The 57,671-nt window shown below is 35.3% G+C and carries 50 protein-coding genes and 1 tRNA gene (2 of these 51 running past the window's edge); 27 read left to right on the forward strand and 24 right to left on the reverse strand.

Annotated elements, in window-relative coordinates; translation table 11 throughout:
* Positions 1 to 119: the 5' portion of a hypothetical protein gene (locus HCX49_RS21120; RefSeq protein WP_021189788.1), read on the reverse strand. 397 nt of this gene lie to the left of the window's left edge; the window shows 119 of its 516 coding nt (coding positions 1-119); the start codon lies at positions 117 to 119; its stop codon lies off the left edge, out of view.
* Between the two features lie 199 nt (positions 120 to 318).
* Positions 319 to 2,868 carry a prolyl oligopeptidase family serine peptidase gene (locus HCX49_RS21125; RefSeq protein WP_168128054.1) on the reverse strand — a complete coding sequence of 850 codons (2,550 nt, stop codon included), beginning with the start codon at positions 2,866 to 2,868 and terminating at the stop codon, positions 319 to 321.
* A 302-nt stretch (positions 2,869 to 3,170) separates the two neighbouring features.
* Between HCX49_RS21125 and HCX49_RS21130 the strand changes: the two genes are divergently transcribed.
* Positions 3,171 to 4,622, forward strand: a complete 1,452-nt coding sequence (locus tag HCX49_RS21130) for an NAD(P)/FAD-dependent oxidoreductase (RefSeq protein WP_311732297.1) — start codon at positions 3,171 to 3,173, stop codon at positions 4,620 to 4,622.
* A 110-nt stretch (positions 4,623 to 4,732) separates the two neighbouring features.
* Here the strand turns inward: HCX49_RS21130 and HCX49_RS21135 are convergent, their stop codons facing one another.
* From HCX49_RS21135 to HCX49_RS21150, 4 genes are read right to left on the reverse strand one after another with little or no spacing between them, the layout of a single operon-like run.
* On the reverse strand, positions 4,733 to 6,025 hold the full coding sequence (locus tag HCX49_RS21135; RefSeq protein WP_168128055.1) for a TolC family protein: 1,293 nt from the start codon (positions 6,023 to 6,025) through the stop codon (positions 4,733 to 4,735).
* A gap of 1 nt (position 6,026) precedes the next feature.
* Positions 6,027 to 7,160 carry an ABC transporter permease gene (locus HCX49_RS21140; RefSeq protein ID WP_021189792.1) on the reverse strand — a complete coding sequence of 378 codons (1,134 nt, stop codon included), beginning with the start codon at positions 7,158 to 7,160 and terminating at the stop codon, positions 6,027 to 6,029.
* A gap of 1 nt (position 7,161) precedes the next feature.
* Entirely contained in the window at positions 7,162 to 8,109 is a 948-nt protein-coding gene (locus HCX49_RS21145; RefSeq protein ID WP_168128056.1) for an efflux RND transporter periplasmic adaptor subunit, read from the reverse strand.
* The gene (locus tag HCX49_RS21150; RefSeq protein WP_132771965.1) at positions 8,090 to 8,791 is read right to left on the reverse strand and encodes an ABC transporter ATP-binding protein; all 702 of its coding nucleotides are present in this window, start codon (positions 8,789 to 8,791) and stop codon (positions 8,090 to 8,092) included. The genes HCX49_RS21145 and HCX49_RS21150 overlap by 20 nt, the downstream gene beginning before the upstream one ends.
* A gap of 575 nt (positions 8,792 to 9,366) precedes the next feature.
* On the opposite strand from HCX49_RS21150, the gene HCX49_RS21155 reads away from it, so the two are divergent.
* Both HCX49_RS21155 and HCX49_RS21160 read left to right on the forward strand, forming a co-directional pair.
* Positions 9,367 to 12,381 (forward strand): glycoside hydrolase domain-containing protein, encoded by a 3,015-nt coding sequence (locus HCX49_RS21155; RefSeq protein WP_206368649.1) that lies wholly within the window; start codon positions 9,367 to 9,369, stop codon positions 12,379 to 12,381.
* A 310-nt stretch (positions 12,382 to 12,691) separates the two neighbouring features.
* Positions 12,692 to 14,959 carry an alpha/beta hydrolase family protein gene (locus HCX49_RS21160; RefSeq protein ID WP_206368651.1) on the forward strand — a complete coding sequence of 756 codons (2,268 nt, stop codon included), beginning with the start codon at positions 12,692 to 12,694 and terminating at the stop codon, positions 14,957 to 14,959.
* A 58-nt stretch (positions 14,960 to 15,017) separates the two neighbouring features.
* On the opposite strand, the gene HCX49_RS21165 is transcribed toward HCX49_RS21160, so the two are convergent.
* From HCX49_RS21165 to HCX49_RS21180, 4 genes are all read right to left on the reverse strand, one after another.
* Entirely contained in the window at positions 15,018 to 15,884 is an 867-nt protein-coding gene (locus HCX49_RS21165) for a helix-turn-helix domain-containing protein (RefSeq protein WP_132844003.1), read from the reverse strand.
* Between the two features lie 11 nt (positions 15,885 to 15,895).
* On the reverse strand, positions 15,896 to 17,098 hold the full coding sequence (locus tag HCX49_RS21170; RefSeq protein ID WP_168128057.1) for a DUF418 domain-containing protein: 1,203 nt from the start codon (positions 17,096 to 17,098) through the stop codon (positions 15,896 to 15,898).
* 124 nt (positions 17,099 to 17,222) lie between these two features.
* Positions 17,223 to 17,975, reverse strand: coding sequence for a LytR/AlgR family response regulator transcription factor (locus HCX49_RS21175; RefSeq protein WP_168128058.1), 753 nt, complete (start codon positions 17,973 to 17,975; stop codon positions 17,223 to 17,225).
* 6 nt (positions 17,976 to 17,981) lie between these two features.
* Entirely contained in the window at positions 17,982 to 18,986 is a 1,005-nt protein-coding gene (locus HCX49_RS21180) for a sensor histidine kinase (protein ID WP_132771961.1), read from the reverse strand.
* 405 nt (positions 18,987 to 19,391) lie between these two features.
* Here HCX49_RS21180 and HCX49_RS21185 point away from each other — a divergent pair, with 405 nt between their 5' ends.
* The 4 genes from HCX49_RS21185 to HCX49_RS21200 all read left to right on the forward strand — a co-directional run bounded on the left by HCX49_RS21185 (position 19,392) and on the right by HCX49_RS21200 (position 23,205).
* On the forward strand, positions 19,392 to 20,375 hold the full coding sequence (locus HCX49_RS21185; RefSeq protein WP_168128059.1) for an aldo/keto reductase: 984 nt from the start codon (positions 19,392 to 19,394) through the stop codon (positions 20,373 to 20,375).
* Positions 20,376 to 20,457: 82 nt separating this feature from the next.
* A complete protein-coding gene (locus tag HCX49_RS21190) occupies positions 20,458 to 21,108 on the forward strand; it encodes a flavodoxin (protein WP_206368653.1) in 651 nt (216 codons plus the stop codon).
* Positions 21,109 to 21,262: 154 nt separating this feature from the next.
* Positions 21,263 to 22,018, forward strand: coding sequence for a helix-turn-helix domain-containing protein (locus HCX49_RS21195; protein WP_168128060.1), 756 nt, complete (start codon positions 21,263 to 21,265; stop codon positions 22,016 to 22,018).
* Positions 22,019 to 22,047: 29 nt separating this feature from the next.
* A complete protein-coding gene (locus HCX49_RS21200) occupies positions 22,048 to 23,205 on the forward strand; it encodes an FAD-dependent oxidoreductase (RefSeq protein ID WP_168128061.1) in 1,158 nt (385 codons plus the stop codon).
* Positions 23,206 to 23,242: 37 nt separating this feature from the next.
* Here HCX49_RS21200 and HCX49_RS21205 read toward each other — a convergent pair whose 3' ends face one another.
* Complete coding sequence (locus HCX49_RS21205) at positions 23,243 to 24,079, reverse strand: helix-turn-helix domain-containing protein (protein ID WP_168128062.1); 837 nt, start codon at positions 24,077 to 24,079, stop codon at positions 23,243 to 23,245.
* Positions 24,080 to 24,295: 216 nt separating this feature from the next.
* Between HCX49_RS21205 and map the strand changes: the two genes are divergently transcribed.
* The 4 genes from map (at position 24,296) to HCX49_RS21225 (ending at position 29,768) form a co-directional block, all read left to right on the forward strand.
* Positions 24,296 to 25,093, forward strand: coding sequence for a type I methionyl aminopeptidase (gene map, locus HCX49_RS21210; RefSeq protein ID WP_168128063.1), 798 nt, complete (start codon positions 24,296 to 24,298; stop codon positions 25,091 to 25,093).
* A gap of 348 nt (positions 25,094 to 25,441) precedes the next feature.
* Positions 25,442 to 27,889 (forward strand): mechanosensitive ion channel family protein, encoded by a 2,448-nt coding sequence (locus tag HCX49_RS21215; protein WP_410528506.1) that lies wholly within the window; start codon positions 25,442 to 25,444, stop codon positions 27,887 to 27,889.
* Positions 27,890 to 27,981: 92 nt separating this feature from the next.
* On the forward strand, positions 27,982 to 29,001 hold the full coding sequence (locus HCX49_RS21220) for a PCMD domain-containing protein (RefSeq protein WP_168128065.1): 1,020 nt from the start codon (positions 27,982 to 27,984) through the stop codon (positions 28,999 to 29,001).
* Positions 28,998 to 29,768, forward strand: a complete 771-nt coding sequence (locus HCX49_RS21225; protein WP_168128066.1) for a porin family protein — start codon at positions 28,998 to 29,000, stop codon at positions 29,766 to 29,768. The genes HCX49_RS21220 and HCX49_RS21225 overlap by 4 nt, the downstream gene beginning before the upstream one ends.
* 128 nt (positions 29,769 to 29,896) lie before the next feature.
* Here the strand turns inward: HCX49_RS21225 and dxs are convergent, their stop codons facing one another.
* Positions 29,897 to 31,798, reverse strand: coding sequence for a 1-deoxy-D-xylulose-5-phosphate synthase (gene dxs / locus HCX49_RS21230; RefSeq protein ID WP_168128067.1), 1,902 nt, complete (start codon positions 31,796 to 31,798; stop codon positions 29,897 to 29,899).
* A 77-nt stretch (positions 31,799 to 31,875) separates the two neighbouring features.
* Between dxs and HCX49_RS21235 the strand changes: the two genes are divergently transcribed.
* From HCX49_RS21235 to HCX49_RS21250, 4 genes are all read left to right on the forward strand, one after another.
* The gene (locus HCX49_RS21235; RefSeq protein WP_168128068.1) at positions 31,876 to 33,282 is read left to right on the forward strand and encodes a PLP-dependent aminotransferase family protein; all 1,407 of its coding nucleotides are present in this window, start codon (positions 31,876 to 31,878) and stop codon (positions 33,280 to 33,282) included.
* Positions 33,283 to 33,370: 88 nt separating this feature from the next.
* A complete protein-coding gene (locus tag HCX49_RS21240) occupies positions 33,371 to 33,877 on the forward strand; it encodes an N-acetyltransferase (RefSeq protein WP_132843982.1) in 507 nt (168 codons plus the stop codon).
* Between the two features lie 261 nt (positions 33,878 to 34,138).
* Positions 34,139 to 34,480 (forward strand): YciI family protein, encoded by a 342-nt coding sequence (locus HCX49_RS21245; RefSeq protein WP_132771948.1) that lies wholly within the window; start codon positions 34,139 to 34,141, stop codon positions 34,478 to 34,480.
* A 61-nt stretch (positions 34,481 to 34,541) separates the two neighbouring features.
* Positions 34,542 to 35,708, forward strand: coding sequence for a DUF6596 domain-containing protein (locus HCX49_RS21250; RefSeq protein WP_168128069.1), 1,167 nt, complete (start codon positions 34,542 to 34,544; stop codon positions 35,706 to 35,708).
* Positions 35,709 to 35,785: 77 nt separating this feature from the next.
* On the opposite strand, the gene pncA is transcribed toward HCX49_RS21250, so the two are convergent.
* Positions 35,786 to 36,376 (reverse strand): bifunctional nicotinamidase/pyrazinamidase, encoded by a 591-nt coding sequence (pncA, locus tag HCX49_RS21255; protein WP_132843979.1) that lies wholly within the window; start codon positions 36,374 to 36,376, stop codon positions 35,786 to 35,788.
* Positions 36,377 to 36,760: 384 nt separating this feature from the next.
* On the opposite strand from pncA, the gene HCX49_RS21260 reads away from it, so the two are divergent.
* The 5 genes from HCX49_RS21260 to HCX49_RS21280 all read left to right on the forward strand — a co-directional run bounded on the left by HCX49_RS21260 (position 36,761) and on the right by HCX49_RS21280 (position 41,704).
* The gene (locus HCX49_RS21260) at positions 36,761 to 37,336 is read left to right on the forward strand and encodes a Crp/Fnr family transcriptional regulator (RefSeq protein WP_168128070.1); all 576 of its coding nucleotides are present in this window, start codon (positions 36,761 to 36,763) and stop codon (positions 37,334 to 37,336) included.
* Between the two features lie 117 nt (positions 37,337 to 37,453).
* Positions 37,454 to 38,128 (forward strand): NADPH-dependent F420 reductase, encoded by a 675-nt coding sequence (locus tag HCX49_RS21265; RefSeq protein WP_168128071.1) that lies wholly within the window; start codon positions 37,454 to 37,456, stop codon positions 38,126 to 38,128.
* A 6-nt stretch (positions 38,129 to 38,134) separates the two neighbouring features.
* Positions 38,135 to 38,641 (forward strand): YybH family protein, encoded by a 507-nt coding sequence (locus tag HCX49_RS21270; RefSeq protein WP_168128072.1) that lies wholly within the window; start codon positions 38,135 to 38,137, stop codon positions 38,639 to 38,641.
* 366 nt (positions 38,642 to 39,007) lie between these two features.
* Entirely contained in the window at positions 39,008 to 40,960 is a 1,953-nt protein-coding gene (locus HCX49_RS21275; protein WP_168128073.1) for a sensor histidine kinase, read from the forward strand.
* A gap of 3 nt (positions 40,961 to 40,963) precedes the next feature.
* Positions 40,964 to 41,704: a LytR/AlgR family response regulator transcription factor gene (locus HCX49_RS21280; RefSeq protein ID WP_168128074.1), complete on the forward strand. Its 741-nt coding sequence runs from the start codon at positions 40,964 to 40,966 to the stop codon at positions 41,702 to 41,704.
* Between the two features lie 19 nt (positions 41,705 to 41,723).
* Here HCX49_RS21280 and HCX49_RS21285 read toward each other — a convergent pair whose 3' ends face one another.
* The 11 genes from HCX49_RS21285 to HCX49_RS21335 all read right to left on the reverse strand — a co-directional run bounded on the left by HCX49_RS21285 (position 41,724) and on the right by HCX49_RS21335 (position 50,811).
* On the reverse strand, positions 41,724 to 43,001 hold the full coding sequence (locus HCX49_RS21285; protein ID WP_168128075.1) for a TolC family protein: 1,278 nt from the start codon (positions 42,999 to 43,001) through the stop codon (positions 41,724 to 41,726).
* Positions 43,002 to 43,063: 62 nt separating this feature from the next.
* Positions 43,064 to 44,371, reverse strand: coding sequence for an HlyD family efflux transporter periplasmic adaptor subunit (locus HCX49_RS21290; protein WP_168128076.1), 1,308 nt, complete (start codon positions 44,369 to 44,371; stop codon positions 43,064 to 43,066).
* Positions 44,361 to 46,562, reverse strand: a complete 2,202-nt coding sequence (locus tag HCX49_RS21295; protein ID WP_132771939.1) for a peptidase domain-containing ABC transporter — start codon at positions 46,560 to 46,562, stop codon at positions 44,361 to 44,363. Before HCX49_RS21295 ends, HCX49_RS21290 begins: the two co-directional genes overlap by 11 nt.
* Before the next feature lie 2 nt (positions 46,563 to 46,564).
* Positions 46,565 to 47,653, reverse strand: coding sequence for a grasp-with-spasm system SPASM domain peptide maturase (gwsS, locus tag HCX49_RS21300; protein ID WP_237682867.1), 1,089 nt, complete (start codon positions 47,651 to 47,653; stop codon positions 46,565 to 46,567).
* Positions 47,650 to 47,847 carry a hypothetical protein gene (locus HCX49_RS21305; RefSeq protein WP_168128029.1) on the reverse strand — a complete coding sequence of 66 codons (198 nt, stop codon included), beginning with the start codon at positions 47,845 to 47,847 and terminating at the stop codon, positions 47,650 to 47,652. The genes gwsS and HCX49_RS21305 overlap by 4 nt, the downstream gene beginning before the upstream one ends.
* A 1-nt stretch (position 47,848) precedes the next feature.
* On the reverse strand, positions 47,849 to 48,751 hold the full coding sequence (gene gwsG, locus HCX49_RS21310; protein ID WP_168128077.1) for a grasp-with-spasm system ATP-grasp peptide maturase: 903 nt from the start codon (positions 48,749 to 48,751) through the stop codon (positions 47,849 to 47,851).
* A gap of 118 nt (positions 48,752 to 48,869) precedes the next feature.
* Positions 48,870 to 49,091 (reverse strand): TIGR04139 family peptide modification target, encoded by a 222-nt coding sequence (locus HCX49_RS21315; RefSeq protein ID WP_132771937.1) that lies wholly within the window; start codon positions 49,089 to 49,091, stop codon positions 48,870 to 48,872.
* Positions 49,092 to 49,109: 18 nt separating this feature from the next.
* A complete protein-coding gene (locus HCX49_RS21320; RefSeq protein ID WP_132771936.1) occupies positions 49,110 to 49,316 on the reverse strand; it encodes a TIGR04139 family peptide modification target in 207 nt (68 codons plus the stop codon).
* 162 nt (positions 49,317 to 49,478) lie between these two features.
* Positions 49,479 to 49,703 (reverse strand): TIGR04139 family peptide modification target, encoded by a 225-nt coding sequence (locus HCX49_RS21325; RefSeq protein WP_132843965.1) that lies wholly within the window; start codon positions 49,701 to 49,703, stop codon positions 49,479 to 49,481.
* A 338-nt stretch (positions 49,704 to 50,041) separates the two neighbouring features.
* A complete protein-coding gene (locus HCX49_RS21330) occupies positions 50,042 to 50,335 on the reverse strand; it encodes a barstar family protein (RefSeq protein ID WP_132771934.1) in 294 nt (97 codons plus the stop codon).
* Positions 50,336 to 50,726: 391 nt separating this feature from the next.
* Positions 50,727 to 50,811 (reverse strand) — tRNA-Ser (locus HCX49_RS21335).
* Positions 50,812 to 50,932: 121 nt separating this feature from the next.
* Here HCX49_RS21335 and HCX49_RS21340 point away from each other — a divergent pair.
* From HCX49_RS21340 to HCX49_RS21370, 7 genes are all read left to right on the forward strand, one after another.
* Entirely contained in the window at positions 50,933 to 52,975 is a 2,043-nt protein-coding gene (locus HCX49_RS21340) for a M13 family metallopeptidase (RefSeq protein WP_206368655.1), read from the forward strand.
* 96 nt (positions 52,976 to 53,071) lie between these two features.
* Positions 53,072 to 53,383 carry a 50S ribosomal protein L21 gene (rplU, locus tag HCX49_RS21345; protein ID WP_021189835.1) on the forward strand — a complete coding sequence of 104 codons (312 nt, stop codon included), beginning with the start codon at positions 53,072 to 53,074 and terminating at the stop codon, positions 53,381 to 53,383.
* A gap of 43 nt (positions 53,384 to 53,426) precedes the next feature.
* Positions 53,427 to 53,711, forward strand: coding sequence for a 50S ribosomal protein L27 (rpmA, locus tag HCX49_RS21350; protein WP_021189836.1), 285 nt, complete (start codon positions 53,427 to 53,429; stop codon positions 53,709 to 53,711).
* Between the two features lie 176 nt (positions 53,712 to 53,887).
* Complete coding sequence (locus HCX49_RS21355; protein WP_168128078.1) at positions 53,888 to 54,631, forward strand: hypothetical protein; 744 nt, start codon at positions 53,888 to 53,890, stop codon at positions 54,629 to 54,631.
* A gap of 3 nt (positions 54,632 to 54,634) precedes the next feature.
* Positions 54,635 to 55,231, forward strand: coding sequence for a hypothetical protein (locus HCX49_RS21360; protein ID WP_237682869.1), 597 nt, complete (start codon positions 54,635 to 54,637; stop codon positions 55,229 to 55,231).
* A gap of 205 nt (positions 55,232 to 55,436) precedes the next feature.
* Entirely contained in the window at positions 55,437 to 56,399 is a 963-nt protein-coding gene (locus tag HCX49_RS21365) for a formylglycine-generating enzyme family protein (protein ID WP_168128079.1), read from the forward strand.
* Positions 56,400 to 56,421: 22 nt separating this feature from the next.
* Positions 56,422 to 57,671, forward strand: the 5' portion of a protein-coding gene (locus HCX49_RS21370) for a Gfo/Idh/MocA family protein (protein ID WP_132771920.1). Its footprint extends 64 nt past the window's final position; 1,250 of the gene's 1,314 nt are visible here — the first part of the coding sequence; it begins with the start codon at positions 56,422 to 56,424; the stop codon falls past the right edge of the window.

A 57,671-nucleotide genomic window follows, 5' to 3' on the forward strand; every position in this document is an offset into this window, starting at 1 on the left:
TCACCTAAATCTATCCCTAAACCAATGGCCGTACGATAAGGTGTTTGTGCATTTGCCTTCTGATGAGCGGCAAATAATAAAGTAAAAAGAGTAAGAAAAGGTAGAATTACTTTTTTCATGATAATTATAAAAAATATTAGTTTAAGTTTTCAAAAGGAAAACTTTCGCTGTTATAACAAATAGTTTGCCAATCCCCTCTAATTTAAATGTTGAAAAAGTCATCATTTTGCTAATGAGGTAGTTATTTTGTTGTTTAATATTTTTTAAAGCTAGATCACTTTACAATTTAATTTTCTGATTCTATTTGCCTTATTTTTTTTATTTTGCTTCTATCTTCCATTCATTCGAGTAAAATCCTGCATCTATTATATTCTCTGGACCATTTTTTAACATATCTAAATTGAAGAACATATAATCTGGAAAACCACTAGCTCCTGCAAAATATTGATTTGCTCCTGTGGCCTGCATTCCTTTAAGTCCAGTTCCTGTAATCACGCCAACACCTCTGGTTTCGGTTCCTGGTTTTTTCCAGTAAAAGTAACCGCCTAAATTATTGCCTTTATAAGTTTGTTTATCTATTTTAATTTGATCAGACGTTACCGTAATTGGGCAGTCACTAAGCAGTTTGTTCCAAGCACTATTTGTTTTTGCATTACCAATTAATATAATATTGCGATCAATGTATTTTTCTGCATCAAAGTCGCGGTCAGCTATCATATCAAATGTTCCATTACCTCTGTAATACCATGCTTCAGCATCATGGAGTACTTTTTCTAAAGCCCATTTATTTTCGTCTTTAGTTCCGGTTGTACCATAAACATACACCATACTGTGGTTAAAGGCCTCTTTAAAAGAACCGTTCCGATGAGGGCCTTTTTGATCTAGCTTTGGTCTTTCAACAACTAACCAACCTTGGGTTTCTCTTTTGAGGTACACTACAGATTGTTCAATTGTATTCCACTGATAGGTAATTGTATTGGAGCTGTCGATATCAATCGTGATGGGTTCATTTTTCTGAAAACCTTCCAAATTTAATTTCAATATCTGTACATTATCTGTTTTACCGATTAGGGTTCTTTTCTCCAGATTTCTAGTAAGTACAATTTGTGAATAATCAAGTGGCTTAATCTGTTGATAGATCGTACTCCAGTAGTATGTCGCTGAGATACCAGGATTTGATGTTTTGAAATCAATATGATCGACTTCGTTTGTTGTTTTTCTTTGATGTATTTTAAAGTAATCAAATAAAGGTTTCCAGTCGACACTTTCATTACTGTACCAATGTGATCCACCTGGATATTCGTAATAGCTAAAATCCGGATGAAAAGTTCCGAGTAATTTACGCATTTGACGTGCATATTCAACAGATACTGTTCGATCAGCATCACCATGGAGCACATATATTCCTAAAGGTTTGTAGTTGCTTGCATATGCAATTACATCACTTTGATTTCCTGACTTTAATAATATGTCTTCATACATATTTCGGCCTTTTTCTGGTATCAGCCCATCAGCAGATCCGTAGCCTTTTAAAGTTGGATATCCTGCACAAGGTGCTATTGCTGCCCACTTTTCTGGATAAGTAGCGCCTAGGAACCAGGTGCCGTGTCCGCCCATGGAATGACCAGTTAAGTAAATTTTTTGGCTGTCTGGCTTTAACGTTTGTTGGGCAAGGTCGAGTACTTCTAAAGCGTCCATTCTGCCCCAATCCTCCCAGTTGAACCCGCGGGGGCGACGATTGGTCGGTGCGACAAGTGTTCCCCAATCCTTTGCTTGATAAGCCTGTGCTTGCCCTAAGGCTTCTACACCGGCACCATGTACTGAAAAGAAAAGTGCATCTCCTGCTTTTTCTCCTCCTAAGGCTGGATTTACGGCATAATATTGTAAACTATTATCTATTTTGCTGATGAATGTGATTCGATAGGGAGTATTTCCCGATACACTTCTCAGTGGTATTTTTTTCGTCTCGATCAACTTTTCTTTATCCCAGATAGCGATATCAGTTTGTACTTCACCTAAACTATTTATTGCAGATGCATCAATAGGAACGATAATTTTCCGTGTACTATTGGCCATAAGAACAGGTGCTGTTGAAATTACTTTTCTCCCTCCAGTATTGCTCTGAATTTTTATATTATGAATATTTTTATTACTTGTATTAATCAGAACTTGGCCGATAAGGAGATTCTGATTTTGTTTACCCTGTACGATATCTGGAAGTGTCAGGTCTTCGGTTGCTATCTGTATTTTGTTTTTTGGAAAACTGAGTGTCGCAGCTATAAATGAACCTCTTACATAAAATTCGTTTAAGCCTTTCTTCAACTGGACGGGAATATATAGCCAGCCCATACGATAGGGGTCGCCAGTATGCATTTCACCATTAATAAGAACTGCGCTATTCCCTCTGATATTGAGTAGAGCGGCCTGTTCTTTATTTGAATGGTAAGTAAGATAAAGATAGCTCGGGCGCGGCCCTCTATATGTTGATGCGGCAGATGTTGTGTTCTGACTTTGCTGTGCAATACGACCTGGTCCTGGTGGATTATTGGGTTGCTGTAGGTTGGTCGCTGTATTTTGTTGACGTCTAAAGAAGCCACTAGTATCGGCTTTTACAATAGTCCATAAAGCTTTATCATCTTTGCCATCTAAAGTTGTTCCTGCCACAGGGGTGGATAATTTATGCTGGTAAAAATACCAGAGTAGTTCGTCTGTATATATGGCTTCCCTTCCATAGGTAAAGGATGCTTCTATGCTAAGCCCTTCTGTAAAGCGATGTATGTTTTGTGCCGAAGAAGGTATGATTATTAAACTTAAAAACAAGATTATGAAAATCGATTTTATATTTAAGAGTGATTGCTGGTATTGCATGTTGAAAAAGGTTTAGTAAATCTAATATACATATCTTTATTGAGCTCCTCTTCATTCTTGATGTGAATTCAATGTTTTTGCGTCTGAGTGGATCAATGTCGTCTTATAAATAAATATTATTCGGGTTATTTTTTGCAATGGCGAAACCTATTATTTGTCGTAAATTTGTATCATTACTTTGTTGCAATCTATTGATAAAGTAATGTTTTATACTATTTAGTAGTATCATAGACGTAGGTCACTTAGCTTTTACTGTACTCGTAAATTGCTAATTTATCTGAATATGTTAAAGTAAAGTTGAAGTGAAGGAAGTAGAAAATAAAGGAACTTATTGGGTGATGTGCCGGGAATGCTTGGGACGCGGAAAAAAAAGACGTAAGCTTAGTAAGAAAGTACGGTTAAATTACCAGCTTGCATGCGATCAATTTGAAACAATGAAAGGTGAGGGCAATGTACCTGTTCGCCCTAAAGGTCATCAATATACTTGTTTGCACTGTAATGGTTCGGGCTTGATTCTGTCTAACGAACCAGTTATACCTGACGAAGAGCATTATCCACATGTTGCTATTATTGGTGCGGGTATTGGTGGTATTGCGCTAGCGGTGGCGTGTATGCACCGTGGTATTCCTTTTACGCTTTATGAACGCGATCGTGACTTTAGCACTAGGTCTCAGGGTTATGGACTTACTTTGCAACAGGCTAGTAAAGCTATTTCTTCATTAGGTATTTTAACTTTGGACGAAGGTGTGGTTTCCACAAAGCATGTGGTTCATACAACTGCAGGTGAAGTGATAGGTGAGTGGGGGATGAGGAAATGGTTGTCTTCGGATGTTGAGATGGTTGCGAAACGTTCGAATGTACATATAGCCCGTCAATCACTACGGCAGGCACTTTTACAGCAGCTTGGTGGAAATGATAGAATTAAGTGGGCACATCAATTGGTGAATTTTAAGCAAGACGAGAACGGGAGGGCTGTCTTAGATTTCCAAGTGAACGGTGAAATCATAACTTCGAAAGCCGATTTAGTAGTTGGTGCAGATGGTATTCGAAGTTCTGTCCGCAAGTTATTGCTTGGTGATGATGTGAATCCTTTACGTTATCTTGATTGTATGGTGATATTGGGTATTTGTTCTTTGAGTGCGCTCAATAATATCACAAGCACTTTATTGGACGGTGCGACGGTTTTTCAAACAGCTAATGGAAATGATCGTATTTATATCATGCCCTATACTTCAGATTCTGTTATGTGGCAACTTAGTTTTCCTGTCTCTGAAAATGAAGCAAAAGCTTTAAGTTTACAGGGACCGCAGGCCCTTAAAGAGGAGGCATGCCGCAAGGCGCCATGGCACGATCCTATTCCTCAGATTCTAGCTGCTACCGAGGTTGATCTTATTTCAGGTTATCCTGTGTATGATCGAGCGTTACTTGAAGCGGGGCTTATGGATAATGGGAAGCAGGTAACATTAATCGGAGATGCGGCCCATCCTATGAGTCCCTTTAAAGGACAAGGGGCAAATCAAGCCTTACTGGACGCATTGGCATTAGCGCGGGGTATTTCAAAAGGATGTGGATCATCTCATTGGAAAAAAACTGGAATAAGGGAATCCGTGTTGATGGAGTATGAGTCAGAAATGATAACACGGAGTGCTGTCAAAGTGAAGGATTCTGCAGATGCTGCGAAATTTCTGCATTCAGAAATGGTACTTTTTGAAAGTGATGCGCCTAGAGGGAGCTGTGTAAAGAAAATTGAATAGGATTTAATTTAGTTTTCTTTAATATGAGTTTTCTGTGATTTAATGAACGTTTTCCTATCTCAACATTAGTAAAAAACAATTCTCAAGGTTATAATCAATATGCTTTTCAATCAATTTGATTGATTAACTCCTATTTTATCTAAGAGTAATTTGATCAGATCAAATTCTGCTTGCCATACATTCTGTTTGGCTTTATGATAGGAGAGAATTGATTGATTGTAATCTGATAACATGGAGCGTCCCTCTCGATATCGTGATTCTTGTTCTTTTTTTTCTTGTGCTGCCAATTGTTCAATATTATGAAAGCGGAAGAGTTTTTGTTGTGCAGTCTTAATTTTAACAATTTGCTGTTGCGCATTGATCTGGTCGATTTGCTGTTCCTGATGTAATTGTAATTCCAATACACCTGAATTTAATATTTCTTTTTTCAAGGTTGGCTGTGCGGTAAAATAAGCGGATAAGGGTATGCGAAGCACTAGATTGATGTAACTATTTCCATACCACGAATGGCCTCTATCCAAGCGGAATTCATTACTAAAATACTGTTTCCCTAGGTAGGCGTTTGTTGATAGGGTCGGCAACAGCTGTTTTTTGACACCTTGCATCTGTAATTTGTTGATCTGTTGATCTAATTCTAATGACTTAATGGTATAATTTTCCTGTTGCAAATTTTTGACGAAAGAACAGATTTCCTCGATATTTGAATTTAAGGATTGTGTTTGAGCGAGATCGGTATACTTTCTTAACTCTAAGTCAGCATCTTCTAGAACCGACCAAGCATCGTATAGTCCGATCAGATGCTGTTCATATTCTTGTTGCGCATTTAAATACTGACTAGATGGGAGACGTCCAGCTTCATAACGAGCTTTGCTAATTTTCAAAATTTCATTATAAGAAGCAGAATCCTGTAATGCGAGCTCATACTGTTGTGTTGCAAGTACAACAGAAGCATAAGCTAGTGTAGCATTTTTTTTCCACTCTTGTATATGTTGCTCTTTGTTGATATCTTCTTTTTGTATTTCAAATGATTTTTGTTTCTCATCGAGCTTTCGTTTTGGATCAAATAAATTCCATTCCATCTGTATTCCCGCTTTGGAAGACCATTTTGTGGCAAATTTTAAAGGAAGTATAGCACCTTCCAATGCATTCGGATCAAATGCAATTGCCGGGACTGGCGTGGTCGGGATAATAAGATTCCGTTGCAGGTTAGCATCTATGTAAAATACCGGAATACGAGTATTTCTTAATTCTTTTAATTCCTGTATTTTAATTCCTCTTTTTAAAAGATCTTGTTGGTATATGAGGTTTTTATCAACCTCTTTCCATAGTTGTGCAATGCTCAATTTTTGTGCTTGAACGAAGATTGGAAAAATTGTTAGTATAGTAAATAGGATCTTCTTCATGTTAAAAAACAGATGCCGGTTCTAATTTGGTTATTTTTCTAACTGCAAATAATGAACCGCCAATTGAAATAAGCAATGTAATGAATAGTAGAAACAAGGCAAAAAGTGGGGAAATATCAATTACTAATCCAGCACCGGCAACACCGAATTTAAATCCTGCCAATAAAAACATGGCAATAAGATAGCCAATGACAGCATATAAAAATGCTTGAGCAATAATAAGTTTATTTACATAGCTTTTTTTTGCTCCGATCGCTTTTAGCGTCCCATAATCTTTAATTCTATCTAAAGCAGATGAATATAAGGTAAGTCCGATAATGAAAAAGCCACTAATCATAGCGAAAAGGACAAGAGTTCCAAAGCTCATTCCCATATTGGAGGTAATCAAGATTTCTTTGATTGTAGACTGTTGCAATTTCTTGGCATCCCAAGCACGGAGCTGTGGAAATAATTGCTGAATATCGTTGCGTACCTTTTCCTTATCTGTTCCGGGCTTTAATCTTGCAATAATGATGTTGACTTTAAAAGGAGATACATTTCCCAGAAATATGGCATTTTCCATAGAGGTATACATTAAACTTGCTCCGAAAGCTTGCGCTTGCTTTGTTATTACACTAATTTTGGCACTTTGACCATTGATTTCTATGGCTTTATCGACAAATAAATTTGTATTCCATGTTTTTGAACTGAAAAACTCGGCCGACACTGTACTTGGAGTTGTTAATGAAGATAAATTTCCTTCCTTTATCCTTTCGGTCTTAGGGCCCATAACAAAGTCTGGAGCATCGGCACCAATTAGCGTTACTGAAGCCGTTTTTCCATCTAAAAAAGTTGCTCGTGCTGGTGCTAATATTACAGGGTAGGTATGCTCAATATCGTTTAAGCTCCCTATTTGCTGAACCAGTCGCTTATCGATACTATTTACAGCATTTATATTGTTACTCTGTGCTTCAATAATCCATAGATCATTTTCTTGAACAGGAGCATTGCCCACTAGATTTCCCATTAGCCCCATCAGAAAAAAAAGGAGCCCGAGCTGTTGTCCGATTAGAAAGATACTGATGACAATTGCCGTAATGATTCCTACACTTTTTGCGCGATCATATTTGATGAATTTAAAAGCTAATGCTAACATGCTATTTCATCTTTATTGTACAGTCTACCTTGGCATTGATAGGTAGTTGATTATTGTTATTTACCTGTATTTTTATTTTTCGAACACGGCGGTCTTCTCCTTCATTTGCGGTTTCATATAGAATCGATTTGTTCGATAAGATGGGGCTTATGTAGAAGATCTGTCCCGTAGTAGGATTATCTTTTCTGCCTACCGGCAGGATAGTTACCGATTGACCAATTTTAACATCCTGAGCAAATAATTCATCGACTTCGGCTTCAATAATTGGGTTTGAAACATTTACTATTTTTCCAAGCTCATTTGCATTGCCGACACTTTGACCAACTTTGGCAGTTAGATCCATAATAATTCCTGATTTACGTGCCTTTATGTTGAAATCATTCTCCTGATTCTGTATTTTTTGAATCTGTAAATATTGTTCATGTTCTTTTATCTGCTGCGCTCTGCGCTTTTCTTGAAGACCTTTTAACGTTAATTCTTGTTGTCGCCAACTGGTAAGATCCGTTTCCATTACCTCTTTTGACTCTGCATTTTGGGCAAACAGACGTTTAGAAGTTTCATATTTAGCTTGCAATTCTTTTAGATTTAAGTTTGCTTTTTCAATATCCTCAACTGTAGTTCTGTTTTCGGTGACTGCCGCATTTAACTTTGTTTGCTCTTGCTCGATATCTAATGTAATATTGCCTTTATCAAGTAGGACAAGAAGCTCTCCTGCCTGAACTGTATCTCCCTCTTTAATCAGTACCTGTTTAATAATTGCAGCGGTTGTGCTAGCAATAATGGCCCAATCTTCTGAAGGAATTATCTTACCAATCGCTTTTATTTCGGTTATATCTTGTAAGATTTGTTTATTAGTATGTGATGTTTTCGGCTTCTTATCCGAAGTGCAGGCCATTGTCATCATTACAATAGCTATAGTTATCGCGATTCTATTTGTAATCTTGTTCATTATTAATCACATCTGAAACTTTTCCTTCTTCTACATATATTACTTTATCTGCATATTTGCGCAGACGTAAATCATGGGTAACAATAATGACTGCCTTGTTTTTGGAAGCTAGTGTTTTTAGTTCTTGCATAATGCTTGTGGCACTTTTAGCATCAAGCGATGCGGTTGGTTCGTCACATAGGATCATTGCAGGATTAGTCACCAAAGCACGCGCAATTGCTACGCGTTGTTTCTGTCCCCCACTTAATCTTTTCGGAAGTGTCTTCATTTTAGTTGATAATCCTACTTCATCCAAAGCTCTGCTTGCACGGACGATAGCTTCCTTTTTTGTAATGCCTTGCAAAATGAGTGGTTGGATTACATTTTCTAAAGCATTTAATGGTTCTATAAGATTAAACTGTTGAAATACAAAACCGATTTCATGTAACCGTAATTGTGCTAAATCGGATTCCTTTAAGTTGTTAACATGTGTTTCTTTATAAAAAACATCACCAGCGGTAGGATAGATCACAAAGCCTAAAATTGATAATAGTGTTGTCTTTCCACTACCCGAAGGCCCCATTATTAAAGTCAATTTATTTGTCTCAAAACTAACATTGGTAGTATCTAATGCAGTTATAACAGAATCGCCTGTCTTGTAAATTTTTTTAACGTTTTTTAGTGTGACGATTCCTTGTTGCATGTCGAATTTTTATTAAAACAAGTGTTAAGAGGCAATGTTTGCACCGACTTACACGAATATCGATAAAATTTTATAGAAAGTGATAGATAAACGATCATTTAACTGGGATACCCGAACTTAAAATTTTGGAAGTAATGAACTTTGATATTTTTTATGTGATCATAAGGATAGACTTTCTAAGCTTGTGTTTCTTAAAAAGGATTGTTATAATTTTTTAAGATTATAATGATGTGTGTATCAAGACGTTTTTCTTGTAATATTGATAAATAATAACCAAATTAGTTTCATAATACAACCAACAAAAATCATATAGGAAGTAGTTCAAGATCAAAAGAAAATATTGCTTGAGAGAAGATATATGAGTATAAACCTGATAATCTAAAATGATATTATGCAGTACCGAAATCGTATAGAGACAACCAGCCCATAACATGAGTTTTCCGTTATTGGTATTGTGTTACGAATTTTCATTGCGAATATTTAAAGATGTTGTTAAATAGATTCTTGGTTGTGTAGGCTTATGTATCTTAAAAAACTGGAATAAATACCATTTTGTTAATTAAATTTATATTTAAATGAATACAGTAAAAAGATATGCTTTAGTTGGAATTGTCACAGTGACGTTATTTTCCTTTTCTGCTTATGGCCAATTAGCGTATCCGCCAGAGGTACAGAAATGGGATGCTGATGCATTGGGAAATCATCGGGCGATAGTGAGGGTAAATAGTCAAGAAAAAGAGGTACAGGTCGTTTTGCCTTGGCGTAACCGTTGGATGGAACCTAAGCAGCAACTTATCATGGTAGATAGTGCAAGTAACAAAAAGTTAGTTCCCAATACTTATTTGTGGATCAATGCTGAATCGGGGGCTTTTCGCTTTAATCCTTTAGCAAATCATGGAACGTACTACATTTATTATTTACCCTATAAAATGGGGGGACGCAGTGCTAATTACCCTGATGCCATCTACCTCAAGAATCCTATTGCAGCACCTTCGGATGCAAAACCTGAAATTCAAAATTCGAAAGGTGTTTCATTTGATCGTTTCGAATCGGTGGATCACTATAATAGTAATGATCCTATGGAAATTCTTGCAACTCAGAAAGAGATCGAAGCATTTGTTTCCCATAATGCTAAGAAATCCTATTATGTATTTCCGGAGTTAAGGGAATTTCCTGTAAAAATGGAAAAACAATTACCCCAGCGCTGGATAGGCATTGACAGACCTCGTGATCGTATTTATGGACACGCAAAACGAGGTGAATATTATGCTTTTCAAGTTGCTCTTTGGTCTTCTAAGCATGATTTAAGGGATGTAAAGATTTCATTTTCAGACTTTAAATCTAAGGATGGATCGTTGATCACTGCAGAGAACTTGAACTGTCTAAATACGCAAGGTATTGATTATACTGGACAACCGATGAAATTAAAAGTTTCTGTTCCGATAAATAATATCCAGTCGCTTTGGTGTGGTCTTCAAGTTCCTGAAACTATAGGTGCTGGAGTGTATGAAGGAACAGTAAAAGTAAAACCAGCCAATGCTGAGGAACAAGTGATAAACGTTATTGTAGAAGTTACAGCCGATCTGATTCAGGATCATGGTGCGGATGAACCTTGGAATATGACACGCCTTCCGTGGTTGAACTCTACTTTAGCACAAAAGAATACACTTATCGCGCCATATACAGCACTGCAGATGAAAGCTGATTCTACTTTACAAATATTGGGGAGAGCGGTTAAATTGAGTGCATCGGGATTACCCGGACAGATCAGCACGTTTTTTACACCGGAATTAACGGAAATTTCAGATAAACCAAATAATCTTCTAGATGGACCTATGCAGTTTAATCTTTATGGAGCCATTGATGGAAGAGCTATAAAAATGAATAATAGTGGAATTAAGTTTGTCGAAAGAAATGAAGGCCAATATTGTTGGACAGCAATGAATAGTTCTCCACAACTTAACATGGAAGTAAATGGACGTCTGGAATTTGATGGTTACTTACATTACGAAGTTAAGCTAACTGCTCAGGAGGATGTTTCATTAAAAGATATCCAGATGCATATTCCGATGCAGTCCCAATATGCAACCTATTTTATGGGTTTGGGAGAAAAAGGAGGGAAAAGGCCTAATAAACTGACTTGGAAATGGGATGTGGCCAATAAAAATCAGGATGGTGGCTGGATAGGAGCTGTTCATGCCGGAATACAGTTTTCACTTCGTGACGAACATTATTCAAGACCGCTCAATACTAATTTTTACCTGCAAAAACCATTGGTATTACCAAAATCTTGGGGTAACGACAATAAAGGTGGAATCAATATTATAGAAGAAGGAAACTCAGTTGTAGTAAATAATTATAGTGGTGAACGAATATTGAAAAAAGGAGATATTCTCTACTATAATTTTAATTTACTGATTACCCCTTTTCATCCGTTGAATACCGAAGCCCAATGGAACGAACGTTATTATCATGCTTATAAACCTGTGGATTCGGTTGTACAGAGTGGATCTAATGTGATTAATATACATCATGCTAATGAAATAAATCCCTACATCAATTATCCTTTTATTGCTACTAAGGAAATGAAGCATTATGTAGATGAAGCCCATCAAGCAGGATTGAAAGTGAAAATATATAATACGGTTAGGGAAGTTTCCAACAGAGTCTATGAACTGTATCCGTTAAGAAGCTTAGGGCATGAGGTATTCTCCTCTGGTAAAGGACAGGGATATTCATGGCTACAGGAACATTTGGGAAGTGATTATATTGCTGCTTGGTATGTGCCTCAATTTAAGGATGCTGCAATCATCAACAGTGGAATGAATAGATGGCATAACTACTATGTTGAAGGTATGAACTGGTTGGTCGATCGTATTGGTATTGATGGTATTTATCTCGATGACGTTGCATTTGATCGGATCACGATGAAACGCATAAAAAGGGTACTAACTAAAAATGGTAAAGCTGGATTAATTGATCTACACTCCGCTAATCAGTTTAATAAGAGTGATGGTTTTAATAACAGTGCAAATCTTTATTTGGAACATTTTCCTTATCTCAATAGACTGTGGTTTGGTGAATATTTTGATTATGAAAACAATCAACCGGACTTTTTTTTAACAGAGGTGAGCGGTATTCCATTTGGATTGATGGGGGAAATGTTACAGGACGGTGGAAATCCTTGGCGAGGCATGATCTATGGTATGACTAACCGTATGCCTTATCAAAAATTAACACCTGCCGGACTGTGGAAAGCATGGGATGATTTTGGTATCAAAGGAAGTAAAATGATCGGTTACTGGTCTCCAAATATCCCTATAAAAACGAATAAAGAGAATGTTTTGACTACTGTTTTTCAAAAAAGAAATAAAACTATGCTGGCAATCGCGAGCTGGGCTCCGGAAAATACCGCAGTTAAATTGGAGATTGATTGGAGTAAATTGGGCGTAAATCCACAGAAAGCAAACATATATGCTCCAGCAATACCTCTTTTTCAAGTTGAGGGAAGATATAAAGCTGATGACCTAATTATGATCGAAAAAGGCAAGGGTATGATCCTCATTATTGAGGAATCTACTGAAAGGTAGTCGTTTTCAATTGCAACAGGTAAAAAAATCAAATTAAATCTGGAAATATATATGAGAAACTTTTACAGCAGATAGCCGCAGAAAAGTTAGGAGAGAACATAACAATTTTAAGCAATGTTGTGTCAGAAAGAGCATGTAAGATGGAACAGCAGATTCGAGAAGGACGATTGGAGAGGTACTGGCCAGAGCTCATACGTGCTGTGTATTTTTCATTAGATGATAGGATGTTTTAGTATTATTGATTCTGCCATAAAAAAAGTGTAACAAAATTGATAAAGATGCGACTAATACAAAAATAACTTTATTAATTATGAAGCAGATTCTTTATGCAATTGTATTTGTAATTTTGGGTATGTCAAATACGCAAGCACAGATCAAAGGCGATTGGACCGGTACATTGGATTACCAAGGTACTGCAATTGCCATTATTTTTCACTTAACCGAGACCGACGGTAAAGTTCAGGGTACTATGGATGTTCCACTTCAGGGGGCTGTTGGAATTCCCCTGTCTGTTGTCACTTTCGAAAACAAGCAACTTGTTTTGAGTATTGAGCAAGCAGGAATTAAGTATAGTGGTAAATTGGAAAATGGAAAAATCACAGGTACATATACACAAGGTGACGCCAAGCTACCTTTAATTTTGGAAAATAAAGTAATCACTAAGCCTGGCGATACTACATTGGTATCTACCAAAGAACAGTTAGCAACACTTATTGCATTGGACAAAGGTAATTTTAAATATCAGGTTGAAGATTATTTTGCGAAACCAAAGCTATCCGGTTTTCAGTTATCTCCAAATGGTAAATATATCTCATATCGCGAGAAGGATGATAAGAATAAACGCCATGTAATGGTAAAAGAAGTCGCTACTGGTAAAGTTATTCGGGCTATTGAAGAAAAAAATGAGCTGATCCGCGGTATGGGTTGGATTAATGATGATCGTTTAGTGTACGTCATGGATCAGGGTGGTAACGAGAATTACCATCTTTATGCAATAAATATTGATGGAACTAATAATATTGACTTGACACCTTTTGAAAATATTCAAGCATCGATTTTGAATATGTTGAAGGAACAAAAGGATTTTATTATTATCCAGATGAATAAAGATAATAAACAGGTATTCGAACCTTATAAAGTTAATATTCAAACTGGGGTAATGGAAAAACTATTTACGAATGAAGATCCTGCAAATGCAATAGTTGGTTATGAATTTGATAAGGATGGTAACCTTCGTGGATATGCAAAGATGCAGAATGGTATAAATAGTCAATTTTTTTATAAGCCTCAAGGTGCCACAAATTTTGAACTTTTCCATACGACTAAGTGGGATGAAACATTTAGTGTTGTATCGTTTAACTATGCTTCTAAGAATTCCGATGAAGCTTATGTCTTAACTAATTTGGATTCCGACAAATCTCGAATTGTTTTGTACGATCTTAAAAATAAAAAGATATTAAGAGAAATCTACGCCAATGAAGAATATGATGCGAATCTAATTTCTCTTTCAAGAAAGCGCAATTGGGAAATTGACTTTGTGGGATATGAAGGAGAAAAGGTAATTATAAAACCGGTCAGCGAGACTTTTAAGAAAATTTATAAAAATCTGGAAAGCCAATTTAAAGGTTATGAGTTCTCGATTGCTGGTAAAACAGACAATGAAGATCAATTGTTAGTTGTTGTTCAAAGCGACAAACTTTATGGGCGTTATTATCATTATGATACCAAAAGTGGTAAAGCGACTCTATTAGTGGATTTGATGCCACAATTGAAAGAAGAGGATATGGCAGTGATGCGTCCAATTACTTTTAAATCCCGTGATGGAATGACTATTCATGGATATATCACATTGCCTAAAGTAGCTCTTGATGGTAAAAAAGTTCCTTTGATCGTAAACCCACATGGTGGTCCTCAGGGAATACGCGATAGCTGGGGCTTTAATCCCGAAACACAATTGTTCGCAAGCCGAGGATATGCAACCCTTCAAGTGAATTTCCGTATATCTGGTGGATATGGAAAAGAATTCCTTCGTGCCGGTTTTAAGCAAATAGGTCGTAAAGCGATGGATGATGTTGAAGATGGTGTACAATATGCTATTGAGCAAGGTTGGGTTGATAAAAGTAATGTCGCGATCTATGGAGCTAGTCATGGTGGATACGCTGTACTAAGAGGTTTAGAAAAGACACCTGATCTGTATAAAGCGGGAGTTGATTATGTTGGTGTTTCTAATATTTTTACACTTATGAGTTCGATTCCTGAGTATTGGAAACCTTATAAAGAAATGTTATATGAAATATGGTATGATCTGGATAAAGAAGATGAAGCTGCAATCGCGAAAGAAGTATCACCAATTTTTCATATTGATGCAATCAAATCACCTTTATTTGTCGTACAAGGAGCAAATGACCCACGCGTTAAAATTGCTGAAGCTGATCAGATTGTAAAAGCTTTGCGGGATAAGGGTGTTGATGTACCCTATATGGTTAAATATGATGAAGGACATGGTTTTGGTAAAGAAGAAAATCAGATCGAGTTTTATAAAGCGATGATGGGATTCTTTAGTAAACATCTTCACTAATCAGGATCAAGATTATTTTATTAGAAAGCTGTCTTCTTTTATAAGGAAGACAGCTTTTTTATGTTAAAGCCGAGAGCCGATATTCGTTTGGACTAAGGCCTACATTCTTCTTGAAAAACCTTGAAAAATGTTGAGGATATTTAAATCCTAATTCATATGCAATTTCATTGATTGATTTACTTCGGTTGTAAATTTTATTTTTAGCTTCATCAATGATCTTATCCTTTATATATTCCTGTGCTGATTTGCCAGCTTCTTTTTTGATTAGGTCTCCAAAATAATTGGGTGATATGTTTAGTTTATCTGCAAAATACGCCACGGAAGGAATACCGTTTTCAATTAAATTATCACACTTGAAATAATGATTTAATAGCTGTTTAAAATTCTTTACCATCCCCCGATTAATATGATCTGGAACGCTGAATTGACGATCATAGAATCTTTCACAATAATTTAAAAACAACTCGACATTCGAGATTAATAGTTTTTTGCTGTGCTTGTCTATGGGTTGACTTAATTCATATTCGATTTTTGCGAAACAGTCAGATACGATCTTACATTCATTTGGAGTTAATAGCAATACTTGATGACTGTTATTTTGAAAAAAATGATAAACATTTAAATGTTCAGTAAGTGCTGTTCCTGCAATCAGATCCGGATGAAATACTAAGGCATGCCCTTTTCTAAAAACCTGATCGGCCGTATTTTCGATTCCGATCGTGTTGCCCGGAGCAATAAAAGAAAGCTTGCCTTCATGATTATCAAGTATAGATAGTGCAATACAATATAAATCCAAATGGACATTGCAATCTGGACGTAAGGTTGCTTTAGACCAGTCAACGATATTAACTAACGGATGGCGCACTTCAAAATGATTGAAAATGTTGAATGCATAAACGCTATTTAGATGAGTGATTTTTTTCATATTACTTACATTTATGATTTGATCAATTTTTGCCATTTAAGATAGGTTCCTGATCTCCATAACCATTCGATCGGACCGTAACGAAATTTCTGTAGCCACATATGACTTAACTGAATCTGGAGCATAGTATAGCCTAAACAGATCATAACGCTTAGAAATATACCAAGATCATATAGACCAAAGCCATATCCATAGAATATAAATACACCTAAGATCGACTGTACCATATAATTGGTCAGCCCCATTCGACCATAGCTTTCAAGTTTTGAAAGTTTCTTTTGCATCGTTTCTTTACTGTAAATAACTATGATGACAGCTAACCATAAATATGCTGCTAATAGGTTAATGAGATTATCTAAGGGAATTACTAGCCATTCAGCAATTGGATTACCATGTTGTGCCGGTAAGATCGGTTTTATAATATAAAGTAATATAACGGCACCTAAGGCCATCCAAGCTAAGCGATAAATCTGATTTTTGTATTTTTCAAGTTTTTCAAATAAACGTAAACGACCTGCCAATAATCCAAGAATAAAAAAGCCCATTGTCATATAGCCTCGTCCATATTCCCCAAATTGGAAGTTGAATTTAAAATGTAACTGTTCACTAAGGTTGTGCTGTATGTTTGTTAAAATCGATCCATTGAAAAATATTTCTTGCCAACGGCCTCTTCTTTCAGTCATCGTTTCAGTAATAGTTGATAGAATCTCTGGAGCAATTGATTTGTAAACAATGTTAGATAGCTGTGCACCGCCCAATAAAAAGAAAATCGAGATCGCAATCAACCATTTGTTGGATAATTTATACATAAAGATCAGCGGTACACCCAATAGCGCATAGATGATCAAGATATCATTTCGAAAAAGAGCGCTATGTATAAGACCGATGATAAATAGGATAATAAGACGCCAGAAAAATCGACCACGAAAATCAATACCTTTCTTAGCAGCATTATCCATTTGTATAAAGAAACTCAAGCCGAATAAAAAAGAAAAGATAATAAAGAATTTCCCCATGATGAAATACTGCAATATCCAGCTTAAGATCGAGTCCATTGTACCGATCCAGGGCAATGGTGGTGGGGCAGTACTAGTGAATGCACCGAAATGCTGTAAGGCATGTGTCATACAAATACCGATTAGAGTAATACCCCTAATAGCATCTATGACAGTTATTCTATTGTTTGTAATTGCTTGTTTTGCTACTGGTTCCATAAACTATCTTGTAATAGGTAGTCGCAAAAATGTGGAAATTTATTAATGCCTATATGTAGGGATGGAACAAAGCGAAATATTGATTACTGAATACGAAAAATCTGAGAAATAAACGACGATGGTTTTACATATTTACCATCCATTCTTTAAAATCTGAAGCTTTATTTTTACTGACATAAATGCGTTCAGGGGTTTCTGTATCAAGTGTAATAAGTAAGCGGTTATCAAACCAGATGGTGATGCTCTCGACTGAATTTCTTGCAATAATGAACTGTTTGTTAGCACGATAAAAGTTCTTAGGATTTAAAGTAATATAGAGTTGCTCGAGTGTTCTTGAATAAGGATATTTACTGCCATCTTTGAGATAGATATGGGTACTTTTATCTGTTGTGTAAAAAAAAGAAACAGTCTGTAGGTCAATTGGAATTAATCTGTCTTGAACAGGAATTAAGATTTTATCTTTATAATGTTTGGCAGGAGCTAATTGCGTAATCTTTGAGATATAGGCTACTAGATCTGATTGTGTAAAACGTTGAAATTTTTGCAACGCGCGGTCAAGATCATTTTTCTTTATTGGTTTTAGCAAATAATCAATACTGTTGACCTTGAAGGCTTCAATAGCATATTCATCATAAGCAGTAGTAAAGATTATAGGAATTTCGACCTCAACATGATTGAAGATAAGAAATGCCGCACCATCAGAAAGATGAATATCCATTAAAATGAGATCCGGCGGTGGATTTGTAGTTAACCAGTTAATGGTCTGGCTGACACTTTCTGTATTACCTAATACCTGAATAGTGGGATCAATTTCTTTTAATATCTCAACCAAGCTTTCATAAGCTGCAGTTTCGTCTTCAACAATTAATACCTGCATCAATAATTACTTTAAGGGTAAATAAACTGTAAATGTTTTGCCATTATCTTCAATATGTATCGGTTTTTCCAGTAATAATATAAATCTACTTTCTAGATTTTTAAGACCTGTTCCGTTACTGACGGGTGCGACCAATTTAGGGTAAATAGGATTTGAAACAACAAGTTCATTGCGGTCATTGAAGTAAATATCAATGATCATTTTATGATCGCTGTCAATGATATTATGTACAACAATGTTATCCAATAAAGGGAGGATAGATAACACTGGTAATTTATAGTCCAATACTTCATCACTTATATCAACGTTATAGGTCAATTTATTGGCAAAACGAACTTCCATCATATATTTAAAAGCATCTACGAAAGCAAGCTCTTCTCTCAAAGTAACCAGACCTTTTTTGTCACTCTGCAGAATGTATCGGAATACATCAGATAATTTGTTAACATAAGTTAAAGTGACTTCATCATTCTTTTTTCGAATTAAAGAAGTTAGACCATTTAGGGAATTAAAAAAGAAATGTGGGTTGATCTGATTGGTAAGTGCATCATAGCGGCTCTGTAGATTTTTCATGGTTAGCTCCTCAATCTGCTGTTCTTTTTTTCTCTTATCGCGATAGAGCTGTATAATGTACCCCACGAGCGAACTCAGGATAGAAACAACAAAGAATTGAAAGAGTACAAGACTTCCAAAATGCCTCACTTTGGTAAATAGTAAAAATGAAATACCGCCATATACAACGTAGCCGCTAGCTGATATCAAAAGATTGTAAGCGATCCGTTTTTTTAAGGTTGAAGATCGAAGATAAGTCAGATTGCTTTTAATCAAAATAAAAACCAATGAGACAAAGAACAGGTAGCGAAATAAGAAAAAGATGATATGCTGCATTTTTCTTGTTTCTTCTAATCCTCTTAATTCAAAAGGTAACCAGGTGATATCCGGGTATATAATAAATGTTGCGGCAGCGATACTGATTAATAAGACCTGCCATGAACTGTATTTTGCTAACAATATTTTTTTGATTTTGTACAACAATAAATAGTACTATTTATAAAGATACAACCTTCTGTTTCGAAAATAAATACCTGACCCGACTAAAACGAAAAATAAAGGATGAAGACGAAAGTATATTTTGTAATACACCATTCCCTTAAGCATGTAAATAGAGTTATGCTGTTTATTTTTATAAATATCCATCAGTCCTTACATGATTTTTATAAACAAAATCATGTACAATGATGTCTGTTTAATAGAGAATGAATAAGCATCGGTAATAATGGTAAGTGAAACCGTAATCTGTATACACGACTATTCAATACTATAGCTGAACTTTGCATTGTAATACCTGTTTAAGATCTTAAAAGAAAAAGTAGCGATTGTAAAAAATACTTATTGTCAGTATAAAAATATTAAATCATGGAAAAAAGGAATTTAGGAAATAATAAACTTGAAGTATCAGCTTTGGGTTTGGGTTGCATGGGGTTAAGTTTTGGTTATGGACCTGCTACAGATAAGCAAGAGGCTATTAGCTTAATTCATAAAGCGTATGAAGCAGGGGTAACATTTTTTGATACCGCAGAATGTTATGGTCCCTTTATTAATGAAGAGCTACTAGGTGAAGCCTTGGTCCCTTTTCGCGACCAAGTAGTAATTGCAACCAAATTTGGGTTTCAGGAAGGTGATTCAAAAAAAGGATTGGATAGTAGTCCATCACGCATAAGAGCGGTAGCGGAAGCATCCATGAAAAGGCTTAAAACAGATTATATTGATTTATTTTATCAGCATAGAGTGGATCCGAATGTTCCGATGGAAGACGTTGCAGGAACTATTCGTGATCTGATAAATGAAGGAAAAATTAGACATTGGGGGCTTTCAGAAGCGGGTGCGGAGACGATTCGTAAAGCACATGCAGAGCAACCAGTAACTGCATTACAAAGTGAGTATTCGTTATTCTATCGGGATCCTGAAAAGGAAATTATACCTACTCTTGAAGAATTGGGTATAGGTTTTGTTCCTTTCAGCCCATTAGGAAAAGGATTTTTAACAGGTGCTATCAATGAATTAACACAGTTTGATCCCACAGATTTCAGAAATATAGTGCCTCGGTTTTCACAAGAGAATAGAAAAGCTAATGAAGCCTTGGTTGATTTGTTGAAAGTAATCGCTATTGATAAGGAGGCTACTCCGGCACAAATAGCATTAGCTTGGTTATTGGGACAAAAGTCATGGATAGTACCTATTCCAGGGACAACAAAAATCCATCGATTACAGGAGAATATCAGCGCATCTTATATCAGATTATCGGCTGCAGATATGGAACAGATTGAACAAGCTACTTCAAAAATTACGATCCAAGGAGCGCGGTATCCAGAAGCTTTACAAAATCGAGTAGGGAAATAAGTAATAAGGGTAGTTTTTTCCGTAATCCGTATACTAAAATAAAAACTGACGGTTTGATATTTGTCTAATAAATTGATTAATAATGAAAGCATTAACAAAATACGGATTACTATTAAGTTTAGCTTTATTATTGCTATTATCCTGTTCTCAGGCTAAAGAACCGATAAAAGAGCAGTCTAGCCCTGATCCAATAACAGACAAACCGCTTCATGATAAAAAGATATTAATCGTGTACTTATCGCGTACAAACAATACAAAGGCAGTTGCTCAGATCATCCACAAAGAAATAGGAGGTGATCTGGTGCCGATCGAATTAATGACAGCTTATCCACTGGATTATCAAAGTGTAGTAGATCAGGTTGCACGTGAAAATCAAGGAGGCTATTTGCCTCCTTTAAAAACGCAAATTGAGAATATAAAACAATATGATGTAATTTTTGTCGGGTTTCCTACTTGGGGAATGCAACTTCCTCCTCCAATCAAAAGCTTTTTGTCCCAAAATGATTTCAGTGGGAAAACGATTGTTCCTTTTAACACGAATGGCGGTTATGGTATTGGTAGCAGTTTTGAAACGTTAAGGCAATTATGTGCTAATAGTACCGTTTTAACAGGCTATTCTACTACAGACGGAAAGGAAAAAGAAGGACTTTTTTTGGTGATGAAAGGTGTAAAAGAAGAGCAGGTTAAAGCGGATATAAAGAAATGGCTAGCAACGATTAAGATAGATAATTAAAGATTAGGGGAGCTGGTCTAAGTATATGCTATTTATAATTATTAAATAGGAGAAGTATTTATCTGTAAGAATATAATCTGTAAATTAGTTTTGATATTTCAATAAATTATGAATTTTCAGCTGTCAGATAACAGTTAAATATGGTTGTAAGGTGATGGATAAGAGCATAGACTATGGCGTTTTTTTACCGAATAAATCCCTTTGCGATTATGTAGAAAGCTTTTGGTTTTTGCATAATCAATCTGATCAGGAAAAAGAAACAGTTGGTTTACCAGATGGACGAATTGATCTGATATTTTCTAAATCACCGGAAAATCCTTTTCAAATCATATTATTGGGACTTGGTACACAACATAAACCGGCGACTATTCCCGCACGTATAAAGATGTTTGTGGTAAGTTTTAAATTACTTGCTGTCGACTATATTTTGAAACAACCTATTTCCGATCTAGTGGATTCAGGCAAAGTGCTTCCAAGTGATTTTTGGGATTTTTCTGAAGATGATCTGCAAGATTTTAATTGTTTTATGAATAAAGCAACACTGACAATGGAGTCCTTAATTCCCCATCAAATCGATAAACGGAAACAGCACTTATTTGATTTAATTTATGCCTCGAAGGGATCCGTGAGTGTAAAAGAATTAGCAGAAAAAGTGATATGGAGCAGCCGTCAGATCAATAGGTATTTCAATCAGCAATTTGGTCTATCCCTGAAGGCATACTGCAATGTCTTACGCTTTCGAGCATCTCTGGATCATGTTGCACAGGGAAAATTGTTTCCTGAAGAGAATTTTTTTGATCAGACCCATTTTATAAAAGATATAAAAAAATTTTCTGGCGTAGTACCGAAAGAATTATTGAAGAATAAAAACGACCGATTTATACTATTATCTTCTCTTAACTCTGAATAATTTTACCACATCGTGTTAAAAGAAAAAGAATGTTAGTAGAAAATAAGAAAATTGCTATCGTCGGAGGTGGCGTTGGCGGGTTAACTTTAGCTCGTCTTTTACAGATGCAAAATGTGGAAGTAAATGTTTACGAAAGGGATATTAATCGTGAAGTGCGCGTGCAAGGATCTACGTTGGATCTTCATGAAGGTACTGGATTAAAAGCGATGAAGCGTGCAGGTCTTCTTCAAGAGTTTTATAAACATCACCGACCCACTGCAAGTAAATTGTTGCTTGTCGATCAGGATCTTAACATTCACATGGATGATCATGATCGTGAAATTGGAAAAGGAGAAGACCGACCTGAAATAGACCGCGGACCATTGCGTGATATTCTGTTAAATTCATTAAAACCCGATACTGTCATTTGGGACAGCCAATTTGTGTCCATGGAATCACATCAAGATGGATGGTATTTAAATTTTAAAAATGGCACAACTACATATGCAGATTTGGTAATTGCTGCCGATGGAGCTAATTCAAAAATTCGTCCGCTCATTAGTACTATTAAGCCTATATATTCTGGTATCACCTTGATTGAAGGTAATATCTATGATGCCGCTATTCATGCTCCAAAACTTGTTGAATTTGCGAAAGATGGAAAGGTGATGGCTTTTGGGCAGGGGCAATTTGTGGGATACGGATCTAAAGGTGATGGTTCGATTATGTTTGTTGCGAGCTTTAAATGTCCAGAACATTGGTTCAAAGAAAATGGAATAGATTTGAAAGACAAGCAGCAAGCGGATCAATGGTTCAGACAGGAGTTTGTGGAATGGAGTACAGCATGGTCTGAATTTTTTAGAAATGAGCATGTTCAGTTAATTTTACGTCCACAATACTACTTTCCGCTTGATCAATCTTGGGAAGCAAATCATAACCTGACTATGATTGGAGATGCGGCTCATCGGATGCCACCCTTTGCTGGTGAAGGTGCCAATGTTGCAATGCAAGATGCATTTGAATTGGCATCATGTCTTACCAGTGATAAATTTAGTGATTTAAAGAGTGCTATAGCATTTTTTGAAGCAGATATGATCAAGAGAGGTGCAGAGGCTACAGCAGATACTTTAAAGAATAGTGAAATTATGCATGCCAATAATGCATTAGAGCAAATGCTTACATTTTTTAATCTTACACATGAAGATTAGTAATATTGTATTTAAATGAGCAGGAAATAGTTTCTGCTTATTTAAATTTCGTGGGTGAGACGCCTATATATAGTTTGAAATCTTTTAAAAAATGGTTGTAATCATAATAACCAGATAAGAAAGAGTTCGACATGAAATCCTTTTGATAGTTGCTCTGCCACTCGCCATATATATAAATGAAGCGTTGTAAAGAAATGTATTTTTTAGGAGAAATTCCCATGTATTTTACAAAACTTCTCTGTAGCCATTTACGATTTATTTTTCCTCCCAAACCATGGATTATATCTGCTACAGATATATTTCCTTTTTTCTGTTCAATTTTATTTAAAGCTTCTTGAAGCAGAGAAGGTAGGTTTTCTGCTGGAGTATATGTGCGCATGGTGTTTTCCAGTAATTGCATACGATCTGCAACAGTTTTATTTTGATACAGTTTATCGATTAGCAATTTTGATTTTTCACTTATGATGTCAGTTAGGCTACAGACGGGATGTGAAAGAAAGAATTCTGGTGCTACATCAAAAATTTGATAAAAGGATGAAGGATGAAAACGTAATACAATAATATATTCAAGATCTTGAGGTAGTTGCCAGTAAGTATTCTGTATTGTCCCACAACATACCCATGCCGCATTTAATTTGATTGTTTGATCAGCCTTTTTAATATGAACGATATCCGTTTTATTAGGCATAAAAATTAAAGTAGGAAGACCGTCATTGAATAGTGCCTGGTTGCCTTCTAAGTCTTTGCATGAAAATACATATGCACCTAAGATGCATTCTGATTTAAAAAATAAATTAGAATCCCTCCAGTATCTTGTTGATTCTCCTATTATGGAATCAGATGGTTTAATATCTCCAAAAAAATTAATGGGCATAGTTTTACAAAAGTACTTAAAATATATTCAGTGCTATGTCGAATTATTGTCCAATTTTTACTTTTCTAGTTGTATTATGGTCATTAAATTTGTTTCAAACTATTACTTAATTAGTAGATTAGATGGATGTGTGCTCATTTAGAATCTTGATCCTGGTGAAGTGATATTTATTGGCTAAAAGCCTGATTGTAACAGATTGTAATAAAAATAAATGATATGATTTATAAGACAGAAGAAGAAGTAGCATTAATGCAAATAAGTGCAAAATTGACAAGTCAAACATTGGCTGCTATTGCATCGATTATTAGACCAGGTATCACAACACTTGATATCGATCGTTTTGCAAATGAATTTATTCGTGATCATGGTGCAATTCCTTCGTTTCATAATTTTGGTGGATTTCCATTCCATATCTGTGCTTCAGTAAATGATGCTATCGTGCATGGATTTCCAAATCATAATCCTTTGAAAGAGGGTGATTTAGTTTCCATAGATGTTGGAGCATTTAAAAACGGATTTCACGGAGATCAGGCATATACATTTATCATTGGTGAAGTTGTTCAAGAAGTAATTCAATTAGTCAAAATCACAAAGGAATCATTGATTAAAGGTATCGAGCAAGCTGTGCATGGTAATCGTATTGGCGATATAGGTTATGCAATAGCCTCTCATATTTCACCATATGGATATGGTTTAGTACGCGACTTGGTCGGTCATGGATTAGGACGTGATTTGCACGAAGGACCAGATATTCCTAACTATGGACAACGTGGTAAAGGTAAGGTCTTGAAAGAAAACTTAGTGATAGCAATTGAACCGATGATTAATTTAGGAACGGATGATAATTATACAGAGGAGGACGGTTGGACTATTCGGACTGCAGATGGTAAACCTTCAGTCCATTTTGAACAGGATTTATGTATTAAGAAAAACTTTCCTCTAATTCTGACAGATATCAAAATTATTGAAAAAGCGGAAAAAGAAAACAATAACTTAAACTCTTCTTACTACTAATTTGAGGAGTCTTACCGTGCTATTATCATGAGAAAGTGATCGATTTAAGATCATTTTCTCATGATTATTATAACAACCAAACCGCCCGTCTCCTTATTTTCAGGATCAGTGTAAATTAAGGTGTGATGCTAAGATATATAGGAGAGTACGATTATCTTCCATTTACGTGTTAATATGGTTTTTAAAATCAATTGTAGATGAGTACTCATGTTTTTAGAATTGATATTGCCTATCGATTATTTAGCTTAAAAACATAAAATACTTCAATATTAATCATTAAATTTGATGAGTGCTCTGACATATAATCTTTTGTGTAGGATAAACTTATTAACCTAATTATTAAAGAGAATGCGCTTTTTGAATATATCTATACTGCTGACCATATTTCTTTTTGTTTCTGACGCATATTCAAAAGTGTTGGCACAAGATAGTGCAAAGCAAGATTTCGTTTCACGTACCGAGATTTTCTTTAAAGAATCGGCGAAAAAAAGTCTTCAAGATATAGAGACAGATAAAGCGGCCATACGACAAAATCAAGTCATTGAAGAAATCGAAGTGCTGTCGAGGCAAGCCCGCTCTTTTTTGAAAAAAGGTTTTGATACTGTAGCCCTTATTCGCGATCTGAATCAAGTTTCCCAATGGCATAATATTTCCAAAGATGGTGTCTTTGAAAATAAGGGTACAACTCAAACCTCGCGCAACCTGACCACAACTTATCATATTCTTGATGCTCTTCATGCAGAGGTTTCTATCTATAAGAAACGGGTTGATCGTTATTTAGACCAGCTGGTTCGTTATAGATTTCAGATTGATTCGTTATGTAATGATAAATCACTATTTATATTATCTAAAGACTCAACGGAACTCAATCAATATATTCACAAACTGAAAGTTGTAGCTGTGGAAATAACTCCTGTCACAACTTTATTAAAAGATAATATTAATACTATACAGACCATACAGAATCAAGTTAATTTTGAGTTGCTTCAACTTCAAACTGGAATGGAAGAAATTGAATACGATCAACAGCAAATTTCAGATAAAACATTTCAACAAGAATTTTTAAATCTTTGGGAAGAAAGTAATTTTGATCGGCCGATCCACGAAGTGCTTTACTTTTCCGCACTAAAAGCAAAGCTGGTATTCTTTTATTACCTAAAGGGGCATTGGGGAAAGATTATTCTTTCTGTTTTATTGTTACTTCTCGTAACGACCTATCTTTATTCTTTACGATCTGGAATTAGAAATATAAATAATAAAGAAGAAGTGAAAAGTATGCTACTAAGCTCTCCATTTCTATCAGGAATAGTGATTACGCTCAGTGTAGCTCAGTTTTTATTTCCTAATCCACCATTTATTTTTACTGCGGGAATTGTATTAGTATCTGCTTTGATGATCACTATTATATTTAGAAAAGAAATTTCTAAATATTGGTTGGGTATCTGGGTTATTTTTGTCGTTTTGTTTGCCTTTGTAGCTGTAGATAATCTTGTATTGCAGGCTTCTAGGCCAGAAAGATGGTTAATGGTTATTCTTGCCATGATAAGTTTTGTTACTGGTATCTTTATTCTTTTTAATAAAGAGCGTCATCAAGAATTACGTGAGCGTTGGATTCTTATACCGATCTTTCTTATGACCATAATGGAACTTTTTTCGATTTTGTTTAATGTATTGGGGCGCTTCAATATTGCTAAAATTTTGATGGTTGCAGGTTTGATGAATGTCGTTGTTGCGATTGTTTTTCTTTGGGTGATTAGGCTGGTTAATGAGGGATTGACTTATGCCTCTAATCTTTATAAAAAGCAGGAAAGAAGACTTTTTTACATTAATTATAATCGAGTTGGTAAGCGGGCCCCATTCTTTTTTTACGCTATTTTAATTGTTGGCTGGTTCGTATTATTTGGACGAAATTTTTATGAGTTTAGGCTTTTGTCAGAACCATTAAAAAGTTTTTTTCAGGAAGAACATCAGTTAGGAAGTTATACCTTTTCGATATATAACTTGCTTATTTTTATGCTTATTATGATCGGAGCCACCGTACTTTCCAAAATAGTATCTTTTTTTGCATCAGACTCCCAATGGAATTCCAACGATGATAAGCAGGAGAAAAAGTTCCGTTTGGGAAGCTGGATTCTGCTCATTCGTATCAGTATTATCTCAATCGGTTTTTTCCTAGCCTTCGCCGCTGCCGGAATTCCCGTAGATCAAATCATGTTAGTGATTGGTGCTTTGGGTGTAGGAATTGGTTTTGGCTTACAATCACTAGTCAATAATCTAGTCAGTGGATTGATTATAGCTTTTGAAAAACCGGTTAACGTAGATGATCTAATCGAAATTGACGGACATGCCGGTAAGGTTAAATCTATTGGTTTTCGTAGCAGTGTAATTGCTACACTAGATGGTGCTGATCTCATTATGCCTAATGGTGATCTTTTGAATTCCAATGTATTAAATTGGACTGTCGGTGGTTTTAAAAAACGAATACATATTCAGTTAGAGGTAAAATATGGGTCAGATCTGGATAAAGTAAAAATGTTAATCGTAGATGTTTTAAATAAGAATGATCAGATATTCGCTACTCCTGCTGTATCCGTGCAATTTGGAAGTCTGTCAGCACAATCTATAATGATAGAAATTTACTTCTGGGTGAAAACTTTAAAAGACACGGGTCAGGTAAGAAGCGATGTGATTAAAACCATCCAATCTGTATTTCAGGAGAATGGAGTTGATCTGGCCTTACCGAAACAAGAGCTACTGTGGAAAAATGAACCTGAGTCAAATAATACGATTGACTAATCAAATGAGAATGGTTTACGTAATTAATAAATACTAATCAAGGAACGATGAGAAAACGGCTTTTTGCCACGCTATTTCTATGCATAGTACTTATGCAAGGCTGTATTAAGGATGCTCCGCAAAATCCTGAGGCAGATATTGAATCCGTTACTGTTGATCCACATTTACTAACTGGTAATGTGTTTATAGATCAGATAAATCGGACAATAACATTAAACCTTACAAACGAAGCCTATGATTCGGGAATCTCTCCGGTGCTGACGTTATCTAGGGGTGCTTCTGTAAAACCAGCAAGTGGAACACTGATCAAGTTTGACGGTGATCAAGAAATTGTATATGATGTCACTTCAGAATCAGGAGAAAACACCAAACGGTATACGGTTAAAGTTGTGAATATTGGTCATTGGGATTTTGCTTTTCAAAATTGGGCTAGTCATCCTACAGATAAATATGAGTATCCGGTAGAGGATGATGGATTACAGCTCTGGTCCTCCGGCAATCCGGGAGTTGCGCTTTCGGGTGTTCCTGCGCGCAGTGACGCATACCCGACACGATCCACTACAGATGGTTACCTTGGAACGAAGGCTGCAGAACTGGTTACGATTAAAGGTACACCTTTATCAGAACTTATTGGTATTCGACTGTATGCAGGTTCTTTGTTTTTAGGAAATTTTAATGCTTCTGAGGCTATGCTTAATCCGTTGGCGGCGACAGAATTTGGAGAACCTTATAAGGGGCTTCCTAAATCTTTCACAGGTTATTATAAATATAGTGCAGGACCTGATTTTATAAATAAGGTAGGTCAGGTTCAGCCAGGAGTGAAAGACAAATGTAGTATCTATGCCGTTTTGTTTAACGGTCCGGATAGACTTAATGCGACTAATATTATGAATTCGGACCGGATAATTGCGCGTGCGGATCTTCAGGATGGCTCTGATAAAACCAATTTTACACGTTTTGATATTCCTTTTGTATATAAACAGGATGCTAGTATTGGTAAAAATTTGATGATGGCCATTGTTACCTCGTCCAGTGCTGAAGGGGATCAATATAGAGGAGCGATAGGATCGAGATTGGTGGTAGATAGTTTAAGAATCGTACCTTTATTATGAAGAAATATATAACGTTATCCCTTTATTGTTGTCTATTGGTGGGATCAAATATCTTGTACGCACAAGACATAAAGCGAAAGTTTTTATTTGATCAGATTAAGCATTCAATTACATTAGGTTATAATATTGGTGCTACGGCTCCTTTTTCTTTTCCTAATACCATTCGTCAGATCAATAGTTATGCACCGATATTTTCACCTTCTATTGGCTATCAGGCTACATATGATCTTTCATCAAAGTGGTTTGTAGGTACTGGATTAAGCGTAGATGTTAAAGGAATGAAAGTAACTGACAGTGTCCAGTACTTTCATACTATTATTTCTGTGGATAATGGTAATGGTGAAAAAGGCTCTTTTGAAGGAGATTTTACAGGAACAAACGCCACGACATCCCGAAATGTGTATTTAACGCTACCTGTTTTTTCAGGTTACCGTCAGGGAGAATGGGATTTTAAATTAGGGATGTATTTCGCTTGTTTATTATCGGCTGAATTCAAAGGAACTGTGTCAGATGGTTATATTAGAAAAGGTAATTCATTAGGTGAAAAAGTATTGATTGAAAGTGCTGATTTTGACTTTTCAAGAGAGGTGAGATCCTTTGATATTGGAGCTCATTTAGGAGTTTCAAGGCATTTTGGTCAACGTTGGGCGGCAGATCTGACAGGACAATTAGGCTTAAATCCGGTTTTCACTTCATCTTTCCGTGGAATAGGATATAATTTGCATAATATGTATCTAACACTTGGTGTAGCATATAGACTTTGGTAATACAAACTTGAATAGGTTGGCTATTTTTAATAGTTCTGATATTTAAAAACAAGCTCTATTTCAGAGCTTGTTTTATTTGCTTAAATCAAGATACAAGCGCAGCATATTTATATAACTAATTGTTTTTTTTAAGAGATGTTCTCTTTATTTGGTTCATGGTGTAGTGATCTAATCAAAGAAATTATAGCTTTCTTATCATATCCGTATATTGCATGAAGTTGATTCTGGGTTCCCTGTGTCGCAAATGTATCAGGTAACCCCAGACGTTTTAAAATGGAATGATATCCATTATCTACCATAAATTCCATTACTGCACTACCTATCCCGCCTATGATACTACCATCTTCTATAGTAATCACGACTGAAAATTGACTAAAGACATCGTGCAGTAATGTTTCATCAATAGGTTTAAAGAACCGGAGGTCGTAATGGGCTACATCAATGTGATCATCCAAAAGTTCTTGACAGGCTTCTACTGCAAATTGACCTATCGGACCGAGCGATAATATGGCTATTCTTTTTCCAGATTTGATTTTTCGTCCCTTTCCGAGAGGTATTTTGCAAAACTTACTTTTGAGCTCACCAGAGCCTACGCTTTTTGGATAGCGTATCGCGAAAGGACCATTTAACGTATCGCATTGTGCTGTGAAAAGCAGATTTTTAAAATCATCCAAATCCATGGGAGATGCACCTGTTATGTTGGGTATACATCTAAGAAAGGAAATGTCAAATGCGCCGTGATGTGTTGGCCCATCTGTGCCAACAACACCTGCACGATCTATGCAGAATACAACAGGTAACTTTTGCAAAGCGACATCATGTATGAGCTGATCGTAGGCGCGCTGTAGGAATGTTGAATATATTGCGCAAAATGGCAACAGGCCGTCAGCGGCAAGTCCAGCACAAAAAGTAACGGAATGTTGTTCGGCAATACCGACATCAAAAACTCGGTCAGGCATTTCTGATTTCATCTTCGATAACGAGCTACCCGATAACATGGCTGGACTGACTGCTATGATGCGGTCATTGGTTTTTGCTAGTGTAAGTAGCGTATTTCCAAAAACCTCCTGAAAAGTGGGACTGCGATTAACTGTACTCAACTTCGCTCCCGTTGATTTATTAAAAGTTCCTGGAGCATGCCATTTTTTAGGATCGGCCAGAGCGGGAGCAAATCCCTTTCCTTTGATAGTAACACAATGAAGTAATTTTGGTCCTGGTATGTGCTTTAGTTTTTCGAACAAACCAATCATTTTTTTTAGATCATGTCCATCTACAGGACCAAAATATCGTATGTTTAATGCTTCGAAAAGATTACTATGCTGCATAAATCCTCCCTTAATGATTTTATCAAATTTTCGCAGCGTCTCTGAAGCCCATTTTGTGGATGAATTTTCTGATGAAAGGAGATTTTTGAGATGTAACTTTAACGTATTGTAATATTTAGCGGTAGTGAGATCTGTCAAATAATTTTGTAGTGCACCGGTATTGCTATCGATAGACATATTATTATCATTGAGTATAATAAGCATGTTTGGTTGTTCATATCCCGCATTGTTCATTGCTTCAAAGGCTTGTCCTGCTGTCATCGCCCCATCTCCAATAACAGCAATATGCTGCCGGTTGAGTTCTCCGCGATATTTGGCTGCGATAGCCATACCTAGGATGGCCGAAATGGAGGTAGAAGAATGACCAGTTCCAAATGCATCAAATTCGCTTTCGTCCCTACAGGGGAAACCGCTTATACCTCCTAGTACTCGGTTAGAGTAAAAAGATTTTCTTCTTCCTGTGAGTAATTTATGAGGATAAGCTTGATGTCCTACATCCCAGATCAGTTTGTCTATAGGCGTATTAAAAACATAATGTAAGGCCACAGTAAGTTCAACAACACCTAAACTAGAACTGAAATGACCTCCGTTTACGGCAACATGATCGATAATAAACGATCGTAAGTCTTCGCATACAACTTGTAAAGAGGAAAAGGATAAATTGCGTAGATCTACTGGACTACTTATGAAATTATTAGGGGACATAGTATTTTTTTTCTCAAAGGTAAATTACTTAGATTTGCGATATAGGTGTAGATTTTGTAAAACTTACCAGTACAGATATGAAGGCGTATAAATTCGAACTATTTACCAGTACTATAGAAAAAAATATCAAAGATGGTATTTTCAAGCCAGGTCATAAACTGCCTTCCGTTCGTGAGTTGAAAGAACAGTTTAAGATCAGTGTCAGTACAATACAAAATGGGTACGAATATCTGATGATTCATGGTTTAGTGGAAAGTATTCCTAAATCGGGTTATTATGTAAGTTATCAAACAAAAAAAAATGTAGAAGAGTTAAAAAGTGACCGTATTCCAGTCATTAGGGATGCTATATTTAAGAATCATCTTGGACTTACAACTTCTGCGGGAGCAGGAAAGACATTTTCTGAGTTTAATGTAGCTGCTCCTGGAGATTTGCTTGTGCCACAAAAGTTAGTGTTGCGGACGATGCAACAGGTGATCCGGGAGCAGGGGGCAGGTCTACTTCGGTATTATCCTTCAAATGGTTCTGTTGAGTTAAAAGAACATATTATCACACGTGCGGCAGCTTATCGTACTGTTATTCATATGGATGAGCTAATTATTACAGATGGTGCATTGCAGGCTTTATATATTGCTCTGGCTACAGTTTGTTCTTCGGGCGATGTTGTAGCAGTGGAAAATCCCTGTGTATTTTCGGTACTTGAAGTAATAAGGGTATTGAACCTGAAAGTTATCGAGATTTCTGTAGATCCGGTTTTGGGATTTGATATTAATTTTTTCAGAGAGGCATGCCTTCACAATCCGGTTAAAGCGGCGATTGTAACTTCAAATTTTCATAACCCGACAGGGATATTAATGTCAGATGAACAAAAGCTAGCCTTAGTTACTGTAGCACAATACTATAATGTTGCGCTTATTGAAAATGATATGTATGGTGATCTGAATTTTCATGGACAGCGACCGACTACTTTGAGAAGTTTTGATGTAAGTGGTCTAGTTCTTACTTATTCGTCCTATTCGAAAACTTTGGCTCCCGGTATAAGACTAGGTTGGTTGGCGGCTGGAAAATTTATGCAACGGGCAGAGCAGATTAAATTTTCATTGGGAAGTACCGTTTCTCCTTTATATCAGGAGACGCTAAATAAACTGATGACAGGAAGTAGTTACGATCGTCATATACGTTCCTTTAGAATGCAATTGGCTAAGAATGCCTATAGTACTGTACACTTGCTTTCTGCTAATTTTCCGGACAGTACTTCTATTTTAATGCCAGCAGGAGGCTATAATATTTGGGTAAAGATGCCTGACGGGACAGACATGCTTAAATTTTACAGACAATGTGAGCAAATAGGAGTGAGATTTACTCCTGGGTATACTTTTTCATTTTCGGGGGCGTTCGCAAATTACTTTCGAGTAGTATTTGCAGACAAATTTTCTGTTAAGAAGATAGAAGCGATTATGCTTGCTGGTCAACTAATGCGATAACAACTGTACTGCTTCATGTTGCATAAGCTGTTCTCTTTATTCTTTTGAAAGACTTATACATTTGTGCACACACATTTATGATATCAGTATGAAAATAATAATCAAATTTACTATAGCTACAGAAGAAGGATTGGCAGCTCTTTTAACATTAACGCATGCGATAGCGATAGAAAAGTTTTCAAAACATCTAGAGCTTTCGTTCGTAGAGAAATATATACATGAAAATTTTAGTGATAGCAATTTGGTTGAAGAATTAAATAGCATGTCAAATCAATGGCTCATCGCATACGTCGATAATATACCGGCAGGATTCGTCCAAATTACGTCAAAGGGCGTTAGACCTTCGAGTTTAGACCGTAAACGGGCTATCCGTATTGCCAATTTTGGGATCTTAAAAAAATATTTTAATCTGGGTGTAGAAGAAGCATTACTGGAAAAAAGTTTATCCGTCTGCAGGCCATATGAAGCGGTATGGATCCACGAGTATATTCAAAATCCCTTTATCAGACTTTTTGAAAGTAAGGGATTTGTTAAACAGTCGGAGATAAATCAACTTGATGAATTGCCTTTGAATGCAGTATATTTAATTGCATAATTTATTTAAGAGAATGTTCTTGAAATCTTAAAGGCAGACGTTAAGTTTTGTCTTCTGATTTTATTGACAAGGAAAAAGTATATATCTAATCGCGATCATATACATTAATCACTATTTTTTAGTACCTTATATTACGTTAAATTGCATCTATTCATGTGATTATAAATTTCTTGAATACGATTTGAAAAAAAATGTCCCGAATTACGATCCTCATTTGTCATTAAAATAAATAGTATATTTATTAACCTTAATTAAGAAAAGATGAAAGAGTTTTTATTGTTGATTCGTGAGTCTTCGACTTATGGCAACCTATCGGTAGAAGATATGCAGGCTGATATTCAGGAACATATCAATTGGGTAGAGGAACTGGTTGCAAATGGACATTTTCTAGAAGGAAATCCACTAGAAGCTAATGGAGTTACATTAAAGAAGGATATGATTTCAGATGGTCCATACATCGAGACAAAAGAATGTGTTAGCGGTTACTACAAATTAAGTGTGAAAAGTTTGGAAGAAGCAACACAGCTTGCTAAAAGTTGTCCTGATTTAAAGAATGGTGCAACTTTAGAAATACGGGAGATTATCATTACCGATGAGCAATAAGGACATTGACAAATTAACAGATCATCTTTTCAGGGAATACCATGGAAAGATGATTTCGTTTTTGTCTGCAAAATTTGGATATCAGCAGATCGATAATATTGTTGATGCAGTTCAGGAAGCATTTGAAATTGCCCTAAGTGAATGGAGATATAAAGGAACTCCCAAAAATTGTTTCGGATGGTTAATTTATGTTTCTCAAAATAAATTAATCAATAAAATCAATCGAGATTCGGTTGGAAGCAAGATTCTTAATCGAATTTCGTACGAGGAAGAAGAATCAATTGCGTCACATGAAGCCGAAGATAGTTTACTTCAATTGTTGATCTTCTTTTCTAAAATCAATGTCTCTGACAGAAATAAGTTGATTATATCTTTGTTTTATTTATGTGGATTTGGCTATTCTGAAATATCAAGAGCCATGATGTTACCCGTTGAAACTATTAAAAAGATCATCTTACGAAGTCAGGTTTTAATAAAAAAAATTGCTATTCAATATGAGAAATGTGAATTCGAAAGCTTGCATAATGAGATGCCCCATCTGCTTCATGTATTGTATTTGATGTTTAATGAAGGCTTCAAATCTGCTCAAAAACGAGAATCAATAAAAAAGGATTTATGTTTTGAAGCGATTCGTCTAAGTGTTTTAGTCAAAAAATATCAGGAGGATCATTGTGAATTAAATGCTCTTTTAGCTTTATTTTTCTTTCATGTTTCTCGATTTCCCGCAAGGATTCAAGAAAATGGATGGATATCTATTCAATTTCAAAATCGGACGCTTTGGGATAAAAATTTAATAAGCGAGGGATATGCTTATCTTAATAAAATAGATTTAAGTAAAAATAGGCTGAATAAATATCATTTAGAGGCTTTAATTGCTTCAGTGCATTGTTCTTCACCTAATTATGAAAAAACAGATTGGAGATTGATATCTACCTTGTATTCTCAATTAGAATTTTTAGAGCCTAATGCTATAGCAGTAAAAATAAATAGGGTTATTGCTGAGAGTAATTACTTGCCAATAACTCCATTGATTGAGAAAATGTTTGATTTGGAACCTATGTTAAATGACTTTCTTAAATTTCCATTTTATAGCTCTTTAGCATTTCTTTATGAAAAGGGGGAAAAGAAGGAAATGGCCTGCCATTACTATTGGTGTTCTTTATCATATACCAACAATCAATTTGATAACGAATACATAAACCTGAAATTAAGCCTTCTACATTCGTGATCATAAGAAAAGCCCAACTTCGCTATTGGGCCTAATTTATAATTACTGTAAATATTATGTTTAGAGTTGTCAGCTGGTCATATGATTGTACCGCCCTTCGAGATAAAGTCTTTTTTCACACGATCGTATCTTTCCAGATCTATTGGTTTAGATGCACCCGCTATAATACTCGATTTAAAACCTAAATCTAAAGCATCGTTTGCAGTGTAATATACGCAGTAATCAGCAGCCACTCCACAGACAGCTACTTCTGTAACACCTCTACCTTTAAGATAATCACCCATTCCTGTAGATTTTTTTCTACCATTATCAAAAAAACCACTATAGCTATCAATTTCTTTATCCATTCCTTTTCTAAAAATAGCTTCAATTGCATTTGTTGAAAGTCCAGAGACGAATTCAGCGCCTTTAGTTCCTTGTATGCAATGCTCTGGCCAAAGTACCTGATCTAATCCATTTAACTTTATTTCTTCAAATGGCTCTTTGCCAGGATGCGAGGTATAAAAACTTTTATGCCCCCTTGGATGCCAATCTTGTGTGGCTACCACAAGATCATACTGTGTCTGTAGCTCGTTAATTGTGTGCACGATTTCATCACCATGATTAACAGCTAAAGCACCTCCTGGTAAAAAATCATACTGTACATCGATTATAATTAAAGCTTTCATAAAGAAAAGTTAAATGTTAGTAAGGATACCTTGATATGTAATATTTTCCCTAATATAAGAAAAATGTTAGTAATTGCTGTTGTTGCTTTATTAAAAGGAAAAAAATAATTATTTCGGATTGTTTTATATGGTAAAGCATTCGTTTATGACTCTTTTTTACACCATCACTCCATGTACTCGGATCTTAAAGTTGTTAACTTTATTAGTATATTCCTTGTTTAAAAATTAGGATGAATGTTATAGCATATGTGTTTTAATTTTGAAAATATAGCGTATTTATCAAAACTATAAACGCGGCATTATTTAGAAATATTAAATCCATCATTATATTCATGGCATTCTCATTTTGTATCTTTAGAAGATTGTTTAGAAAAAAGAATTGATATGGATCATATTATAAACCACTTTAACCAGTATCTGCCCCTTGATAGCGAGGAGATCGCGGTTTTAACAAACCATATTACGAAGAGAACTATAAAAAGAAGACAGTTTCTTTTACACCAAGGGGATGTATGTAAGTCTTTTACCTACATACAGACTGGTTGTTTTAAAATGTACGGTATAGATGATAAGGGGGCTGAACATAATCTTGTCTTCGCAGCTGAAGACGATTGGATTTCGGACATAGGTAGTTTACATCGTGAAACTCCTTCGCAGTTATATATAGAAGCAATAGAACCTTCAGTAGTATTACAGATTTCCAAAGGTGATTTATGGTATTTATACACTAATTATCCAAAGTTTGACCGTAATTTCCGTGTGATTATTGAAAATAAATATATTGAACTTCAAAATCGATTATTACAAATGTTTAGTTCTACCGCTATTGATAGGTACGAAAGTTTTATTAATCAATATCCCAATTTAGCAAATAGGCTACCTAATACACAAATTGCCTCTTATTTAGGTATAACTGCAGAATTTTTGAGTAAAATAAAGAACGATAGATTTAGAAAATAACTATACTCTTAAACTAGATTAAGGGTATTTCTTATTATAGCTTATAGGTGTAGGTTGACTATTCATCGCAATTTTGTATTGTCAATAATGACAAACAAATTTTTAACATATAAAACGATGAATACAGTAAATCAACAAGTAAAAGTAGCCGTTATTGGTTTGGGTAATATTGGTAAAGCCATAGCCACTAATCTTGTAAAAGGAAATCACCCGGTTATCCTTTCCTCTAGAGCATTTGAGAAGGCAAGCAATCTGGCGGACAAATTTGGAAATCTTGCCACTGCAGAGGAGATATCCGATGCGATTCATAAAGCTGATGTAATCATTCCTGCGATTTACTTTGATAATATTAAAGAATTTTTGGTGCAGTATGCGACGGAGCTAAAAGGAAAAATTATTGTAGATGTTTCAAATCCAATTGCTCCAGATGGCAATGGAGGTTTTAGAAAAATTATTGATCAACATGATTCTGCAGGTCAGACTCTATTAGCTTTGGTACCTAAAGAAACCAGTTTTGTTAAAGCATTTGGAACTCTAGGTGTACATTCATTATCAGAAGAGGCTTTCGTTACCCCTCAAAATAAAGTGTTATTTTATGCATCGGATAATACTAATAGTAATCAATTTGTTGAAGAATTAATCAAAGCCAGTGGTTTTGAACCTCTTCATATTGGAGGTATCAATCAATCTATTCGCATAGAAGTATTTGGCGATCTTCATGAGTTCGGAGCACTGGGAAAAACAGTGGTACTTGATGAAGCAAAGGATATTATTGGTCAACATAAAATCTAAAATTGTATGATAAAGGCCATGGTGGCGGCAGTGTTTTTTTTTATGTTATTAGCCTGTCAAGATGAAACAAATCAACGGAATGATGATGCACATATTTCTAAACTTGAAAACTCAACAGTAATGAATAAACAAACAATAAAAGCGGAAATCGAAGATGCTTTGACTATTTATTTTGAGGCCCTGAATAAATCAAATGTCGAGCAGGCCGTCGGTCAATATACGGCTGACGGTATATTTATGGCAACAGGGTTGCCCACAGCAACAGGAAAACATGAACTTACAATAGCTTATCAAAATGTTTTTAAAGCAATCCTGCTTAATGTATCCTTTAAAATGGAGGAAGCAGTTATACTTGAAGATAGTGTAGTATTTGTTCGAACTCAATCAAACGGAAGTCAATTGATCCGTGCTAGTGGACAAAAATCTAACGAGTTAAATCGAGAGTTTTTTTTAATGAAAAAAGAAAATAACAAATGGAAGATCGCTCGGTACATGTTTAACCAACCAAAATAGGTACTAGATAGAAAATCGTAATTTAAAATAAAAATCAAAACCCTGTAAATTTTCTGATTTATAGGGTTTTGATTTTATGTAATATGGTAAACCGGCGGATTTTTTTTAAAATAATTTTAGCATTTTTTATTTGACTATTTATATAATTGAATTGAGAGCCCCTGACTAGTTCCATTTTTTAAATATATTTGAAACAAACTAATTGAAGTCAGCACTTCTGTAACCTTATTTATTTTTACATATAGTATAAGTTTCGGACAATCTTGTTCTTTAAATATCGACAAGATCGTTTCGAATATTGGTTGAACTATAGCGAATATTGAAAATGGTTTATATTAGTTGTTTTAAAAAATGATTTTTATAGGGATGAAAGAATATTGTCTAAAAACTGGTCGCTTGCTGAAATTGAATAGAATTTGGAGCATAATTTTCTGCATTTATTTTTTAACCATATTTGTAAGCTGTGACTCCAGTCAGAAGCCAACAATTTCTAAACATGCAGGTTTGACTTTGGACAGTGTTGCAAAGCATCATTTGTTAAGTTCGATTATAAATTCAACACAGGATAATAATCGGATCAGAGATAGTCTGTTTGTCGAGTATGAAAAATCAGCCAATTTTAACAAGAATATTTATTATTGGGCACTCAAAGCACTTAATTTACCCTTTGGTTTTAAAGATGATTCACTGATAAGTAGTGTGAATAACATATATATATTACCTAAGCAGGTGGATGAGTGGGCTTTAAAGAAATATGTGCTCTTAAAAAGTAAAGCCGACCATACAGATATTAATAGCTCAGAAGTGACCAAGGAGCTTATGAATACAAGAAGTCAGGTGGAGAAATCTAAGTCTGTATTCTTATTTTTATATGACAACATGTTGGCCATGATTTTTTATACTAATCAGGACTCCGAGAATTCTTTACGGTATATTAAATTGTTCAGACAAAATCATCCTTATGCAACATCTGCACGCTTCCTTCAAATGTACTATGATATTCGTTTTATGATCTCCTTAGATCTTGATGGAACTCCTGGGGCTGAGACATATCTGGATAGCTGTCAAGCTTTGGCTAGAGAATTGGATGATACAATGGCATTAATGCGTTCGATTGACTTTGAATCACAATGGCTGAAAAAACAGGGAAAGACAAAAGAAGCTGTTGATCGACATAGGATATATTTTAACTATCTCACCAAAACGAAAGAGAATACGGCATTAAAACAGTACAATAATTTTGCCGACCTATTCCTTGCTAACAATCAACCTGATTCAGCTATTCTATATGTGAAGAGGGGGATGGAAATCGCTCGTAAAAACAAAAAGGAAACCAAAGATATGACTTCGGTATTGGATATCTTAAGCAAATCTTATGAAAAAAAGGGCGATTATAAACAGGCTTATCTATATGGTAGAAAACAATATGAAGCATATCTACAGGCCACTGAGGTGATGCAAAAGACAGCGATAGCTGACATTACTGCACGTTATGATGCTCAGAAGAAAGATGAAGCAATTCGATCTCTTCAGGAAAATAATGATTTAAACAGTAAATTTATTACCCAACAGCGATGGACATTTATAATTTTCATCATATTGACGATCTTTATTGTCTTTTTTGTTTTCAGCTCCTACAAACAAAAACTCTTCAAGGCTGAACATGATAAATTGTTATTACAACATAAACAACTTGTCTTAGAACAAAAAAATAGGCAAAATCAGCTAAATCCTCATTTTATATATAATTCTATTGCCAACTTGCAGGGCTTGATCAGTACCGATAAAAAATTGGAAGCAAATAAGTATTTGGTTACTCTGACAAAAGTTATCCGCGATATGTTAGAGTTAAATAGAAAAGATTTTATACCGTTAGAAAAAGAAATAGATAGTCTTAATAACTACGTCAATCTTCAACAAATGCGTTTTAATCACTCTTTTGAATATCATGTGGAAACAGGCGATTTAGACTTAGATAATACACTTATTCCTCCGATGTTAGTCCAGCCCTTTTTAGAAAATGCGATAGAACATGGTCTTATGAGCCTGGAGGATAAAGGTTGTCTACAAGTTAGGTTTTACCAAACTAAAGGTACGCTACATATTGAGATTACTGATAATGGAGTGGGAGTGGCGGAAAACTCACAGATAAAAAAGAAGAAAGAATCCTTATCTCAGGTAATAACCGAGGAGCGTATTGAACTGCTATTTGGAAAGGATAAGCATGTTGCAGGTATGCGCAAACATCCGAATTTTAAACAGGACGGAACAGGTTATCAAGTTGAAATATATTTCCCATTAACTCTGAATTTTGATTAGATTATGTTAAAGATTTATGTACTCGAAGACGAGGCGAATATACTTCGTTATATCCAATCCATTTTGGATGAAATACCCTATGTGCGGATGGTTGGAAGCTCGTCTAATATCAAAAAGGCCGAGATCGACATTCCAAGAGAATTACCGGACCTTATCTTATCAGACATACAGTTAAAAGATGGTCTCAGCTTAGCATTATTAGCCAATCTTAATTTAGATGCTAATATTATATTTATAACTGCTTTTAACCAATATGCTATTGAAGCGCTTAATCTTGGCGCTATTGGTTATCTGACAAAACCGATCGATCCAAGTTTACTCATGGAGAAGATTGAACAATGCTATAAAAAGACGACAGAATTTACGCTAAACCAATTACAGCTCAAGATTGCAGAAAGTCATCTTAAACATCCGGCTACTCCAAAAAAAATAGCACTTCGAACCTTTGAATTTACACAGATTGTTGATGTAGAGGATATTTTATACTGTTTTAGTGATAAAGGATATACTACTTTTCATTTAAAAGATGGGGTCAATTTAATGGTTTCTAAAGTAATAAAGCATTTTGAAGCGATGTTGCCTCAAGAACAGTTTATACGTTGTCACCAATCTTATCTTATTAATTCCCATTATATCCATAAGTATTTTAAAGACGGGCAACTGGAAATGAAGGATGGCAGGATGATTCCTATTTCAAATCGAAAGCGAGAAATGATTATGCAGTTTATCGAAGGATTGGGATAATTTTATTTTTTGAACAGGTTTAAAATTTAATGTCACCTGTACTCAGATAATGGATTAAAATTTGTGTAAATAGCATATTGTATTTAGTTTGAATCAGCTCACTCTCTGTCGTGAGCAGGTTCGAACGCGATGTATTTAAGTCATATATACTGATTCTACCTGCCTCGTAACTTTTTAAACTTAAATCAAAAGCCTTTTTAGTGACTTCCAGAACATTAGTTGCTAGTTTATATTGTTTTTGATAATTATCCAGATCTAGTAATTGTTTTGTTAGCTCCTGCTTGATAGTAAGCTGTTCTAATTGTATTTGTTTTGCATTTTCAGCCTGTTGAATCTTATTCTTTTGAACAGCTGTCTTAACAGTATTTTTGTTGAATATTGGTACATTGATGGTCAGACCTATCTGTTGAGAAAAATTATTTTGAAGCTGATTAAATAAAGGAAGTCTTCCAAAGCCTGTAGTCAAATTATTGAAATAAAAACTACCCAATGTCAGACTCGCATCAATCGTGGGGTAAAGCTGGGCTTTTATAGCTTTTTGATCAAATTGAAGTGCCTCACTCAACAATGCATATTTTTTTAATGCAGGGTGCTGTTTTAAATAGGAACTGTATAAATCCGAAGATTCAGAACTTGATTGCTGTAACGGTGAAAAAGCCTTAGTTTCCGTATTAATTTCAAAATTTTGATCTGGTTCAATAGCCATTATTTGTTTAAGTTCCAATATAGCTTTATCTATAGTGTAGTGCGCCTGTCTATTCTTTTCGTTCTCACGTTCATAATTAGCCTTTGCTTCGTATAATATAGTGAGTGAAGTGGCTCCGAGGTCAGTTGACTTTTGTACTTTTAAAAGTTGGCTCTCTGCAAAAAATAGAGCTGTATCTACCGATTTGCAGATCTCTTTTTGCAACAATACGTTTAGGTAAGCCTGGATAGTTTTTAGTGTTATTTCTCTTTTGAGTAAAGCTAAGTCTTGTCCGCTTGCTTCCATTTCTCTCTCTGATTTCTTAATGAAATTTTTCAGTTTGCCATTGTTTAAGATCGAATAGGAGGAAGATAAACCTAATGTACTGTTGAAGTTGTCATTTCGTGCATTGTTACCAAAAATATCTTGAGATTGTCCAAAATTGTTGTATAAATTTGTAAATCCATTTAGATTAGGTAGACGTTCATTTTTGTAATTTTTTATATCTAGATTTTTGTCTTCAAGAACTAATTTCGCTTTGTCTAAAGTGATATTCTTTTCAAGTGCAACGGCAATGCATTGGTGTAAGTCAAAAGTCTGTTGTGCGAACAAAACTTTGCCTGTAATGCATGTGATGCCAAGCGTTAGTAATATATATCGAAATAACACAATCATTAATTATCTTGATATCTAAGTAAACTCCTTAATTGACTCAATATTCTTTCAGCAAGTGTTAATTCTTGTGTAACAATATCAGCCGTTCCGCTCAATTCCTTGTCAAATACAATTGTTTTATGATAAGAAGTCTGTAATCCATTGGGCAGTGCTACTTCTATATAGTATTTACTGTCTTTATCTTGAACTAAAGCAATGGATTTGATTTTCCCTTGTACTATACCATATTCCTGGTACTTATAATTATCAAGCTTGATCAATACCTTTTGATTTATTTTTATTTTACCTTGATTCTGCGCTCCTATATGCATTTGTCCTATTGTTATCTGTCTATTGTTTGGCAGTATACTGAGCAGGGTACTGCCCGCTTTCACAAATTGTTTCTCTCCTAAAAATTGGAGATAACTTAATGTTCCATCTATAGAAGCATAGACGAGATAAGTTTTTTCCCATTGTCGTAGTGCTTTTTTGAGCTTTTCAAGTAATAAGATAGAAGCAGATGAATAGGAAGTTTTTTCTTTAACAATATTTACATCTGCACCTGATTTTATTTTTTTAAAGTTTAAAATAGTTTCTTCCAATTGCGCAATTGATATTTCTGTATTTTTGAAATTCCTTTGCGCTTCCAATAATTTTACTTTTTCATTTTCAAGTTCTAAAGCAGCTATCACACCTTCACGATGTAATGATTCGGAACGCTTGTAGTTTTTTTCGGTCAATTGTAACTTACTTGATTCTAATATATGTTGTTGCCTAAGATTTGCAACACGTTCTTTATAATCTGTAATACCTTTAAGGGCCGTTACCTCTTCTGCAGCATAAGGCTGTAGATTGGTAAATAATATCTCTTCCTCCAGCGCCTTGGCAAAGGCATTGTAATCTTCCTGTACTTCACCCAATCTAAAGCTGGAAACAAGTTGTAATGGAAATTTACTAAGTTGTTTCGTCGATAGAGAATCGAGAATCTTCTTTAATTGATATATATCTTGATCATCGGCTGACGACTCCAAAACCATCAGTAAGTCTCCTTTTTTTACTGTTTTTTGATCTTTTGCGATCAATTTTTCAATCCGTGAATCGATCCTAACCTCAATTTTCTCTGGTGGATTTTGAGATGATATAATAATAGTAGATGAAATGAATTCTGGATATTTAATAATGCATGCCAGTAAAAAAAATAAAAGTATTATACCTAACATCACTAGGCTTCCCCAACGGATAAGCCAATTTGGCGGTGTTTCTAAAACCTCCTGTACCTGCTCTGAACGCAGATTGATATTGTCCAATATGTTGTCTTTAGTTGCCAAGTTCTAATTGATTTTTTACTAATCGATAATATTCTCCTTTTAAGGATACAAGCTGTTCATGGGTGCCTTCCTCGACCACTTTACCTTTATCCAGTACGATTATTTTGTTTGCATTTTTTACAGTAGATAAGCGATGTGCGATAATCACTGCCGTTCGCCCTTTTAGGAACTGATTCAAATTATCTGTTATAACTTTTTCTGTATTTGCGTCAAGGGCAGAAGTTGCTTCGTCGAAAAATACATATTGTGGAGATTTATAGACTGCACGCGCTATTAACATCCGTTGGCGTTGTCCCCCGCTGATACCTAATCCTTCATAGCCAATTTTTGTATTGTAACTTACTGGCAATGATTCAATAAAATCTTTTATATGTGCGATTTCTACCGCGTGCTTTAATTTTTGCTTATCTACACTAATATTACCCATTGCAATATTATTTGCTATACTTTCATTGAAAATGTAACCATCCTGCATAACAACGCCACAGGATGCACGCCACATACTGGGGGCGATATGGCGTATGTCGGTCTTCCCAATCTTAATTTCACCTTCATCTGCATCGTAAAACTTTGTTAATAGTTTCATTAAAGTCGTTTTTCCAGATCCACTGGCGCCTACAATAGCGGTCGTTTTTTCATAGGGAATCAATAGATTCAAATTTTCAAATACAGCATGAGTTGATCCTTTATAGCGAAATGTTAAGTTCGTTACTGAAATATTTTGTTCTGGAATTTCAGACGCATAGTTATTATCCAGACTTTCCTCATCGTCCTTTCCGTGGATTTCATTCAATCGCTCCAGTGCAATTTTAGCATCCTGCGTTTGTCTGATGAAGTTCATAAATTGGATTAATGGACTATTTAGCTGTCCTATGATGTATTGCACAGAAAGCATCATTCCTAATGTCAATTGACCTTCTACCACCAGGCTTGCCGCGATAAAACTGATGAATACATCTTTAAGTTGATTGATAATATTTCCACCTATAGTCTGTATCTGTTCAAGCTTAAGTGCTCTAATTTTAATTCTGAAAACTTTAATCTGAATACCTTCCCATTGCCAACGTTTATTGGTTTCGGCATTATTCATTTTGATTTCTTGCATACCATTGATCAATTCCATGACCTGGCCTTGTTCTTCTGCTAGCTGGGAGAACTGTTTGTAATCTAATTCTCTTCTCTTCTTTAAAAAAAATGCGATCCAAAAGAAATAAAGAACAGCACCTACCAGATAAATAATAAAAAGCTTATAGCTGTAAAATAGAAGAACAACACCAAAAACCAAAAAATTGATCAATGAAAAGAGTGTCTGTAGAGAGTTGTTGGTAAGTAATTGTTCGATTCGACCATGATCAGCGATTCGTTGCATGATATCGGCCGTTACCCTTGAATCAAAAAAGCTAATAGGCAAACGCATCAATTTAATGAAGAAATCAGATACAATAGATATATTGATGCGTGATGATAGGTGCAGTAAAATCCATCCTCGGATCACTTCTATGCCCATTTGTCCAATATAAAGCATAATTTGGGCAAATAACACTAAATAGATAAAATTTAAATCTTGATTCTGAATCCCTATATCAACGATACTTTGTGTCAGAAACGGAAAAACCAAGGACAGTAAACTTCCTCCTATCAACCCTAAAGCCAATTGAATAATAAAGGATTTATATTTAAAAAAATAATGTTTCAGATAGTTTTTGATAGAAAAGGATCTGTCTGAAATGTCTTCTTGTTGATCAAAACGTGCTGTTGTTTCTAGAACGAGTACAATACCTTCTTCTGTTGTATCGGTAGCACCTTTTCCTATCCAGTTCTGTAGAAATTCTTCTTCTGAATAGCTAATTAAGCCGTAACTTGGATCTGAAATATAGATTCGGTAACCCTGACGTTTTTTTTGAATTTTATAGACAACAACGTAATGTTGTTTCATCCAAAACACTACACAGGGAAGTGGTGCGTCTTCAACAAGTGTCTTGAAATCTATTTTTACAGAAAGTGTTTTAAATCCTATAGATTCGGCAGCTTTACTTAATCCCAAAAGACTTGATCCTTCGCGTGTTGTCTCGGACAAATCACGGAGCATCTGGAGGGGTAATATTTTTCCGTAATATTTACTGATAATGCGGAGACAGGTAGGTCCACAGTCTTTGGAATCCGGTTGTTTATAGAATGGAAATTTTGCCATATTTAATTTTTCGGAGCCAATTGTTCAAAACCATAGTACGTTATCGCTTGTTGTTTTAGCGGATTCATAGACCATTCCGACCATTCATTGCTATAGGGGTCATAGCCACATTTTAAGGGTTTGGAAATATCCAAACCTTTTTTATTGTATTGGGAACGTTCTGTAAAAGCCCTGCAATCGGTGCATACATTTCTAAATTCACAATCTTTACAAACCATTATTTCTTCTTTTGTCAGATGCCAATATTCCTGAACCGAATTTTGCTGTAATACTTCTTCTAAAGTCATCTCTTTTATGTTACCAAAAGATTGTGGCATTGCTGGACAGTTCTTAATATTACCATTTATATCGATTCCAATCTTTTTGTGAAGGCAAGAATTATGATTTATAGCCTCTAGAACTTTGGGCATATTTGTATTGAAATAATCTGTATTTACTTTTCCGCAGGAATTAATGGATAGTGCATCTTCAGTAAAATCAACCATAAATCTGAAACTGGAATTCGATAGCACAGGGACTTTTTCACATTGATAAAATACAAGATGATAAATCCGCTGACTTCGATCATGAACAGCTTGAAGAAAAGCTTCGTTAAGAGCAGTAGAATAGGCTGTAAATATTTCTAAACCTTCTAAAGGTGTATTTTCAAAAGCACGGTCAAAATCGATGATTTCTTGTGAAGATGCTGAACTTCTGCAAAAAACAACCACATGTTTAATATTTAAATTGGTTATAGATTTTATTAATGTTTCTGGTACGGATAGTTTTTCAATTTCTATAAATAAATTGGAAACCAATTGATAATCATGGTACTCGTAAGATAATGGGGGGAAATTTTTATCCCAATCGTTTTCCGTAATAAAACCATATTCCTTTTCCAATAAATAATCGAGATATTCTTGGACAATATTTTTGGATTCTGGATCATAATTGTCAAGTACCGATTCAATGGAACTCGATTTTAATTCTTCAATAAGCTCATACAATTCTAACGGATATAATTTGGAAACATTTCTCCCTAAATCGGATACTAGTATACGATTATATCCCTTTGTTATAAAGATGTCAGTGTACAAATTAAAAAATCTCATATCAGTCTTGTCAATCGTTTAAATGGTTTTGTCCGTAACAAATAATCTGTTTGATACGTTGAACATTTTAGATAAAGCGATGAATCTGAATCTAAATTATTCGAACTTTTACCATCATACAATTCCATGTATTCAAATGTCAGAGGAAGCTTATTCTCTTCTTTTATAATCAGGTCTTTTACTTTTTCTTCCATATTATAGGTATGTTGCTATTTCTCTTTCTAATCCATAGTTACAGGCATTGGACATTCCTAAAAATTGACCAATGGCATTAATTTCTAAAAAATAAAACTTATCGCCAGATTTAATAAAATCTAAAGACCCTGAATTTAGATCTAATGTCTGCATCAATACCTTAATTTTTTGCTCTACTTCCAGAGGTAGGTTATACCGGACATTTCTATTGGGAATTTTGCTGTTGTATCTTCTATGATCAATCTTTGTTCTTTCATCATTTTGTGATATAATGGCGGTAGAATAAATTTTTCCATTTAAGTAGAAACTTCGTATCTCGAAATCTTTTTCGATCTTATCTTGAAAAAAAGAAATAAAGAAATTGGATTCTTTCTTTTGCTCGATGACCGATGTGTACATAATACCATTCTGATTTTCATGAACCATATCTATTATCGGCGTACCAGAAATGGGTTTCACAATGGTTTGATTGATGATAACATCCTTCATATCTTCAGCCAAAAAATAAGGTGGTACATCCAATCCTACTTCTTTTGCTTTTTCTAAAACCAATAGTTTGTTAACATGGCTATTACTTTCCTTATTGATGTGTTTCTTTCCTTCCAAAGATTTGATTACATAATCCGTTAACCAGTGCTGTACTTCAAACATATAGCGATTTATAGCTTGATTCTCGTACTTTAATGTATCAAATGCGATATTTCCTCGTCGATACCATACAGCAGTTATTTCATCAAGAAAAAATTGATTTCGCGTGCTTTTTAAAAGAATTCTTTTTTCTATAGCTTTGATTTCAAATACCTCGTTTTCATGAATACGGATAAATTCCTTCTTCATAGCAATAAGCCACTTTATGACCGTTGTGGTCGTGATTTCATTGTTTTTAGAGATGATTAAAATCATAAATTTGAGTAGTGTACTATTTTTAAGTATAACAGTCTTTTTAAAAACATAAGCTGCTTTTGCAAACAAAAGCAGCTTATGTTTTAGAAATATATTTCGATTAAAACTGAAATTTAGTTTAATCTAGGTGAGGAAATCGGCCATCTTTGATCCATACTCTTGACAGGTATGTACCACCATTTCCATCATAAACATCTACATCAGAGCAACCATGTGCATCGACGAAGTTTGAACGTATTTCATAAACACCACCAGACATGGCTAATCCGCCTACAGTATTTATATCGATTTTCTTCTTTTCCAAAGCAGAAAAATCCTTCATTCCAGTTAATTTCTTCATAACCTTAAAATAGAACTATTAACAACCTGAACAATCATAAAATCTAGCACGCCATTTACCTCCATGATAGTAATCTACATCCTGACATCCATTTTCATCTAAGAAATTAGATCTGATATACTGAGGCCCACCAGCCAAACTACCTAACACAGCTTTAGAATTATCTAAGTCTAGTTTTTTGTTTTCTAAAGAAGAGAAACTCTTCATTCCATTTAATTTTTTCATTTTTTTAAAATCTATAATTGACAAATTCAATGCACAATTGCTTGTGTTCTTTAAAATCAATCAGTAAGTCAATGGGGCTCGGGGAACATACATATTCGCCAGGTAATCAATGTTCTTTTGAATAATGTTAGATGTACACGATGTGATGAATCGATTCAGTTATTACCAAGAAACGTCACAATCTGACATATCCCATCCTCTTCCAACAAATCTACTACCGATGTACATATCATAATCTTGAGCACCGTCTGCATTTAAAAAGTTAGAAGAAACTTGGGTGAAACGTTCCTGAGATAGACGACCTCCAGTAACACCTTCCACATTTTCTAAGTCTAGTTTTTTGTTTTCTAAAGAAGAGAAACTCTTCATTCCATTTAATTTTTTCATTTTTTTTAAATTTTATAATTAACAAAGGCAATGCACCATCTATGTATTCTTTAAAAATAATCAATTAGAAAGAGGTCTTTTTAGGCAATAAATATTCGGCTGGTATTTATGTATTTTCGAATACTTTGGGTAAATATTCGGTTGATTAATAATTTTCTACGATACGTTTTACATCATTAAATTTCAAAAATTCTACATGTAAAAAATGAGAAAGCCCAGTTTTGTAGCTGGGCTTTTTAGTAGTTTAGGGAGGGAGTGTTATCGTTAGTCACCTATGTAGGCGCTTTAAGCTATAGATAACCACGTCCATCATTTATTCTTTATACTACAATTATTTCTTAGTCTTTTGTCTCAAATTCAATATGATCGTGGTATGCGATTATCGCACATAAAGTATCTGTAAGTTTCTCCCCTAATTCGCTTCTGCTTTTAGAAAATTTTGTCCAAACAATTTTTACAGATGTCGCATAATCGTAAACACCAAAACCGCCACAAAGTAGGTCATTAAACGCGTCTAGATTATGCCCTGTTTGCCAATCAAGATCTTTCGTCAAGACTTGGTCGACTTCATGATAGAAACTTTCTAAATCAGAAAAATTGTCTCCGTTTATTATGATTGTCAGTTTGTCCATTTTAATCTTACATGATTATGTTCGCTCCTAATGGTTCAGCAAAACCAATCTACAAAAAAAGTAGGAATGATACCTATGCTATAGGAAGACTTTATCTAAAAATAAAACCATTCGTTATGCTTATTCACTTTGTCATGTAAGTGTGTGATGTTTTATTTCAATATTCAATTTATTCTATTGGATATAAACTGTCAAGATGTTCAAAGACTGGTTATGTAGTGCCTTTGTGCGGTGTTTATCTAGCGGTTCATTTTAGCGAGACCCTAGCTAACCATCTTTTAGGGTCTCGCTGGAAATGAGAAGTATTTAAAAAAACGATATGGCGTGTAAAAGAAAAACCCTACAAATTGTACAATTTGTAGGGTTTTGATACGTTTTCCTTGTTAGGATGCGGAGAGGGCGGGATTCGAACCCGCGGTACCGTTAAGTACACACGCTTTCCAAGCGTGCTCGATCGACCACTCTGACACCTCTCCGTAGTCTGTTGGCAAAAATAGAAGTATAATTCTATTTTCCAAAACAAATTTTATTAAAATGTGTTATTTCCGCATTAATAAAAAAACTACCTTTACTCAAGGTGTTTGAAATAAGAAAATTATGGTCAATAAAAAATTATGGGCAATATTACCGATTGCTGCTCTAGCATTTGGTTGCCAATCCAATAAAGGTTCGGATCAGAAACAAGCAGATCGAACTGTATTTTTAGATGTATCCGGTATGGATACGACAGTTCATCCAGGAGATAACTTCTTTATGTATGCCAATGGACAATGGTTGAAGAAAACAGTTATTCCTCCATCAGAGTCTGGCTGGGGATCATTTTATACCTTGAATGATGAGAACTTACAAAAGCTTCATGGTATTTTAGATAAGGCCGCTCAGTCCAATAGTAAAAGAGGTACGGATCAACAAAAGGTTGGCGATTTCTATTCCAGTGGAATGGATACCCTTACGATAGAAAAGCTTGGAATTTCACCTATTCAGGCTCAGCTGAAGAAAATTGATGATTTAAAATCCATCGAAGAACTGATTGCTTATAGTGCCGACGGTTTTAAAGAGGGGGAGGGAGATCTTTTCTCATTTTATATCGCTGCCGATGAACGTATGAGTAATAAAAATGCCGCTACTTTTGTACAGGGTGGACTTAATCTTCCTGAATCAAGTTATTATTTGGATCAGGATGAAAAGGCAAAGAAAATACGTGAAGCTTATACGAATTATCTCAGTAAGCTGTTTACGCTTGCCGGTCAACAGGCTACAGCTAAAGCGGATGCAGAATCTGTCCTTAAGATTGAAACTGCAATTGCGAAATCTCATCTTAATCCAGTTGAATTACGTGATCCGATTAAAAATTATAATAAAGTTGCGGTAGCAGCTTTTCAAAAGGAGACACCTAATCTGAACTGGAATGATATCTTGGGCAGATTAGCAATTAAAACAGATACTTTATTGGTACAGCAACCGAAGTTTTATGTTGCTCTAAATAATTTGTTGAAATCTGAACCGCTACCAGTATGGAAACTTAAATTGAAGGCGGATCTGTTGAATTCATCAGCAACAGCATTGACAAAAGACTTCCGTAATGCACAGTTTGAACTGTATGGTAAAACTTTGCAGGGACAGAAAGAGCAAAAGGAACGCTGGAAACTTATGGTCAGTACGGTTGATGATAACTTAGGAGAAGTACTTGGAAAATTGTTTACCGAAGAATACTTTAAACCTGAGGCTAAGAAAAGAATGTTGGAGTTAGTTAATAATTTAGAAATCTCATATCGTGACCGTATTGAAAAGTTAGATTGGATGACTCCTGAAACCAAGAAAAAAGCGATCGAAAAACTGCAAGCTTTTACTAAAAAGATCGGATATCCAGATAAATGGAAAGATTATTCTGATGTAGAAATCAATAAGGATACTTATTATGCCAATTTACAAGCTGCATCACGTCATGCTTATAAGGAAATGATCGACAAAATGGGCAAACCAGTTGACAAGACTGAGTGGTTGATGACAACACCTACTGTCAATGCATACTACAACCCACCTTATAATGAAATTGTATTTCCTGCAGGAATACTACAGTTTCCATTTTTTGATGCAAATGCGGACGATGCAATCAACTATGGTGCTATAGGAGCTGTAATCGGACATGAAATGACGCATGGTTTTGATGACCAAGGCCGTCAATATGATAAAGAAGGAAATCTAAAAGATTGGTGGACTCCAGAAGATGCGACTAAGTTTACGACAAAAGCTAATCAGGTAGCCGCCTTATACGATGGTTTTACTTTACTGGATAAACAACATGTGAATGGAAAATTGACATTAGGAGAAAATTTAGCGGATATTGGAGGTCTTAATATTGCATTCGATGCTTTCAAAAAAACAAAGCAAGGACAAGATGCAACCAAAATAGATGGATTTACACCAGATCAACGTTTCTTTTTAAGTTTTGCTCAAGTTTGGCGTATTAAAAATAGTGATGAGCGAATGAACATGCGTTTGAAAGTCGATCCGCATAGCCCTGAAGAATTTCGTGTCAATGGTCCAGTCTATAATATGGAAGCTTTTTATCAAGCATTCCAGATTCCAAAAACTGCGAAGATGTATGTAGCACCCAAGAAACGTGTTGCTGTTTGGTAGTGGTAAATAAAAAGTGTAATATATTTTTAGAATTGAATAATAATTGCTAATTTTGCCGTTCATTAACAATAAACACATTTAATTAATTTATTAACAATGTACGCAATAGTAAATATAGCAGGACAGCAATTCAAGGTTGCAAAAGACCAATTTCTTTTTGTGCACCGCTTACAAGGAGAAGAAGGCGCTAGTATTGAATTTGACAATGTATTGTTAGCAGAAGATGGTGGTAAATTCACAATCGGTACTCCGAACGTGGCAGGTGCTAAAATTTCGGCTAAAATTTTGTCTCATTTAAAAGGTGATAAAGTTATCGTTTTCAAGAAAAAACGTCGTAAAGGCTACAAAAAGAAAAACGGTCACCGTCAACAATTCACTAAAATCCAGATCACTGGTATTACATTATAATTGAATTTTTAATCAGACATTAGTCTTAAATTGAGATAAAGAAATGGCACATAAAAAAGGTGCGGGTAGTTCTAAGAACGGCCGTGAGTCACATTCGAAACGTTTAGGTATCAAAATCTTCGGTGGTCAAGCTGCTATCGCTGGTAACATCATCGTTCGCCAACGTGGTACTAAACACAATCCTGACTTAAATGTTGGTATTGGTAAAGATCATACATTGTTTGCTTTAGTTGATGGAAAAGTACTTTTCCGCAAAAAAGCTAACAACAAATCTTATGTTTCTATTATTCCTGCAGAAGTTTCTGTAGTTCCTGTAGAGAAGGCATAAGTTTTTTTGCTACACAATATTTGTAAAAGGCGTTAAGTTTACTTAACGCCTTTTTTATGTTTTTAAAGCTTAAGTAAGAGCTTCTTAATAAAATTGTATACATTTATTTCTTCAAGAATCAAAGTTTGGTACAATTTTATACAGGAATTGCAGTTTATAGATAATATTAAACGTTCATGATTTATAAAAGTCTACCTTACAGTATTCCAACAGTTGTGTTATTGTTGTTGTCATCTTGTAGTTCGATGTATATGCCCAATGTGCCAGCCGCACCAATGTTTAAAGATGCCGGTGAAGTATATGTTTCCGGAAATATTAATTTAAAGGGAAATGTTTCTGCCAGCGGAGGAGTCGCAGTTTCAGATCATATCGGAGTGATTGCAAATGGTTCTTATGTGGACCGAAAAGATAGCCCTACAGATTTTGCTCAAAAAATGGGTGAGTTGGGTATTGGCTATTTTACGACTTTTGGTCAACGGCGCAATCGTATTCTCGAAGTATATGCAGGTTATGGGATGGGTGTTGTAAATGAACTAGATACAAGGACATCAACGGCGGGGCCGGCAGTGGTAGAAAGCCGAGATATGGATTTTAATAAAATATTTGTCCAAGTCAATTACTCTTCCACAAAACGGGAGAAAATTCGTTTATTTGGTGGAGATCGCGCCCTGAACTATGGTACAATTTTACGATTGTCACATGTAAATATGACCGATTTTAAAATAAACCAGCTTAATGCAAATAAAGAACAGAATGTTTTGATAGAACCTGTATTTTATACCCGTATGGAAGTAGGGCGTGGCTGGCAGATACAATATATGACTGGCATGAATTTCGGTTTGATGAGCAATGATTATTTGAAAGCAGGGCATCCGATAAATAGTTTGGGAATTCTTTATAAATTTGGAGGGAAAAATTAAATTATGATAAAAGCATTGAAAAAGAACTGGCTATTGATGTTAATGAGCGTGGCATTTTTGAGTAGCTGCGGGATCAGTAGGCAAAAAGCCCAGATTGAAAATCTTGGTAAGTGTAAGTTTGATATACAGTCTGTTGATAGCATTCGTGTAGCGGGAACTTCCATTCAAAAAATAGTGAAAGCAGATGGTATTGATCTATCGGCACTACCGAGTGTAGCTTTGGGAATGTTGCGTAAAAATATTCCTTTGGATGCCGTAATTCGCTTGAAAATTGAAAATCCGACTTTAAAGAAAGCTGCAATTAATCAGTTTCAATATATTATTCTGTTTGAAAAAAAGCAATTAGCAGAGGGTATTGTTAATCAGTCGATTTCTTTAGACCCTGGACAATCTACGGTAGCCTCGGTAAGATTAAATACTAATATTTATGAATTGATCAATAATGGTGATTTAGCAGGATTTATAGGATCTAATTCAAACACTAAAAAAGGTTTGTTTACAATAAAGATTAAACCTTCGATAAATGTCGCCGGTAAATCAATTTTTTATCCCGGATATATAACGATTGATCGTGAAGTTAGCCGTAATATTTTATTATAAAGGATACTTGTAATTTTTAAATAGGGTCTGTAAAACATTGTCTTACAGACCCTATTTTTTTTATTCAATTGTCATTTTTTATCTGTGTAATAAAAAAGTTATGATACTTATTGTTTAAATTACACAATGAAATTAATATCTTAGACAAATAATATATCTGGATTAGTGGTGGGTGATGACCAATTATTTATAGAAAAAAATAGAAATGCGTAAAAGTTTACTTGCTCTTATCTTGTCAGGAATGTCCAGCTCGTTGTTTGCACAGCAAAAGGTGGAAAGCTATGTACAAGAAATAAAAGGGACAAAATTGAAGTTTGACATGGTTGCGATTCCAGCTGGCGTATATAAACAAGGTGGGAATGTTAAAGCAGATGAAAAGCCTATTCATGAGGTAAAAATAGCTCCCTTCTGGATAGGGAAATACGAGGTAACCTGGAACTTGTTTGAACCTTTCTTGTATAAAGATTATGAGGTGACTCAAAGTATAGATGGCAAGATCACTCCCGAAGTGGATGCAGTAACACGTCCTACAAAACCATATTTAGATATGACCTTTGGTATGGGTAAAGAAGGTCACCCAGCTTTGGCCATGACCCACTATAATGCAATTCAGTTCTGCAAGTGGCTGTACGTACGTACAGGAGTTTTTTATAGATTGCCAACAGAAGCGGAATGGGAGTATGCTTGTCGCGCCGGAAGTGATAAAGCATATAGTTTTGGAGATGATGCCGCTTTATTGGATCAATATGCTTGGCATAAAGGCAATAGTGACGGTTCAACACATCTTGTTGGAACTAAGAAGCCAAATGCTTGGGGTTTATTTGATATGCATGGAAATGTTTCAGAATGGACTTTTGATCAATATATCGAAGATTATTACCAGCAGTTTGACGGTAAAGTAGCTGATAACCCCGTTGCAATACCTACTAAATTATATCCCAATAGTGTAAGAGGCGGTGCCTTTGATAGTGAAGCTGTAGATTTAAGAAGTGCATCTCGGGTAGCTTCAGATCCATTCTGGAAACAACTAGATCCACAAATTCCTAAAAGTAACTGGTGGTTCCCTGAAGCTCCATTTGTAGGAATGCGCTTAGTAAGACCTGTGACACCTCCTTCGCATGAAGAAATAATGGCCTATTATGATAAGGCTCCAATTAAAGATTATTAATTATAACCAAAAAACCTAAAATATGGAAAATTTTGAACGTCGTGATTTTTTAAAAACGACAGCAGCTATCGCAGGCGGGACAGTTTTAAGTTCAGTGCCATTGGTAGGAGCATTTGCCGCAGGAAGCGATGTAATTAAAGTTGCATTGATCGGTTGTGGTGGACGCGGTACAGGTGCAACTTTTGACGCCCTAAGCTCAGGATTTAATATTAAAGTCGTTGCATTAGCTGATGCTTTCAAAGATAATTTGGACAGCACATATAAAACATTAAAAGATAAATGGCAGGATAAAATTGATGTTCCTGAAAAAAATAAATTCGTTGGATTTGATGCCTATAAAGAAGCTATTAAATTAGCCGATGTGGTGATCTTAACAACTCCTCCTGGATTTCGTCCAATTCATTTTGAAGAAGCTGTGCGCCAAGGTAAACATGTATTTATGGAAAAACCTGTTGCCACAGATATCCCAGGGATCCGTAAAGTTTTGGCAGCTGCTGAAATTGCTAAGAAGAAAAAACTGAATGTAGTGGTGGGTCTTCAACGTAGGTATCAAACAAACTATAGAGAAGCCATTAAAAGAATTCACGAGGGTGCAATTGGTGATGTTGTTTCTGGACAGGTATACTGGAATAGTGGTGGTGTTTGGGTAAGACCACGTAAGCCGGGACAGACAGAAATGGATTATCAGATGCGCAACTGGTATTATTTTAACTGGTTATGTGGTGATCATATCGTAGAGCAGCACGTTCACAATATTGATATTGCCAATTGGGTCAAAGGTGCATACCCGGTACGTATTCAAGGTACTGGTAGCCGCGCGCATAGAACAGGTAAAGAATATGGTGAGATCTATGACAACTTTGCATTAGAGTTAACTTATCCTGATAATTCAGTTGTATACAGTCAGTGTGCGCACTTCGAAGGGGTTACAAACCGTGTCGACGAACAGTTTCAAGCAACTAAAGGTAGAGCCTACCTGTCAGCAAATGGACAAGCAGTACTTTGGGATGCTAAAGGAAATGAAATCTATCGTCATGAACCAAAAGGAAATCCAAATCCTTATCAACAAGAGCATAAAGAATTGTTTGAAGCAATTTCAAAAGGTGAATATAAATTTGATAATGCAGAATATGGTGCATATAGTACTTTAACAGGTATTATTGGTCGTATCGCATGTTATACAGGAAAAGTAATTAAATGGGATGCTGCATTAAAGTCGGAAATCGATATTATGCCTACAAATTATGCATGGGATGCTTTACCTAAGATATT

Source organism: Sphingobacterium sp. B16(2022) (assembly GCF_012030425.1).
Taxonomy (GTDB): domain Bacteria; phylum Bacteroidota; class Bacteroidia; order Sphingobacteriales; family Sphingobacteriaceae; genus Sphingobacterium; species Sphingobacterium anhuiense.

What these genes read in the sequence shown, in the direction of transcription:
- HCX49_RS21125 (WP_168128054.1), bottom strand. Translation starts at nt 2,868, where the DNA reads ATGCAATACCAGCAATCACTCTTAAATATAAAATCGATTTTCATAATC.
- HCX49_RS21135 (WP_168128055.1), bottom strand. Translation starts at nt 6,025, where the DNA reads ATGAAGAAGATCCTATTTACTATACTAACAATTTTTCCAATCTTCGTT.
- HCX49_RS21140 (WP_021189792.1), bottom strand. Translation starts at nt 7,160, where the DNA reads ATGTTAGCATTAGCTTTTAAATTCATCAAATATGATCGCGCAAAAAGT.
- HCX49_RS21145 (WP_168128056.1), bottom strand. Translation starts at nt 8,109, where the DNA reads ATGAACAAGATTACAAATAGAATCGCGATAACTATAGCTATTGTAATG.
- HCX49_RS21150 (WP_132771965.1), bottom strand. Translation starts at nt 8,791, where the DNA reads ATGCAACAAGGAATCGTCACACTAAAAAACGTTAAAAAAATTTACAAG.
- HCX49_RS21155 (WP_206368649.1), top strand. Translation starts at nt 9,367, where the DNA reads ATGAATACAGTAAAAAGATATGCTTTAGTTGGAATTGTCACAGTGACG.
- HCX49_RS21160 (WP_206368651.1), top strand. Translation starts at nt 12,692, where the DNA reads ATGAAGCAGATTCTTTATGCAATTGTATTTGTAATTTTGGGTATGTCA.
- HCX49_RS21165 (WP_132844003.1), bottom strand. Translation starts at nt 15,884, where the DNA reads ATGAAAAAAATCACTCATCTAAATAGCGTTTATGCATTCAACATTTTC.
- HCX49_RS21170 (WP_168128057.1), bottom strand. Translation starts at nt 17,098, where the DNA reads ATGGAACCAGTAGCAAAACAAGCAATTACAAACAATAGAATAACTGTC.
- HCX49_RS21175 (WP_168128058.1), bottom strand. Translation starts at nt 17,975, where the DNA reads ATGCAGGTATTAATTGTTGAAGACGAAACTGCAGCTTATGAAAGCTTG.
- HCX49_RS21185 (WP_168128059.1), top strand. Translation starts at nt 19,392, where the DNA reads ATGGAAAAAAGGAATTTAGGAAATAATAAACTTGAAGTATCAGCTTTG.
- HCX49_RS21190 (WP_206368653.1), top strand. Translation starts at nt 20,458, where the DNA reads ATGAAAGCATTAACAAAATACGGATTACTATTAAGTTTAGCTTTATTA.
- HCX49_RS21195 (WP_168128060.1), top strand. Translation starts at nt 21,263, where the DNA reads ATGGATAAGAGCATAGACTATGGCGTTTTTTTACCGAATAAATCCCTT.
- HCX49_RS21200 (WP_168128061.1), top strand. Translation starts at nt 22,048, where the DNA reads ATGTTAGTAGAAAATAAGAAAATTGCTATCGTCGGAGGTGGCGTTGGC.
- HCX49_RS21205 (WP_168128062.1), bottom strand. Translation starts at nt 24,079, where the DNA reads ATGCCCATTAATTTTTTTGGAGATATTAAACCATCTGATTCCATAATA.
- map (WP_168128063.1), top strand. Translation starts at nt 24,296, where the DNA reads ATGATTTATAAGACAGAAGAAGAAGTAGCATTAATGCAAATAAGTGCA.
- HCX49_RS21215 (WP_410528506.1), top strand. Translation starts at nt 25,442, where the DNA reads ATGCGCTTTTTGAATATATCTATACTGCTGACCATATTTCTTTTTGTT.
- HCX49_RS21220 (WP_168128065.1), top strand. Translation starts at nt 27,982, where the DNA reads ATGCAAGGCTGTATTAAGGATGCTCCGCAAAATCCTGAGGCAGATATT.
- HCX49_RS21225 (WP_168128066.1), top strand. Translation starts at nt 28,998, where the DNA reads ATGAAGAAATATATAACGTTATCCCTTTATTGTTGTCTATTGGTGGGA.
- dxs (WP_168128067.1), bottom strand. Translation starts at nt 31,798, where the DNA reads ATGTCCCCTAATAATTTCATAAGTAGTCCAGTAGATCTACGCAATTTA.
- HCX49_RS21235 (WP_168128068.1), top strand. Translation starts at nt 31,876, where the DNA reads ATGAAGGCGTATAAATTCGAACTATTTACCAGTACTATAGAAAAAAAT.
- HCX49_RS21240 (WP_132843982.1), top strand. Translation starts at nt 33,371, where the DNA reads ATGAAAATAATAATCAAATTTACTATAGCTACAGAAGAAGGATTGGCA.
- HCX49_RS21245 (WP_132771948.1), top strand. Translation starts at nt 34,139, where the DNA reads ATGAAAGAGTTTTTATTGTTGATTCGTGAGTCTTCGACTTATGGCAAC.
- pncA (WP_132843979.1), bottom strand. Translation starts at nt 36,376, where the DNA reads ATGAAAGCTTTAATTATAATCGATGTACAGTATGATTTTTTACCAGGA.
- HCX49_RS21260 (WP_168128070.1), top strand. Translation starts at nt 36,761, where the DNA reads ATGGATCATATTATAAACCACTTTAACCAGTATCTGCCCCTTGATAGC.
- HCX49_RS21265 (WP_168128071.1), top strand. Translation starts at nt 37,454, where the DNA reads ATGAATACAGTAAATCAACAAGTAAAAGTAGCCGTTATTGGTTTGGGT.
- HCX49_RS21270 (WP_168128072.1), top strand. Translation starts at nt 38,135, where the DNA reads ATGATAAAGGCCATGGTGGCGGCAGTGTTTTTTTTTATGTTATTAGCC.
- HCX49_RS21275 (WP_168128073.1), top strand. Translation starts at nt 39,008, where the DNA reads ATGAAAGAATATTGTCTAAAAACTGGTCGCTTGCTGAAATTGAATAGA.
- HCX49_RS21280 (WP_168128074.1), top strand. Translation starts at nt 40,964, where the DNA reads ATGTTAAAGATTTATGTACTCGAAGACGAGGCGAATATACTTCGTTAT.
- HCX49_RS21295 (WP_132771939.1), bottom strand. Translation starts at nt 46,562, where the DNA reads ATGGCAAAATTTCCATTCTATAAACAACCGGATTCCAAAGACTGTGGA.
- gwsS (WP_237682867.1), bottom strand. Translation starts at nt 47,653, where the DNA reads ATGAGATTTTTTAATTTGTACACTGACATCTTTATAACAAAGGGATAT.
- HCX49_RS21305 (WP_168128029.1), bottom strand. Translation starts at nt 47,847, where the DNA reads ATGGAAGAAAAAGTAAAAGACCTGATTATAAAAGAAGAGAATAAGCTT.
- gwsG (WP_168128077.1), bottom strand. Translation starts at nt 48,751, where the DNA reads ATGATTTTAATCATCTCTAAAAACAATGAAATCACGACCACAACGGTC.
- HCX49_RS21315 (WP_132771937.1), bottom strand. Translation starts at nt 49,091, where the DNA reads ATGAAGAAATTAACTGGAATGAAGGATTTTTCTGCTTTGGAAAAGAAG.
- HCX49_RS21320 (WP_132771936.1), bottom strand. Translation starts at nt 49,316, where the DNA reads ATGAAAAAATTAAATGGAATGAAGAGTTTCTCTTCTTTAGAAAACAAA.
- HCX49_RS21325 (WP_132843965.1), bottom strand. Translation starts at nt 49,703, where the DNA reads ATGAAAAAATTAAATGGAATGAAGAGTTTCTCTTCTTTAGAAAACAAA.
- HCX49_RS21330 (WP_132771934.1), bottom strand. Translation starts at nt 50,335, where the DNA reads ATGGACAAACTGACAATCATAATAAACGGAGACAATTTTTCTGATTTA.
- HCX49_RS21340 (WP_206368655.1), top strand. Translation starts at nt 50,933, where the DNA reads ATGGTCAATAAAAAATTATGGGCAATATTACCGATTGCTGCTCTAGCA.
- rplU (WP_021189835.1), top strand. Translation starts at nt 53,072, where the DNA reads ATGTACGCAATAGTAAATATAGCAGGACAGCAATTCAAGGTTGCAAAA.
- rpmA (WP_021189836.1), top strand. Translation starts at nt 53,427, where the DNA reads ATGGCACATAAAAAAGGTGCGGGTAGTTCTAAGAACGGCCGTGAGTCA.
- HCX49_RS21355 (WP_168128078.1), top strand. Translation starts at nt 53,888, where the DNA reads ATGATTTATAAAAGTCTACCTTACAGTATTCCAACAGTTGTGTTATTG.
- HCX49_RS21360 (WP_237682869.1), top strand. Translation starts at nt 54,635, where the DNA reads ATGATAAAAGCATTGAAAAAGAACTGGCTATTGATGTTAATGAGCGTG.
- HCX49_RS21365 (WP_168128079.1), top strand. Translation starts at nt 55,437, where the DNA reads ATGCGTAAAAGTTTACTTGCTCTTATCTTGTCAGGAATGTCCAGCTCG.